General features: G+C 35.1%; 40 protein-coding genes and 2 pseudogenes. 12 read left to right on the plus strand and 30 right to left on the minus strand.

Annotation, left to right across the window (positions count from 1 at the left end; all coding sequences use genetic code 11):
• The coding region (locus AC1DCD_RS06175) for a transposase (RefSeq protein ID WP_480349140.1) at positions 1-234 on the plus strand (234 nt) is incomplete at its 5' end.
• A gap of 2 nt (positions 235-236) precedes the next feature.
• Positions 237-644, plus strand: a pseudogene (locus AC1DCD_RS06180) (response regulator transcription factor); the annotation flags it as partial.
• A 130-nt stretch (positions 645-774) separates the two neighbouring features.
• On the opposite strand, the gene AC1DCD_RS06185 reads toward AC1DCD_RS06180, so the two are convergent.
• Together AC1DCD_RS06185 and AC1DCD_RS06190 are read right to left on the minus strand one after the other, a co-directional pair.
• Positions 775-1839: a hypothetical protein gene (locus tag AC1DCD_RS06185; protein ID WP_353586832.1), complete on the minus strand. Its 1065-nt coding sequence runs from the start codon at positions 1837-1839 to the stop codon at positions 775-777.
• A gap of 59 nt (positions 1840-1898) precedes the next feature.
• Positions 1899-2066, minus strand: coding sequence for a hypothetical protein (locus tag AC1DCD_RS06190; protein WP_154653957.1), 168 nt, complete (start codon positions 2064-2066; stop codon positions 1899-1901).
• Between the two features lie 183 nt (positions 2067-2249).
• Here AC1DCD_RS06190 and AC1DCD_RS06195 point away from each other — a divergent pair, with 183 nt between their 5' ends.
• The gene (locus AC1DCD_RS06195; RefSeq protein ID WP_464640914.1) at positions 2250-2678 is read left to right on the plus strand and encodes a 2'-5' RNA ligase family protein; all 429 of its coding nucleotides are present in this window, start codon (positions 2250-2252) and stop codon (positions 2676-2678) included.
• Between the two features lie 168 nt (positions 2679-2846).
• Here the strand turns inward: AC1DCD_RS06195 and AC1DCD_RS06200 are convergent.
• The 5 genes and pseudogenes from AC1DCD_RS06200 to AC1DCD_RS06220 form a co-directional block, all read right to left on the minus strand.
• Positions 2847-3421, minus strand: a pseudogene (locus AC1DCD_RS06200) (group II intron maturase-specific domain-containing protein); the annotation flags it as partial.
• A gap of 159 nt (positions 3422-3580) precedes the next feature.
• Positions 3581-3997 (minus strand): hypothetical protein, encoded by a 417-nt coding sequence (locus tag AC1DCD_RS06205; RefSeq protein ID WP_464640912.1) that lies wholly within the window; start codon positions 3995-3997, stop codon positions 3581-3583.
• The gene (locus AC1DCD_RS06210) at positions 3994-5307 is read right to left on the minus strand and encodes a tyrosine-type recombinase/integrase (protein WP_464640910.1); all 1314 of its coding nucleotides are present in this window, start codon (positions 5305-5307) and stop codon (positions 3994-3996) included. Before AC1DCD_RS06210 ends, AC1DCD_RS06205 begins: the two co-directional genes overlap by 4 nt.
• Positions 5308-5358: 51 nt before the next feature.
• Entirely contained in the window at positions 5359-6588 is a 1230-nt protein-coding gene (locus tag AC1DCD_RS06215) for a site-specific integrase (RefSeq protein WP_464640908.1), read from the minus strand.
• 369 nt (positions 6589-6957) lie between these two features.
• Complete coding sequence (locus tag AC1DCD_RS06220; protein WP_308533232.1) at positions 6958-8463, minus strand: glutamine synthetase family protein; 1506 nt, start codon at positions 8461-8463, stop codon at positions 6958-6960.
• Positions 8464-8825: 362 nt separating this feature from the next.
• Here AC1DCD_RS06220 and hemN point away from each other — a divergent pair, with 362 nt between their 5' ends.
• Positions 8826-10190: an oxygen-independent coproporphyrinogen III oxidase gene (gene hemN / locus AC1DCD_RS06225; RefSeq protein ID WP_464640906.1), complete on the plus strand. Its 1365-nt coding sequence runs from the start codon at positions 8826-8828 to the stop codon at positions 10188-10190.
• A gap of 124 nt (positions 10191-10314) precedes the next feature.
• On the opposite strand, the gene abc-f is transcribed toward hemN, so the two are convergent.
• The 4 genes from abc-f to radA all read right to left on the minus strand — a co-directional run bounded on the left by abc-f (position 10315) and on the right by radA (position 16921).
• Entirely contained in the window at positions 10315-12111 is a 1797-nt protein-coding gene (abc-f, locus tag AC1DCD_RS06230) for a ribosomal protection-like ABC-F family protein (protein WP_464640904.1), read from the minus strand.
• Positions 12112-12115: 4 nt separating this feature from the next.
• Positions 12116-12721 carry a ribosome biogenesis GTP-binding protein YihA/YsxC gene (yihA, locus tag AC1DCD_RS06235; protein WP_008451056.1) on the minus strand — a complete coding sequence of 202 codons (606 nt, stop codon included), beginning with the start codon at positions 12719-12721 and terminating at the stop codon, positions 12116-12118.
• Between the two features lie 149 nt (positions 12722-12870).
• Positions 12871-15345, minus strand: coding sequence for a ferrous iron transport protein B (feoB, locus tag AC1DCD_RS06240; RefSeq protein WP_464640902.1), 2475 nt, complete (start codon positions 15343-15345; stop codon positions 12871-12873).
• Positions 15346-15523: 178 nt separating this feature from the next.
• Positions 15524-16921, minus strand: a complete 1398-nt coding sequence (gene radA / locus AC1DCD_RS06245; RefSeq protein WP_019036295.1) for a DNA repair protein RadA — start codon at positions 16919-16921, stop codon at positions 15524-15526.
• 62 nt (positions 16922-16983) lie between these two features.
• On the opposite strand from radA, the gene AC1DCD_RS06250 reads away from it, so the two are divergent.
• The 3 genes from AC1DCD_RS06250 (at position 16984) to AC1DCD_RS06260 (ending at position 21435) form a co-directional block, all read left to right on the plus strand.
• Positions 16984-17898 (plus strand): substrate-binding domain-containing protein, encoded by a 915-nt coding sequence (locus AC1DCD_RS06250; RefSeq protein ID WP_464640900.1) that lies wholly within the window; start codon positions 16984-16986, stop codon positions 17896-17898.
• 690 nt (positions 17899-18588) lie between these two features.
• Complete coding sequence (locus AC1DCD_RS06255; protein WP_464640898.1) at positions 18589-19515, plus strand: magnesium transporter CorA family protein; 927 nt, start codon at positions 18589-18591, stop codon at positions 19513-19515.
• A 159-nt stretch (positions 19516-19674) separates the two neighbouring features.
• Positions 19675-21435: a DUF349 domain-containing protein gene (locus tag AC1DCD_RS06260; RefSeq protein ID WP_464640896.1), complete on the plus strand. Its 1761-nt coding sequence runs from the start codon at positions 19675-19677 to the stop codon at positions 21433-21435.
• Positions 21436-21523: 88 nt separating this feature from the next.
• Here AC1DCD_RS06260 and rsgA read toward each other — a convergent pair whose 3' ends face one another.
• The 3 genes from rsgA to rsmA all read right to left on the minus strand — a co-directional run bounded on the left by rsgA (position 21524) and on the right by rsmA (position 24063).
• Positions 21524-22468 carry a ribosome small subunit-dependent GTPase A gene (gene rsgA, locus AC1DCD_RS06265; protein WP_308532759.1) on the minus strand — a complete coding sequence of 315 codons (945 nt, stop codon included), beginning with the start codon at positions 22466-22468 and terminating at the stop codon, positions 21524-21526.
• A 79-nt stretch (positions 22469-22547) separates the two neighbouring features.
• Positions 22548-23108: a ribosome recycling factor gene (frr, locus tag AC1DCD_RS06270; protein ID WP_008451060.1), complete on the minus strand. Its 561-nt coding sequence runs from the start codon at positions 23106-23108 to the stop codon at positions 22548-22550.
• A 151-nt stretch (positions 23109-23259) separates the two neighbouring features.
• Positions 23260-24063 (minus strand): 16S rRNA (adenine(1518)-N(6)/adenine(1519)-N(6))-dimethyltransferase RsmA, encoded by an 804-nt coding sequence (gene rsmA / locus AC1DCD_RS06275; RefSeq protein WP_464640893.1) that lies wholly within the window; start codon positions 24061-24063, stop codon positions 23260-23262.
• A gap of 77 nt (positions 24064-24140) precedes the next feature.
• Here rsmA and AC1DCD_RS06280 point away from each other — a divergent pair, with 77 nt between their 5' ends.
• Positions 24141-25142, plus strand: coding sequence for a lysylphosphatidylglycerol synthase transmembrane domain-containing protein (locus AC1DCD_RS06280; protein ID WP_464640891.1), 1002 nt, complete (start codon positions 24141-24143; stop codon positions 25140-25142).
• Between the two features lie 18 nt (positions 25143-25160).
• The gene (locus tag AC1DCD_RS06285; RefSeq protein WP_464640889.1) at positions 25161-26621 is read left to right on the plus strand and encodes an aminoacyl-histidine dipeptidase; all 1461 of its coding nucleotides are present in this window, start codon (positions 25161-25163) and stop codon (positions 26619-26621) included.
• Between the two features lie 65 nt (positions 26622-26686).
• On the opposite strand, the gene AC1DCD_RS06290 is transcribed toward AC1DCD_RS06285, so the two are convergent.
• The 10 genes from AC1DCD_RS06290 to AC1DCD_RS06335 all read right to left on the minus strand — a co-directional run bounded on the left by AC1DCD_RS06290 (position 26687) and on the right by AC1DCD_RS06335 (position 38153).
• Positions 26687-27352 carry an inorganic diphosphatase gene (locus AC1DCD_RS06290; protein WP_464640887.1) on the minus strand — a complete coding sequence of 222 codons (666 nt, stop codon included), beginning with the start codon at positions 27350-27352 and terminating at the stop codon, positions 26687-26689.
• 60 nt (positions 27353-27412) lie between these two features.
• Entirely contained in the window at positions 27413-28771 is a 1359-nt protein-coding gene (locus AC1DCD_RS06295) for a glucose-6-phosphate isomerase (RefSeq protein WP_464640885.1), read from the minus strand.
• A 3-nt stretch (positions 28772-28774) separates the two neighbouring features.
• On the minus strand, positions 28775-29830 hold the full coding sequence (locus AC1DCD_RS06300; RefSeq protein WP_308532754.1) for an NAD(P)H-dependent glycerol-3-phosphate dehydrogenase: 1056 nt from the start codon (positions 29828-29830) through the stop codon (positions 28775-28777).
• A gap of 10 nt (positions 29831-29840) precedes the next feature.
• Positions 29841-31574 carry a lysine--tRNA ligase gene (gene lysS / locus AC1DCD_RS06305; RefSeq protein WP_008450989.1) on the minus strand — a complete coding sequence of 578 codons (1734 nt, stop codon included), beginning with the start codon at positions 31572-31574 and terminating at the stop codon, positions 29841-29843.
• 295 nt (positions 31575-31869) lie between these two features.
• Positions 31870-32343, minus strand: a complete 474-nt coding sequence (locus AC1DCD_RS06310) for a Dps family protein (RefSeq protein WP_008451107.1) — start codon at positions 32341-32343, stop codon at positions 31870-31872.
• A 274-nt stretch (positions 32344-32617) separates the two neighbouring features.
• Complete coding sequence (locus tag AC1DCD_RS06315) at positions 32618-33319, minus strand: SDR family NAD(P)-dependent oxidoreductase (RefSeq protein ID WP_008451092.1); 702 nt, start codon at positions 33317-33319, stop codon at positions 32618-32620.
• Between the two features lie 128 nt (positions 33320-33447).
• Complete coding sequence (locus AC1DCD_RS06320; protein WP_353586803.1) at positions 33448-34335, minus strand: tRNA threonylcarbamoyladenosine dehydratase; 888 nt, start codon at positions 34333-34335, stop codon at positions 33448-33450.
• 81 nt (positions 34336-34416) lie between these two features.
• Positions 34417-35283 (minus strand): CvfB family protein, encoded by an 867-nt coding sequence (locus tag AC1DCD_RS06325; RefSeq protein ID WP_019036283.1) that lies wholly within the window; start codon positions 35281-35283, stop codon positions 34417-34419.
• A 60-nt stretch (positions 35284-35343) separates the two neighbouring features.
• Entirely contained in the window at positions 35344-36030 is a 687-nt protein-coding gene (locus AC1DCD_RS06330) for an ABC transporter ATP-binding protein (protein ID WP_019036282.1), read from the minus strand.
• 2 nt (positions 36031-36032) lie between these two features.
• On the minus strand, positions 36033-38153 hold the full coding sequence (locus tag AC1DCD_RS06335; protein WP_464640881.1) for a cation:proton antiporter domain-containing protein: 2121 nt from the start codon (positions 38151-38153) through the stop codon (positions 36033-36035).
• Positions 38154-38275: 122 nt separating this feature from the next.
• Between AC1DCD_RS06335 and AC1DCD_RS06340 the strand changes: the two genes are divergently transcribed.
• The gene (locus tag AC1DCD_RS06340; RefSeq protein ID WP_019036280.1) at positions 38276-39292 is read left to right on the plus strand and encodes an aspartate-semialdehyde dehydrogenase; all 1017 of its coding nucleotides are present in this window, start codon (positions 38276-38278) and stop codon (positions 39290-39292) included.
• Positions 39293-39550: 258 nt separating this feature from the next.
• Here the strand turns inward: AC1DCD_RS06340 and AC1DCD_RS06345 are convergent, their stop codons facing one another.
• From AC1DCD_RS06345 to AC1DCD_RS06370, 6 genes are all read right to left on the minus strand, one after another.
• Positions 39551-40390 (minus strand): hypothetical protein, encoded by an 840-nt coding sequence (locus AC1DCD_RS06345; RefSeq protein WP_353586797.1) that lies wholly within the window; start codon positions 40388-40390, stop codon positions 39551-39553.
• 61 nt (positions 40391-40451) lie between these two features.
• A complete protein-coding gene (locus tag AC1DCD_RS06350) occupies positions 40452-41966 on the minus strand; it encodes a leucine-rich repeat domain-containing protein (RefSeq protein WP_464640878.1) in 1515 nt (504 codons plus the stop codon).
• A 74-nt stretch (positions 41967-42040) separates the two neighbouring features.
• On the minus strand, positions 42041-43585 hold the full coding sequence (locus AC1DCD_RS06355) for a PKD-like domain-containing protein (RefSeq protein WP_464640876.1): 1545 nt from the start codon (positions 43583-43585) through the stop codon (positions 42041-42043).
• Between the two features lie 65 nt (positions 43586-43650).
• Positions 43651-44325: a DUF4843 domain-containing protein gene (locus tag AC1DCD_RS06360; protein ID WP_019036276.1), complete on the minus strand. Its 675-nt coding sequence runs from the start codon at positions 44323-44325 to the stop codon at positions 43651-43653.
• Between the two features lie 17 nt (positions 44326-44342).
• Positions 44343-45746, minus strand: coding sequence for a RagB/SusD family nutrient uptake outer membrane protein (locus AC1DCD_RS06365; protein ID WP_464640874.1), 1404 nt, complete (start codon positions 45744-45746; stop codon positions 44343-44345).
• A gap of 3 nt (positions 45747-45749) precedes the next feature.
• Positions 45750-48542 (minus strand): SusC/RagA family TonB-linked outer membrane protein, encoded by a 2793-nt coding sequence (locus AC1DCD_RS06370; protein ID WP_464640872.1) that lies wholly within the window; start codon positions 48540-48542, stop codon positions 45750-45752.
• A gap of 658 nt (positions 48543-49200) precedes the next feature.
• Between AC1DCD_RS06370 and AC1DCD_RS06375 the strand changes: the two genes are divergently transcribed.
• Complete coding sequence (locus AC1DCD_RS06375) at positions 49201-49629, plus strand: HU family DNA-binding protein (protein ID WP_008451105.1); 429 nt, start codon at positions 49201-49203, stop codon at positions 49627-49629.
• Between the two features lie 193 nt (positions 49630-49822).
• Positions 49823-51724 carry a molecular chaperone DnaK gene (gene dnaK / locus AC1DCD_RS06380; protein ID WP_353586785.1) on the plus strand — a complete coding sequence of 634 codons (1902 nt, stop codon included), beginning with the start codon at positions 49823-49825 and terminating at the stop codon, positions 51722-51724.
• The last annotated feature ends 581 nt before the right edge of the window (positions 51725-52305 follow it).

The following is a 52305-nucleotide window of genomic DNA, read 5'->3' on the forward strand; positions in this document are numbered from 1 at the left end:
AAACACAAACTATTTTGTAAACGAGCAGGTATAGAACCAACAATAGGACATCTTAAAGCAGACCACCGATTATCTCGCAACTTTTATAAAGGTGTGAAAGGAGATGCTATCAATGTATTATTAGTTGCGGCAGCATATAACTTCAAAAGAGCTATGAGAGTTCTTTTGTACCTTATAAAAAGAATCAGCATAAAGCTTGTCAATACAAACTTTATGCTGAAATATAGTTTTTAAGGGACGACTATATAAAGAAGCCATTTGTTCCTGATGAACTTGATGCGCATCTTCACGCTATTCTGAAGATGAAAGAAGGCAAGAAAAGCAGAAATGAAGAAGACTTATGCAACTTCGGACATTACACCTTAAATACCAAATACTCTACATTGCTTGACAATGTAACAGATAAACGATTCATGCTTACTGTAAGAGAAGCGCAGATTCTTCAGGTGTTGGCAGAAAACAAAGGTGAAGTAGTGAGAAGAAATGTCATTTTAAGCCGTTTTTGGAATACTGAGGATGATTATTTCGCATCTCGCAGCCTTGATGTATTCATTACCAAACTCAGAAAGCTATTTGCCGCTGATTCTTCAATAGAGATTATTACCAAAAGAGGAACTGGACTTATACTTGAGGTCCAGGAATAATCTTCAAGTTTTGGCACTAAATTGATTATATTGAAGCGGAAAATGTATTACGTTAAAGTAGCTCATGTCATGGTAAAATGTATCCATGGCAAGGGCTACTTTTTATTTGTAGAGTAAGAGAGAAGAACCATTATTCAACCTGTGTCATATGACTTTCCATTATTTGCACTAATTGTGGTGCTAATGGAGTGACTATTGTACTATCATCCCATTCAGAAAAAGGCTCGTTTGATTTTGATTTCCTTACTTTTTTGTACTGTCTCATTTCGTCTTTGGAGATATACTTGTGTTCCAAAACATATAGTTCATCAAAAACTTCAATCATCTGTTCTTTGGGCTCCTTCTTGTGACTAAAAAACAACTTTCTATAGTTCTTTCGGTTTATCAAATCCATATAAGATTGATATTCAGACTTATATATATAATTTTCTGTCTGATAAAAGTTCTCAAGCCGTGTAGTATAACCAAATAGTGTTTTAAGCTTCTTTTCTTTAGTAGTAATAGCATCATATTCAACTCGCAATACCCCTTGAACTGTATCTAACCTTATTACACCTCCAACCATTTCGTTTAAGAATAATCGGCAATCTATACTATCCGCATTATATCTCCATCCTTCTTTTTTTAATGATTCTATTAATGTGAGACCATCCAAATATGGAGTATAAATATATTTATTGACAAGAGTATTTGTTCTTTTCGTATCCTTTTCAATCAATTCGTTGTTTTGGAAAGTACGGATCTTTTGAACAAATCTCTCCGTATCTTTATGTTTTACATTGATAAAAAAATCCAAGAAGCCGTCTCTGAAATATTTCATGCAAGAATCATTCAGTTGATAGCTTCGGAAGTAAGTCTTAAGATAAATGTAATCTGTATTCTTTGCTGTAACTGTCACCTCTTTCAATTGATAGTCAATAGGAGAAAGAAAAACAGATTTGCCTTTCTTAAATTGTGAGGATTTCACATTCTCTGGATTATAGGCAATATGTTGTATAGTAACAATCTCATCACTCAAGTTTTTAGGTAAATTACCGTCAATGTCTGTCGTTCCAACGACAGCCCCTTTGTTATTTAAAATCTGCGCATAGGATATTGGCTGATTTGTTGTTTTATCCAGCAATACAGCATGACCTGAGACATTCAGATTTACAATGAATAATAAGGATAAAATAGTGCAAATTTTTACTTCCATACTAACAAAAGAACTTATTAAAACTATAATAATCTTGGATGACAATGAGAGAGATAATGTTAATCTACATTCTTACCGTGAAATACACGAATGCCGAAGATAAAGATTTCTGTGTTTCCTTTAATTCCGTCCATCGCACCAGTTACTTTAATAATGGATATACCACCACCATTAGTACTTTTCATTTCTTGTAGATTCATCTCCTGCATACAAACTTCTGTTTTCATAACTTTTAAAATTAAATGTGAATAATAATTGTCATTTATTGCAATAAATTTTCAAACTGCAATCAATCAAGTTTGTTGTTCTTTTAACACTGCAAATTTAGCTTGTCTTATTGGTGGCAAATGTTAAGCTAATGTTATTTTTAGGTTATCCATATTGTTTAATGTATCCTTTCAGAACTGACTATGCTTTTTGTTATTATAAAGCAACTGGTATTCCACCCATCAGCAACGCCAAATCCCGGAATGATACTTTCCTTTGAATTGAAAGTTCCAATAGACTATGAAACAGATTGGTTTAAGAGAATGAGGTCTATAATGAGTGAAATACCTGTTGTATGGCAGAAGGACTATTGTCATATAACATTAGCATTCATAGATGATACTCCGATCGATTTGGACTTGCGCCAAATCATCAAGAAAAATCTTGATGCAATAGAAACGCCTACTCTCACATTTGACAAAATAGGGGCATTTGAAATTACAACAGGATTGGGTTTTATTCATCTTGGTGTTTCAGAAATACCATCGCAGTTTTTGTCTATGGTAGAATCTATGCGCAATGATTTGAAAGACGTTGCTGTAAGATGTTTTCTAATTTCAGGTTGCATGTAACGCTCGGTAGGGTTAGACTGTCTGGCCTTATTATTTCAATTATTGATAATATAGCAAATACAGTTGACTTGCAACTATTGCTGTCCGATAAAACTCAAAAGAGCAATCGAGTAGGAGGTAAACACTAATCATAGGTGCTTATCTCTTACTTTCGTGTTCACTGACCTCTCACACCACCGTACATGCGGTTCCGCATACGGCGGTTCCTATTTTAGGTGTCATTCGAGATACGATCCCATTAAAGTGGCATACCCTGCTGAGCGTAGTTTATTGTTATCTATCGTCCTTGTTAAAATAGGACTATCAGCTATTCGCCAATAACTCTTGCGAGTATTACCCCATTCGTATGCTTGGTATTGATTGATACCATATCTGATGAGGTTTGCCACTTTTGTCCTGACTTTCTTCCAAGCTTTCTATATACACATGCGTATTCTACGTCTTAACCATTCATCAGTGTCAAGTAGGAGACATTTCATATTGGCAAGGTGATAGTAACCTACCCAACCTCTTATGTATTCTTTCAGCTTTTGCTTTCTCTTGGCGTGTCCTCATCCATTACTGCGACTTGTCAGTTTTTTTAGCCTTGACTTCATCTTGGCTTTGGACTTTGGGTGTACCGTGAGTTGGTATTTGCCGTTCATTACATAAAAGGAGTAGCCAAGGTATTTCACTCTGCGCACATACGACACTACGGCCTTTTCCTTGTTGATTTTGAGATATAGAGCATTCTCTATAAAGCGATGAAAGAAGAAAGACAAATATAGTTACTGCGTAGTACCATTATTTCTAGTACTTTACTACACGTTAATCCTTTTTCTTTCACCGCTTTATCCCTTAATGTAGTTATGTAGTAAGATACAATCTCAGTGAAAGAAAAAGGAAAGATAAGAAATAATCAATTAGTTATTCGTGTTACCGAACATAAACATCGGTATTATCACGGATACAGGTTTCTGCAACCTCTCACAGATATACTTTCTGAACAAATGCGCTTCCGTACTGTCCAATTGAAAGGACAAGGCGATGATTGTTGTTAGTGAATAGAGCGGAGCATAACCTTTGAGTTGTCCGTTAATGATGATTTCCTCCTCACCTGCAACCTTCTCATTGGGATGTAGATGGGAGGATTTCATTACTGTTTGCAGTCTATGGTTAAGTTTACTCCACGTTACTCCGAAGAACCTTGTGAGTTCGCCCTCTGTTATGACTATCTTTCCGTTTCCCTTTTGGATTATCTGCATATTGCTGCCCCAATCAAAATAACTGCGCTGATTTCCCGCGCTGGTCTTCGTCTTTAATTTATAGCTCGTATTCATGCCGTATCCCCCTTTCTGCCATTTAAACTAACAATCAATGGAATTTTCTTTGTAGCTGCATCCACATCCGCATTTGTGGTATTGTTATCCTTAGCCTTGTACTTGGCAATGAGCCTGTCCATATCCTCCGAAATTTTGTTGTCCGTTACCTGCGCATAAACTTGAGTGCTTGATATGGAAGCGTGCCCCATCATCTTGGCTATGCTCTCAATGGGAATACCTGCGCTTAGGCTCATTGTGCCAAATGTATGTCTTGCCATGTGGAAGGAAAGTCTTTGGCAGATACCGCAAGCCTTTCCCACGATGCTCAGCTTGGTATCCATGACACTACGGCTGCTATGAGGTTGGAAGAAAAGGCTGTCGCCTTTTTCTTTCACTGTCTGTTGTTCTTCGTTTCTTTCCTGCGCGTTCCTGCAATGACTGATGATAGCTTTCGCTATGGGATGTAACGGCACTATAAATTCTACTTTTGTTTTCTGACGCTCCTTTCTTATATACATCTTCCCATCCGCTGCACTCTTAATATGCCCAAACTTCAATTGTTCCATATCCGTAATGGCTAAACCTGTAAAGCAGGAGAAGATAAACGTCTGTCTTGCAAGTTCGGCATCGCTATCACATATCTTCATTGCCATCAGGTTTGCTACATCACTCTTACTAAGAAAGCGGATAGCCTTTTCCACCTTTTCATATTCTGCATGCTCAAATGGATTATAACGAATGATGCGCTGGCTTACCGCACGGAACATTAAACGGCTCAGCCAACAAAGATAATTGTTGATGGTAGAGCCTTTCAATCCTTTCTTTTTAAGAAAGAAGCGGTATTCCTCAAACAGTTCCTCTGTAATGGTTCCGATGGGTATATCCTGCACTCCTTTGTTTTCTACAAATTCACGGAGATTTCTGCCAGAATAGAACAGGTTCAGATAAGTTCCCTCTGCCCTTGATCTGCCAACACTTTCCTTGACTGCTTGGAGTTCCGCTCTGCTCATGGCAAGGAGCGTGGTCGGATTGGTGGCAATACCCTGTAAACAGTTCTTTACAAGCTCCACACTTACCACTCCATCCTTTACAAGAATATCCCGATAGGTCTTTTCCACCAAATCCCTAAACTCATTAATTCTTTGATTGGTCTTCTTATTGGTTGTCAAACCCTGCTTGGCATCCCACTCAGAGGGCTGGCACTCTTCGCCCGTGGTAATGACTGTGTTCTTTCCGTCTATGGTGATACGGCAGAGAATGGCGGTATTGCCGTCTGCCTTTGTTTTCAGTCTGTTGATATAGAACAGTATCTTGAATGTACTTCTCATTGTCTTGGTAGTCTTGATTTATAAGTAATGATAAGATAGAAAAAATAGGAATTAGATTGTTAACTGCATATCTTCAGTGAAAGAAAGGAAACGGTCAAATTCCTCAAAGAGTTTCTGTGGCGTTACCTTTGCATAACGCTCGGTCATGCTCACGTTGGAATGCCCCAGCATCTTACTCACGGTCTCAATCGGTACACCCTGTTCAAGCGTGATGAGCGTGGCAAAGGTGTGTCTTGCCGTATGTGTGGTAAAGAGAAAGGCTATACCCTCTCTAAGGCGCAATGCTTTAAGATACGACTGATAGGTGGCATACTTCATCTGTGGCAGCAGTCTTTCCCTTTCTTCGCTTCGATACTTCTCTACTATCCTAATCGCTTCGGGCAACAACTTAATACGGCAAAGTACACCTGTCTTCTTCCTATTGAACTTCATCCAAAGATTTTCCTCATCATCACGCACAAGATGGGACTTGTTCAGTTCCATCAAATCACAATATGCAGCACCCGTATAACAGGCAAAGAGGAAAATATCCCTTGCCGTTTCCATTTCTTCCTCCAACTCTCCGAAGTGGGTATTCATTAGTTTGTCAAGTGAACGTCTGTCAAGTGCCTTTGGGAGTTTCTTATCACCTCTTGCTATCTTTACATTAGCAAATAATAAGGTGTCAGCCAATCCTTCACGGTATGCCAACCTGCATACGGTCTTTATTTGGGATGCAACTGCATAGAAACTACTTTCCTGAAACCCTAATTTGTTCAAGTAATAGTCCCTGAAATCATAAATGAAATTTTCTGTAAGTTGCGAGAAAGACAAATCTTCCACCTTGTACTTGTCTTCGATAAATGTCCGAAGATTATTACGGGTAGTATAGTAATTGGAAATTGTTTCTCTCTTAATGTCAATTCCAATATGTTCTTTCTTCTCCCTGATGAGGATGTCCAATCGTTCGATAAGCATACATCGTGTCTGTACGCTGCCTTGAAACAGCTCCTTTACATCGGTTGCGTCAAATGGGCAACTTCTTGCAAGCAAAGACTGATAGGCTGACTGAATGGACAGCAGCAAGTTCTCCAACCTGCCATTCACCTCCACCGCCTCACGACTCTTTCCGTCCATTCTGCTCTCACGGGGATTCCACAAATCGGGATTGCAGGAGAGCTTGCAACTGAACTGGGCAATGGAACGCCCGATTGTGATACGTCCCATAATCGGAGCTTTCCCCGATTTGTCCAGACCGCTCTTTTTGAGGTAGAGCAACACCTTCATTTTCTCTTGTTTCATACGCTTTAATTTTTATGGGCAAAGTTACCTGAATTAAAGCGTTCCTCACTTATGCAGAAAACTGCCGACCGTAGCAACAACCACACGAGCGAAAATAACTTAGTTACCGAATATTGCCCCATCGTTACTTATGACGAAATCGGGTAACGCTCTAGTAACTGAACTTCTGCCTAAATCTGCATATTATAACTCTTTTTGAAAAGAGCACTTCTATGCAAATTATTCCGTTTCCTGCTCATTATCAGTCAGTTTACACCAACTTCGATATTTCTTCATTTTCGCTGATTAGTTGTAGTGCAAGTTCCATTAAATACATAGTTGGAATTATGGGACTTGCACTTTTCTATACATTTATGTTAACTATTATAATTATCCACAGTGGAAATATTTTTTCACTAAAATGGCTATTTCTTCTGGTTTATCATGTATATCAGCACGTAAAGTGCGGTCGTGGGTATCACGTAGTTGCTTTAAAATGCCGTCTATCATAGCAGCAGGGAATACATTGTATGCCTGATAAATAGATCGTTGCTTTTCTAAGCAATCTGCAGAAGCTTCACAAGAATCAGGTAGTTGTGTAAGATTAGCATATTTGCTGGCATTTTTTTCGTCATGAATATCACTATCGGCAAATGTACGTTCTGCTATTTCTTTGGCATTAGACATTTCAAAGCCATGACGACAAGCCACACATAACCCCGCAAGAAGCTGATAAATATCAGCAGAACCATCAGGTGATCGCATTTCAACAGTCTGTTTGCCACTATAATCACGTTGTGTTAAAGGTTCTAAGGGATTAGCTTTATGACACATGTCTTCACCAGAAGTCCAGCCTAAAGGTACACGAACCAAAACAGATCTATTGCTCATACCCCAACAAACGTTAGTAGGAGCTTCTTGATGAGGAACAAGACGGAAATAAGATGTAGGATTTTTATTACCAAAAGCTGTAATGCTTGGTGCAAGTTCCATCATTCCTGCTATCATTTTTCGTGCATCATCAGAAAGTTTACCATTATTAAGCATCATATTCTTACCATTTTTCATCATGCGCATATGAATATGCATACCTGAACCAGCTTTTCCTGTGGTAATTTTAGGTGCAAATGTAACGTCTAATCCTTGTTTATAGGCTAAAGTTCTGATAGCCCATTTAGCTAAGAGTATCTGTTCTGCACATTCATTTGCAGGTACTGGTAAAAATTCTATTTCATTTTGTTCATAGTTTAAGTGATTATCTACAAAATTACCTACTTCAGAGTGTCCATATTTTATCTTACCTCCTATTTCTGTAATGATTTTCATACATGCAGTGCGAAAGTCGTTGGTTTTAGAGAATGGAGAACTTTCATGATATCCATGTTGGTCTTCAGCAAGGAAGTCCTCTTCTTGTTCATGTATAACATAATATTCAAGTTCACCCATTGCTTCATAGGTCATTCCTGTTACTTCTTCAAAGGCTGTCATAGCTTTAAAGAGTGTTTGCTCTGGAGAAGAGGCTAAAGGTTTTCCATCTCTATCAAAGAAAGTACATAGAAAGCATAGAGTAGGGGTAACTGCAAAAGGATCTATAAAAGCAGTAGAATAGCGAGGTATTATATATAGGTCACTACTTTCTGCAGCTATAAAGCTAAATAATGATGATCCATCTACACGTTCACCACAGGTAAGTATTGTTTCGAGATATTTTTTTGAGTGGATAGAGAAGTTTAAGGTTTTTAATCTTCCGTCTCCAGCAGGATACATGAAATTTACCATTTCAATTTCATACTTATCTACTATTTTAAGAATGTCTACTTTGGTAAAAGTCTTTGATTTCTTACATAGAAATGTCTCCAACTTGTTAGCAGAAAAAAGATTAATATTATTTTCCATTATTAAAAAAATTATGAGGTTATATTTATTACAAAAATAAGAATTCTTTTCTGAAAATAAATCTTTTTAGTGTTTTATTTTCTCTTCTTTTCCTACTCATTTATGATGATAAAAGTAACATAAATATACTTTTATGTTTAACTTATGATACTATAAGGCTATTTATAAGAAATAATTGTGTATTTTTGCTTGCAATAAATGATAAAGATATGACAAAAGGAACTTAAAGAAAAAATATTTGTAGTGTAACAAGATTTTATTTTGATAAAAGAAAGTCATATTACCTAAGATAGAAATAATAAGATTATATAGGCGTATGGCTTATTAATTTATAAAACAATAAAATAATTTTTTTACTTATAATGAATACTAATATTCTTAATAAATATAATGTATCTGTACCACGATATACGAGTTATCCTCCAGCTAATTATTTTGAATCATTTACTGAGGATAACTATATAGATGTTCTTGAAAGAAGTAATATCTATGGCACAAGTAATCTTTCATTTTATTTTCATATACCGTTTTGTTACCGATTGTGTCATTATTGTGGGTGTAATTCTTATCCTATGCAGAAACAAGAAAATGTAAAGGCTTATGTAGAGGCTATTCATAAGGAAATAGATATTGTAGCAAAGCATTTGAATAAAAAGAGGTGTATTTCTCAGATACATTATGGTGGAGGAAGTCCTACATCTTTGCCTGTAACAGTTTTGAAAGAGTTTAATGAGCATTTGTTTTCTTATTTTCCAACTATAGAACATCCTGAAATAGCAATAGAGTGTCATCCTGGTTATTTAGAAAAAGATGATTGGTATAAATTGTTATCAGCACATTTCAATCGTTTTAGTATAGGTGTGCAAGATTTTAATGAAGATGTACTTAAAGTAGTTAATAGAACTCCTTCCAAGCTACCTTTATTAGATATAATTAACATATTGCGTGAAGGTGGTGCAAGTATTAATATGGATTTTCTTTTTGGGCTTCCTCTTCAGACACCAGATAGTTTCCTTCAAACAATGCGCAAGGCAATAACTCTTAAGCCTGATCGTCTTACTACTTTTAGTTATGGTCATTGTCCATGGATATTTAAGAGACAAATGATATTAGAGAAGGCTGGTCTGCCAAATGGTGAAGATAAGTCATTGATGTTTAAGAATGCCGAGACGGAATTATTAAAAGCAGGATATGAAGAAATAGGTTTAGATCATTTTGTGTTGCCTTCTGATGAACTTGCATTAGCACTTAATACTCACCAGCTTCATCGTAATTTTCAGGGTTATTGTACTCGACGCACTACAGGGCAAGTATATGCTTTTGGTGTTACAGGTATTAGTCAGTTAGATATGGCATACGCTCAGAACACTAAGTCAATAGATGAATATATAGCAATGCTGTCAATAGGACATCTTCCTATTAGTAAGGGATATAATTTATCTTCACAACAAAAGATAGTAAGAGCAGTAATAGAGCAGCTTATGTGCAATTATCATATAGAATGGGAAACTTTAGCTTCAGAGCTTAATATATCTAAAGAATTTCTTATAGATAGTATTAATTATCAGTCTGATGTTTTAGAGGAGATGCAACGTGATGGTTTGATAACATTCTCTGAAGATTATTTAACAGTATTAACATCTGCTCGCCCTTTTGTTCGTAATGTAGCAGCGGCTCTTGATCCTATGATGATCAATACAGAGAAGCATTTTTCAAAGCCTTTGTAAGTACTTTTGCAGTAAAAAGTTTTTTACACACTTAGTTTTAAGTTAATAATTATTTGTGCGGTGTTTAGGAAAATAGGTATTATACTTTTTAATTATAAGATTTTTGTATAATCTCTTTTAGTTATCAAGATTTTAATTCATCTAATTCTAACCACCGCATTTCAAGTTTGTCAAGTTCGCTACTTATTAAAGGCAGACGTTTACTTTTATCAGTAAGTTCTTCTACAGATAGAGTTCCAGAGCAGAGTGCTTCTTCAATGGCTTGCTTTTCTGTGTTTAGTAGTTCTATTTTTTTTGTTATTTGTTCATATTCATATTTCTCTTTAAAGGTCATTTTGTGTGTTAACTCATTGCTACTATTATGGCTCTTGTTTAGTTTAGTGGTACTTTTGGGTTGTTGAATAGGTTTAGAAACATCTTGCTCTTTTGACTTTAGGCGCATATAATCACGATATTGCGTGTAGTTGCCAGGGAAGTCTTTTACATCTCCTTTACCATTAAATACTAAAAGATGGTCTACTACCTTATCCATAAAATATCTGTCGTGTGATACAATAATTACGCATCCAGGGAAGTCTTGTAGATATTCTTCTAAGATCTGAAGGGTCTGAATATCAAGATCGTTGGTAGGCTCATCAAGTACCAAGAAATTAGGGTTTTTCATTAATACAGTGCAAAGATATAGTTTGCGCTTTTCACCTCCAGATAATTTGCTTACATAATTATGCTGTTGTTCAGGTTCAAATAAAAAATGCTGTAAAAATTGTGAAGCACTTAGATGCCGTCCACCACCTAAATCAATATAATCGGCTATATCTGTTATAATATCTATAACTTTTTGATCATTGCGAAATTGTAATCCATCTTGTGAGAAATATCCAAAGCGTACGGTTTCTCCTATGTCAAATTTCCCCTCATCAGGTGTAATGTAACCTAAAAGCATTTTAATAAATGTAGATTTTCCAGTACCATTATTTCCAACAATTCCCATTTTTTCAAAACGAGAAAAGTTATAATAGAAGTTATGGAGAATTACTTTATCATCAAATCGTTTTGAAACATATTGACATTCAAAAATTTTACTTCCAATATATACATTAGACGATTTAAGTCGTATTTGTCTTTCTTCTATGCGTTGTTTAGCCTTAGCTTCCAGGTAGTAAAAAGCTTCTTCACGATAGCGAGCTTTATGTCCGCGTGCTTGTGGCATACGGCGCATCCATTCCAGTTCGGTACGATAAAGATTATTTGCTCGTGCTATTTCAGCCTTTGTGTTATCTATGCGTTCTTGTCGTTTTTCTAAATAATAAGCATAATTACCTTTATAGGTATATATGGTATTATTATCTATTTCAATGATAGTATTACAAACATTATCAAGGAAATATCTATCGTGTGTAACCATAAGAATGGTTTTATTACCACGTTTTAAGTAGCTTTCAAGCCATTCTATCATATCTAAGTCGAGGTGATTTGTGGGCTCATCAAGTATGAGAAGGTCTGGTTCTAAGATTAAGGTGTTAGCTAAGGCTACACGTTTTTGTTGTCCTCCACTTAATTCCCCCATAGGCTGCTCCATATTATATATCTTTAGCATAGTGAGTATCTGTTTTGCCTTTAGGAGCTTTTCTTCATTACCTTGATGATTAAAGCAAGCATCAAGTACAGTCTCATTAGGATCGAATATGGTGGTTTGCTCTAATAATCCAACCTTTATGTTATTACGATATATAATACTTCCGCTATCGTATCCTTCCTTTTCGGTGAGTATAGATAGTAAAGTTGATTTCCCTGTTCCATTTTTAGCTATTAGTCCAACATGCTGTCCTTCGGAAACAGAAAAAGATATGTCATTAAATAGTATTTGAGCCCCAAATCGTTTTGAAATAGATTGAACATCAAGATAAGGTTTTTGATTCATAAAATTAGCCTTTATTGATATTAGAATTTATACTTTCTATATAATTGAGAACTTCCTCTTTACCTGTTTTCTTTTCAGCTGATGTTATGAAATACGGAGGGAGTTCTTCCCATGTGTCTTCTAGTTTTCTCATCCAAAGAAGTGCATTTGATTTGGCTTTTCCTGTTGTTAGCTTATCGGCTTTTGTGAAAATTATAGAGAAAGGAATGTTGCTTTTTCCTAACCAGTCTACAAACTCACGGTCAATAGTTTGCTGTTCGTGTCGAATATCAATAAGTACAAATACATTGATAAGCTGTTTACGCTGTAATATATATTGTGCTATCATCTGTTCTAATTTGTTACGAACAGATTTAGAGCTTTTTGCATATCCATATCCAGGTAGGTCTACTAAGTACCATTCTTTGTTGATAATGAAATGGTTTATAAGCAATGTCTTTCCTGGTTTTGCCGATGTTTTAGCTAAACCTTTGTGGTTACATAGCATATTTATAAGACTTGACTTACCCACATTTGATCTGCCGATGAATGCGTATTCTGGCTTGTTATCATTAGGGCATTTAAAAACAGTAGGAGAGGATATAGTAAACTCTGAATCTTTAATAATCATGATAGCTAAATATTTAGCGGCAAAATTACATAAAAATTATTGCAAATACTTCTTCAAGTAAGTATTTTTAAATATAAAGATTTAAAAGATAAATACTTTTAATACTGTAAATATTCTATATGCAGGTATAATTTTTAGCAAAGCTCTCTTTATATAAAAAGTAATCCTATCCTAAATACCACAGCACTTACTACCCATGCTAATGCCGTTGTGTATATTGCGCAGAATAAAGCCCAGCCCCAGCTACCTGTTTCGCTTTTTACTGCTGCTATAGTAGCTATGCAAGGAAAGTATAATAACACAAAGAGTAAGAAGCAATAAGCAGTAAGTGTGGCTATAGGTTCGGCTTCTTTTATACTAATACCATGTGTTTTAGCCACATCTTTTGTTATTTGTTTGTGAAGAGAGCTATACTTCTTGTCATCATTGCTATAATTGTTATCATTACTAAAGCTATCATTGTCAGTATAAAGTACTCCCATAGTAGAAGCGACAATCTCTTTAGCTCCTACTCCTGATAATATTCCGACGTCTAACCGCCAGTTGAAACCTTGAGCCCGGAAGATAGGCTCTACCGCTTTACCTATTCTTCCTATATAGCTTTGTTCTTGTTTTTCTTGTCTGTTTATTCTTGGGTCATCGTTTACAGGAAAATAACCTAAAGCCCATACAATAAGTGATGCTACAAGTATTATTCCACCCATCTTTTTAAGATATTGTTTACCTTTCTCCCAAGTATGCCTACCTATGGCTTTCCATGTTGGGAACCGATAGGGAGGAAGCTCCATAACAAAGGGAGTATCTTCGCCTTTTATTAGAAAACGAGAGAATATCTTACTTGTAATAATAGCGATTAATATACCTATAACATAAAGCGATAACATAGCAATAGATCGGTATTTCATAGCAAAGAAAGAACCTGTAATCATAATGTAAATAGGTAAACGAGCCGAGCAGCTCATCATAGGTAGTATGAGCATAGTGATAAGACGATTGCGTCGGCTTTCTATAGTACGTGTTGACATAATAGCCGGGACATTACAACCAAAACCCATTACAAGAGGTATGAAAGACTTGCCATGTAACCCTATTTTATGCATTAATCTATCCATTATGAATGCTGCTCTTGCCATGTAACCCGAGTCTTCCATATAAGAAATAAAAAAGTATAGAATAAGTATTTGTGGTAAAAATACTATAACTTGCCCCACACCTCCGATAATGCCACCTATAAGCATATCTTTTAAAGGTCCTGCTGGTAAATGCCCCTCTATTAAAGTTCCAAGATCTGCTATACCTGTTTCTATCCAGCTCTTGGGATACTCTCCTAAATTGAACGTAGTAGTAAACATTATAAAGAGGAGTAAAAAGAATATAGGAAAACCTAAATATTTGTTTGTGAGTATGCTGTCGATAATATGTGTAGTATGGTAATTGCCTTTTTTATTACCAGGACGATAATGTGTTTCTTTTAAAGCACCATTAATAAAACCATATTTAGCGTCCATGATAGCAGTTTCGCTATCGTTACCGGTTTCTTCCTTAACACGCTTTTCGGCTTCGTCACGATGTTTGAGTATTTCTGTAGAGTCGTTTAGGCTATAAATGAAATTTTCTACCTCTTTATCATGTTCTAAAAGTTTGATAGCAAGGTAGCGGGTGGAATAGCGTGAGCGTATGTCGGGGTATTGTTCTAAATGTTTTTGAATGGCTTTAATGCCGTTTTCTATTTCGTGTCCATGATTGATAAGTATATGCCTATAGCCGGAAGGTGTGTTTTCATCATTTTTATATACATCAATTACTTTTTTGAAAAGTTCCTTTACGCCACGTCCAGAAATAAAAGAAGTGGGTATCATTGGTATTCCAAGTAGCAAAGAAAGCTGTTGTACATTAATATTATCGCCACGCTTTTCTGTTTCATCAAACATGTTTAGAGCACATACCATAGGTATATGCATTTCTATAAGTTGTGTTGTAAGATAAAGGTTTCGCTCTAAATTAGAAGTATCTATTACATTGATAACTATATCAGGAGTTTTATCCGTGAGCTGAGTACGTACATAAAGCTCTTCAGGACTATAAGCAGACAAAGAGTAAGTACCAGGCAAATCTACAAGGTTAAATCTGTAGCCGTCTTGTTCAGCATACCCCATTTTAGCATCAACTGTTACCCCAGAGTAGTTGCCAACATGCTCATGAGCGCCAGATGCAAAATTGAACAGAGAGGTTTTACCACAGTTTGGATTACCAACCAATGCTACTGATATAGTTTTCTTATGTTTGTTATTAGAAGTGTTAATGTTAATGGGACTAAGTGTTTTGTCCATAACATCGTTCTTCTTAGCAAAGATTGTTTGCTGATGGTTAGCTGTGTCTTGTCCTATCTCTTTATCATCATACTCTGGTTGCACTTCTATGTTGTCTGCTTCGCTATGTCGCAAACTAACCTCATATCCCATTATTTTGTATTTTACAGGGTCTTGCAGAGGAGCGTTAAGCATAACCTCTACCTTTTTTCCTTTGATAAACCCCATTTCAATAATGCGTTTTCTAAAGCAACCTTGTCCTAAGACTCTTATAATAATGGCAGAATCGCCTGTCTTTAATTCTGATAATTTCATTTGATATAATACTATTGTGTGTTGCAATAAACATTTATTTTATTCATCACGTTTATTTACACATTCAATTAGTAAACAAAGATATAAAAAATATACGGAATATATTTACCTATACATAGTATACAATATTAAAATACCTACTATTAGGTATTGAGAATAAGTACCGATACCAATTATTTTACCCGAATAGCTCTCTAATGGCTTCCTCCACTTTGCTTACAGGGTGAATGTTTATGGAATATTTGTCTGTTAATCCTTTTATGTTATATTTTGGAATTATTATATCTTTGAAGCCTAACTTTTCTCCTTCTGCTATACGTTGCTCTATGCGGCATACAGGGCGTACCTCACCACTAAGCCCCACTTCGCCACACATACACCAGCCTTGCTCTATAGGAAGATCAAGGTTAGAGGATATTATAGCAGCAATGATGCTTAGATCCATAGCCATGTCAGTAACACGTATTCCACCTGTAATATTAAGAAAAACGTCTTTTTGCATGATTTTAAATCCTACTCGCTTTTCTAAAACTGCTAAAAGCATATTTAAGCGGCGTCCATCAAATCCGGTTGTTGAGCGTTGTGGCGTGCCATAAGCAGCAGAAGATACTAAGGCTTGTGTCTCTACTAAGAAAGGGCGTGCGCCTTCTATAGCGTTAGAGATAGCTATACCTGACAGCCCCTCATGATTGCCTGTTAATAAAAGCTCTGAAGGATTGCTTACCTGTCGTAATCCTTCTTGCTGCATTTCGTAAATACCTAACTCGGAAGTGGAACCAAAACGGTTTTTAATGCTTCTTAGGATACGATACATATAATGTTGATCTCCTTCAAACTGAATTACGGTGTCTACTATATGTTCTAAAACTTTTGGTCCCGCTATAGAACCTTCCTTGTTAATATGTCCTATCAAGATAACGGGTACACCACTTGTTTTGGCAAAACGAAGTAGGGCAGCGGCACATTCGCGTACTTGTGTTATACTTCCCGGACTGCTATCAACCTCTTCTGTAGATATGGTTTGTATAGAGTCTATCACAAGAAGTTGAGGCATAACTTCTTTAGCATGCTCAAAGATATGCTCCAATGAAGTCTCTGAGAGTATTACTACATTATTGGGTATATTTTTAGTAATACGTTCTGCACGCATTTTTATCTGATTAGGACTCTCCTCTCCGCTAACATATAATACTTTAAAGTTAAGATGTAATATTGTTTGCAGTGTAAGGGTACTCTTTCCAATGCCGGGCTCTCCACCTAACAAAATAATACTTCCAGGTACCATACCTCCACCAAGCACTCTATTAAGTTCGGCATCATTCATATCTATGCGAGGGTCGTCAGTGGAAGATATATCGCATAATAGTTGAGGCTTATGAGCTAAACCTGCTATAAGCCCCATACCTGCTTTTTGTAACATTGTTGCAGCATGCTTAGTAGCAGATGTATTACGGGTAGCTGCTATCTTTATTTCTTTAAAGGTGTTCCATTGCCCACAGTTAGGACATTTACCTATCCATTTACTACTTTCCTGTCCGCAATAGCTGCAAACGTAAGCTGTCTTATCCTTTGCCATAATACGACAAAAGTAATAAGTTTTTTTTTAGTTACAAAATTAATGCTTACTTTTGCAAAGGTATGAAATATATAAATTATCTGTTTTTTTTATTTTTTTCAGTGCTTGTTAGTTGTAGTAAGTCGAAAGATAGGCAAGCTTCAGAGCTACAACATATAAAGGAAGAGCAGTTGGCAAAGTATAAGGCTGCTTTTAAAGTAGCAGTAATGCCTACAATGGATTGCCTTCCTGCCTATTTGTTGAGAGATAGTTTGCTATATGATAGTTCGAAGGTTGATGTAATTTTAAAGGAATATAATGCACAGATGGATTGCGATACTGCTATGCTTTATCATCGTGTGCAAGCGGCCTTTTCTGATTTGGTAAGGACAGAGCGGCTTAAAAAAAGGAAGAAATTGTTGTTACATTATCTAACAAGTACTAATGCAAGCTGGAAACTTATAGCCGATCGTCAAGCAAAGGTAATTAAGCCCACAGATCTTAGTGATAAGATAGTTGCTATGACACGTTTTTCAGCTACTGATTTTTTCACTGATAAGGTAGTATATAAAGCCAAACCTAAATATAATGTGTTTCGTGTTCAGATAAATGATGTTTTTGTTCGATTAAGAATGCTTGCTAACCATGAAATAGATGCTTATTGGTTTGAAGAGCCACAGGCTACAGTGGCTATGCAGGGCGATAATGTGCTTTTATATGACACTTCTGAAAGTGGTATCAACTTAGGGGTGTTAGCAATTATGGACAATGAGGATAGAAGCGCGCAAGAAGCAGCCTTTGCAGAGGCATATAATAACGCTGTTAAGCTAATCAATAAGCATGGTGTGAAATATTTTGCAGGTTTGATAAAAAAATATATGGGTCTTACAGATGCTCAGATAGAAGCCTTGCCTAATATTAAATATTCTACAGTAGAGCCTCCTCGTAAGGTGGATTTGTTATCTATAAAGAGCTTTGTGGAAAATATTAAGAGATAACATTTAAAAGAGATATAAAAAGATTAAGTAATCTTTCCATGTTATAAGTAATAGCTTGGTGTATATGATGGTTATTAATGGAGGCTTTACGGTAAAAAGAGCAAAATTCCTTGTCGTGACATTGCTTAAAAAATCTATAGTTGTGAAGAAAAATTGTTTTTTATAATGTTTTTTACTTGTAGAAAATGTTTTTTAATGATAAAAAAGCATTATATGAGTAAGAAAAATAATTTATTTTTATATTGTTTTTAATCTATTTTTGTTTTAAAAATAGGTTATTTTTATTTTCTATATATATGTTATAGCCATATAAAACGTTGTTTTTCCTTATTATATATGTTGTCTTTTAAGGTTTAAACATCATATTATGATTTAAAAAGGTGTTATATATTATAGCTTTACTGTTAGAAGTTATTTTAGCGATAAAATGAGATGCTATTTATAAAGGCTGTAAAGTTTTTTTTAGCAGAGTAAAGTTTTATGTAATACTTTTTATATTTATATAGTGCAAAAAACGATATTTTCACTTGTCTTTATCATTTTTTATTATTACATTTGCAAATGTAAACCATTTTGTATAATTATATGGACGATTATTACGCGGAAAGTTTCAATAATTTATTTTAGCGTGAGGGTTGTGTTTCAATAACATTAATCCTCTGTAGTTTTTAATATTTGAGGATTATATTAATGAAAACATATTGGAATATTAATGGCAATTTAAATGCTATTAAAGAATGGCAGCCTAATTGTTGGATACAAGTAACTTGTCCAACTGAAGAAGATCAACAAGACTTAATAGAACGGTTTGATATCCCAGATTATTTTCTTTCGGATATTAGTGATACAGATGAGCGTGCGCGTTATGAATATGATGATGGGTGGATGCTTATCATTTTGCGTATTCCTTATGTAAAGGAAGTGCGTTCGCGTACTCCTTATACTACGGTGCCTCTTGGTATTATTCATAAGAAAGATGTAACAATTACTGTTTGCAACTTTGAAACGAACATGATGATAGATTTTGTATCTTATCAGCAAAAGCGTAGGGAAGGTTTTACCGACTATGTGGATCTTATTTTTCGTGTATTCCTTTCGTCTGCAGTGTGGTATTTGAAGCGATTGAAACAAATAAACACATTGATAGAAAAGGCAAAACGCAATCTTGACAAAGGTGTTAATAATGAGAGCTTAATAGGTTTGAGCAGGTTACAAGATTCGCTTACATACTTTATAACCTCTATACGTGGTAATGAAAATTTGTTAGCTAAGCTGAAATTTAAATTGCAAGTAGATGAGCTTGATGCCGATTTGATAGAAGACGTAAATATAGAAATGAGTCAGGCTCGTGAGACAACAAGTATTTATTCTGATATTTTAGAATCGACAATGGAGACGTATTCCAGTATTATCAATAATAATATGAACACTGTGATGCGTACTTTAACCTCAGTTTCCATTATTATGATGTTACCTACACTTATATCATCTTTGTTTGGTATGAACCTTGTGAATGGGTTAGAAAGAAATCTTTGGGGCTTTCCAATAGCGATATTGCTTTCTTTTGTAGTGTCAGGAGCTTCTTGGTGGCTTTTACGTCATAAACGATTATTGTAAGAAAATTAATAATAAAAATAAGTATAAATTAGGTATATTCGAACTTTTTAATTAAGTTTGCATGTTGTAATAAAAGTGATAAATAGTTAGCCTTTAAATAAGGTTAGTTTATTCATATATTTTTTGGTAACCCGAATCATAAACTAAAATGTTTAATTGATGGACTCTCAAGAGAAGATCCTTGAAAAAGGTATAGAAGAAGATAGTAAGACAACTAAGTTGTACGGATCTAAGAAAGAAGTTTTAGAACGTTTGAAAGAGATTGTAGCAAGTGATGATGCTCCAAGTAAAGCAGAGGTAGATCATCTGAAAGCTGCTTTTTACAAAATTCTTTTTGCAGAACGAGATGAGCAGCAAAAGGCTTTTTTAGAAGGAGGAGGTGATCCTAACAAATATACTTACCTTCCTGATGAAGAAGAGGAGGCTTTTAAGGCTGAGATGATATTAGTAAAAGAGAAACGTCAGCAGGCCTTTTTGGCACAAGAAGAACAGAAGCAAGACAATCTTAAACGTAAGGAAGCTATTATAGAGCGTATAAAGGCCATGATAACTACTCCTGAAGAGGTAAATGAAAATTTTTCAGAGTTTAAGAAACTTCAACAAGAGTGGAAAGAAATAAAAAATATTCCAGCTGATAAAGTAACAGAGATGTGGCGTAATTATCAGCTTTATGTGGAGCAGTTTTATGATCTTTTAAATCTTAATCGTGAAGCTCGAGAGTATGATTTTAAGAAGAATTTAGAGAAGAAAACTCAGCTTTGCGAGTCAGCAGAGAAGCTTACAGAGGAAGAAGATGTAGTAAGTGCTTTTCATCAATTGCAAGAGTTACATCAAGAATATCGAGAAACAGGACCTGTAGAAAAAGATGTTCGTGATGAGATTTGGAATCGTTTTAAAGCTGCGAGCACTATAATAAATAAACGTCATTTGCAGCATTTTGAGGCACTTCGTGCAAAAGAAGAAGACAATTTGGCTAAGAAGACAGCTTTGTGTGAGCAGTTAGAGGATATTATCAAAAAAGAAAATACTAAGTCTTCCGATTGGGAGGAGCATACAAAGCAGATAATGGATCTTCAGGCAGAGTGGAAAGAAATAGGGTTTGCTCCGAAGAAGATGAATGTGAAGATATTTGAACGTTTCCGTTCAGGTTGTGATGAGTTCTTTACACGCAAGGGAGAGTATTTTAAAGAGTTGAAGAAAAAATATGCAGAAAACCTTGAAAAGAAGCAATCTCTTGTAGAACAAGCTAAGTCTTTAGCTAAGTCTACTGATTGGAAGGTTACAACAGATAAGTTGGTAGCTTTACAAAAGGAGTGGAAAACTATAGGGATAGTGCCAAAGAAAATAGGCGATGAGCTATGGAATACTTTCATAGGTGCTTGCAACGAATTTTTTGAAGCTCGCAATTCTGCACATCAAGGTGTATATTCTCAGGAAAAAGAAAACCTAAAGCAGAAGCGTAGCGTTATAGAAGAATTGAAGCAGCTATATGCTAATATTTCTGAAGCAACACAGGAACAAGTGAAGAACCTTACCGATAAGTATAACAATATAGGTCATGTTCCTTATCGTGATAAAGATAAATTATATAAAGAGTATCATGATGTGTTAGATAATCTTTATAGTGCTTTACATATAAGTGAAGCCAACAAGCGTGTAGATAGCTTTAAGAATAATATTAAGAAAGTAGCAGAGCGTGGTGTTAGTGCTTTAGATAATGAGCGGAGTAAATTGATGCATCGTTATGAGAAGTTGAAACAAGAGATTAATACTTATGAAAACAATTTAGGCTTTTTAAATATTAGTTCTAAAAAAGGTAATAGCCTTATAGATGAGATGAATCGTCGTATAGAGCGGCTTAAGGCTGATGTAGAAGAAATTAAGCAAAAGATAAAGGCTATAGATGCAGAAAATAAGTAAACACAAGTAGTTTGATTTTTTATATATGGAGGTATTTAAATGCCTTATAAGTATTATAAAATACCTCCTTTTTTATATTCTTAATACTTTAAAAGGCTGCTCTATATTTGTCTTCATTTTTATCTTCAAGCATAGAAAGATAGCTATTATAGCGGCTTTCAGCAATAAAATGTTCTTCTAAAGCCTTTCTAACAGCGCATCCTGGCTCATGTGTATGCGTGCAATTAGAAAAACGACAATGTTTAGAAAACTTAAAAAACTCTTTGAAATAACTCGTTAGCTCTGTCTTTTCTATATCAAATGTGCCAAATCCTTTTATACCCGGCGTATCTATAATATAGCCTCCTTCAGGTATTTCTAACATTTCGCTGAATGTAGTTGTATGTATGCCTGTGTTATGAGCATTAGAGATGCTTGCTGTTCGTAACTTAATATGTGGTAAAAGAGCATTGATAAGTGTCGATTTTCCCACACCACTGTTACCACTTAATAAAGTTACTTTGTTTTTTAGCAAAGGTTTTAATAGGTTTGAGTTAAACGGAGTTGCTTCTTTTGCATTTGCTTGTATTTCAAAACATTTATAACCAATATTTTCATAGAGGTTTATCATAGCTTTTTGGTAGTGTAATTCATCTTGGCTTAACAAGTCTATTTTGTTAAAAACAAGTATTACAGGTATGCGATAAGCCTCAGCACCCGCTAAAAAGCGATCTATAAAAGTAGTAGATGTTTCAGGATAATTAGTAGTAACTATAAGGAAGGCTTGATCAATGTTAGATGCTAAGATATGGCTTTGTTTTGATAAATTAGATGATTTTCTGATGATATAGTTTCGCCTGTCTTCTATTTCGGATATGAAAGCCGTACCCTCTTGATTGGTAATTATTTTCACATAGTCTCCTACGGCAATAGGATTAGTTGAGCGAATGCCTTTTAATCGGAAATTGCCCTTTATTTTACTTTCTATGATTTTCCCATTCTCTGTCTTTACGCTATACCAGCTACCTGTGTTTTTAATTACTAATCCACGCATTCACTTGATGTTATAATATAATATACCCCTTTAAGTTATTATCTTTTATACATAATTCTTAAAGGGGGTATTTGTTGTTTTATACAGTCATTACCTCTTTTTCCTTAGCAGCAAGTAGGTCTTCTACTTGTTTTATGTATTTATCATGCACTTTCTGTAAGTCAGATTCTGCATCTTTTTCTAAGTCTTCAGATAATCCTTCCTTAATGGCTTTCTTTAAAATCTCTTTAATGTCAGTGCGCACATTACGAATTTGGATCTTAGTTTTTTCACCTATCTTGTTACATTGTTTAACAAGCTCACGGCGACGTTCTTCTGTAGGTTGGGGCAAATTTAAACGTATCATCTCACCATTATTCTCTGGAGTTATACCAACATCAGAATCCATTATAGCCTTTTCAATATCTTTAATAGCTTTTCTGTCCCATGGCTTAATAGCTATAGTACGTGCATCTGGTACCATAACAGTGGCTACTTGGTTTAAAGAAACCATTTGCCCATAAGAGCTAACGCGTACGCTGTCAAGTATAGCGACATTAGCACGACCTGCACGGATACGTTGTAACTCTTCGTCAAGATACATTACTGCCATGTTCATACGCTCTTTTGCTTCTTTTAAAGTCTCTTTTACGTCTATCATATTCTATTGTTGTATTTAATTTATCTTTGTACAAAAATATATATTAATTCAGAATTTCACAAGAAAACATTCTGTTTTTTAAGTGTAACTTTTTATTTTTCTATGTTGCTATCTTTTATAATCATAATAAAGTGTTGAAGATAATAATTCTTTATTCAGCTCTTGAGGCTAATTCTTCACTTACCATATTTGTAAGCTCTATAAATTGTTTTATGCTTAATTGTTCCGGTCGCTTTGTCATTATGTCTTGTTTAAAGAAATCTTCTGAGGTAGAGCCGCTTTTGATAATTTGTTTAAGACTAACTCGAAGCATTTTTCGTCTTTGATTAAACACTGTTTTTACCAATCTTTTAAATAGGTTTTCATCGCAGCCTAAAGAGGTAACTTTATTGCGTGTCATACGAATAACAGCACTTTTTACTTTGGGAGGAGGATTAAAAACAGTCTCGTCTACCGTGAAAAGATATTCCACATCATACCAAGCTTGTATTAATATCGAAAGAATGCCATAAGTTTTATTACATGGCTTTGCTGTCATACGAATAGCAACTTCACGTTGTATCATACCTGTGCAGCATGGAATAAGATCTTTATAATCGAGCATTTTAAAGAAAATTTGTGAAGAAATATCATATGGGTAGTTGCCTGTTAGTACAAATTGTTTACCATAGAATATATTCTTTAAATCCATTTTAAGGAAATCTTTTCCTATGATGTTTTCTCGTAAATTAGGGAATCTGTCATTAAGATATTTTACACTCTCGGCATCTATTTCTACTACTTTTATTTCTCTATGCTTTTCAACAAGATATTGGGTAAGTACTCCCATACCTGGTCCTATCTCTAAAATAGGAATATTGGGATAAGAATCTACAGTGTCGGCAATGCGCTTAGCAATGCTGAGGTCGGTTAAAAAGTGCTGTCCGAGATTCTTTTTTGGTTTAACTAATTTCATAAATTTTCTTTATTATGCTACAAAGATACTTATTTTCTTTTGTTTTTAAATGCATTTTATCTATCTTTGCTCTTATAATGGTGATAAGTAAGATAGTTAATAATATAGTAAAGATAGTATTCCCACTTATTTTGGGAGGTGCTATTCTTTATTGGATGTATCGAGATTTTGACTTTTCTAATATCCGAAAGATATTGCTTTATGAAATGGATTGGGTCTGGATGCTTCTCTCTCTACCTTTTGGAATAGTGGCTCAAGTGTTTCGAGGGTGGCGCTGGAAGCAAGTATTAGAACCTGTAAATGAACGGCCTCGTATATCAGTTAGTATTAATTCTATATTTATTTCTTATGCTGTTAGTTTGTTAATTCCTCGTATTGGAGAGTTTGCTCGTTGTGGAGTTTTGCATAGATATGATAGAATAAATTTTCCTAAGGCATTAGGAACTGTGGTAACTGAGCGTGCTGTAGATACTTTAATAATATTATTAATAACAGCTTTAGCTTTTGTTTTGCAGATTAGAGTATTTGCCAATTTCTTTTTAAAAACGGGTACACGTCTTGATAATATATTAGAAATGTTTACACCAATGGGATGGGGAGTTACAGCTATTTGTGGTATAGCTGCTATTTTATTATTATATATTATTTTTAAAAAGTTCTCAATAAACAATAGGATAAGTAATACTTTTTCAGGTATTTGGCAAGGGGTTTTATCATTGAAAGGTGTTAATAATGTTCCATTATTTCTTTTTTTTAGTTTTGCTATCTGGATAAGTTATTTTTTTCATTATTATCTTACTTTCTTTTGTTTTGCAGAGACTTCTCATCTTGGTCTGACTTGTGCCATAGTAAGTTTTGTTGTAGGCTCAATAGCTGTTATTGTTCCAACACCAAATGGGGCAGGACCTTGGCATTTTGCTGTAAAAACGATGTTGATACTTTATGGTGTAAATGATATTCATGCACTTTATTTTGTGTTAATAGTGCATACTATTCAAACATTCTTGGTAATTTTGTTAGGAATATATGCATGGATAGCACTTAGTTTTACAAAAAAAGCAATATTAACAAATAACTAACCTTTAAAATTTTAGGAAATGAGTGAAATTAGAAAATTAAAGCCTGAAGGGCTATGGAGAAACTTTGATGAGTTAACAAAAGTACCTCGTCCATCAGGACATACAGAGAAGGTGCGTAAGTTTTTAGTAGACTTTGGCAAGCAGATAGGCATAGAGGCTTTTGTAGACACTGCAAATAATGTTATTTTTAGAAAACCAGCTACTCCTGGTTATGAGAATAGAAAGACAGTAGTTTTGCAAGCACATATAGATATGGTGCCGCAGAAAGCTCCAAGCAGTAGTCATAACTTTGAAACAGACCCTATCCAAACTCGTATTATAGATGGATGGGTTTATGGTACAGATACCACACTAGGTGCAGATGATGGGCTTGGTGTAGCTGCTATTATGTCTATAATGGAGTCGAAAGACTTAAAACATGGTCCTCTTGAGGCTGTTCTTACCAATGATGAAGAAACAGGAATGTATGGAGCAAACGATCTTCCTACTGATGTTTTGACAGGTGATATATTGATGAATCTTGATTCAGAAACATGGGGCAAGTTTGTTATTGGGTCAGCTGGTGGTGTTGATATTGACACTTCTTTAGAGTATAAGGAAGTAGAAAATACTTATGATGCTGCAGTTAAGATTACTTTAAAGGGGCTAAGAGGTGGTCATTCTGGTTTGGAAATAAATGAAGGTCGCGCCAATGCAAATAAGGAAATGGCTCGCTTAGTACGTAAAGCAATATCAGAGCTGGGAGCTCGTTTAGTTTCTTGGGATGGTGGAAACATGCGTAATGCTATTCCTTTTAAAGCTGAGGTTGTACTTGCCTTGCCAAAGGCTAATGTAAAGTCTTTAGAGAAGATGGTAGCCAAGCAGCAAGAGTTAGTAGCAGATGAGTTTAAGTTGATAGAGAAAAACGTTGAGTTCTTATGTGAATCAGTTGATATTCCTAAGACTCTTGTTCCTGTAGAAATTCAGGATAACTTAATTAATTCTATAACAGCTTGTCATGATGGTGTTCTTCGTTTTATTCCTGCTTATCCTGATGTAGTTGAAACATCTTCTAATCTTGCTATTATCAATATTACTTCTAACAAGGCAAGTTTCAAGGTTCTTGTTCGTTCAAGTCGTGAAGACATGAAAGAGGTATTAGTCAATCGTATTATATCTTGCTTTGATATGGCAGGTATGAAGAGTGTAGCAAGTGGTAGTTATGGTGGTTGGGATCCTAATCCTAATAGTGAGATTCTTAATCTATTAAAAAAGATTTATAAGGATCAGAATGGCGAAGATGCTATTGTACAAGTAGATCATGCAGGTTTAGAATGCTCTATTATTTTAGGTAAGTATCCTAATATGGATGTTGTGAGTTTGGGTCCTACTATCCGTAGTCCTCATACATCTACAGAAAGGGCAGAAATTTCTTCTTGTGAGCCTTTCTGGAAACTTCTTGTTAAGTCTTTAGAAGAAATTCCTGAAAAAAATAAATAAATTGATATAAAAAAATCCCTTCTGCTCTATTTCCATTTCATGTGAGAGCAAGAAGGGATTTTTATTCACCATTTATTGGCAAATTCTCTAATAGTTTTATAAAGAACATTAGGTTTTTCTTTTAGTAATAGTTTGTCAGGTAAAGGACCGCTATTAATAGCTACTGTATAACATCCTGCAGCAACTCCAGCGCGAATGCCAAGTGGTGCATTTTCTATTACTATACCTTCATAAGGTAAGATGTTACCTGCTTTTTGCAAGCCCATCAAGTAAGGATCAGGATTAGGTTTGCCTCGTTTTACATCATAAGCAGTTGTTATATTGTTATTTGTAATAAATCTTCCAAAATCGTTTTTTAATCGCTCTATCAAAGGTAATTGAGCACTACCTGTAACAATACCTATTTTTAATCCACTATTGCATATTTTTTCCATTAAGTCGATTACACCATCAAAAATGGGAGCTTCCTTCATTTCGTGGAAATAGTGCGTCTTTACATCATATATTTTTTGTGCTTCTATTTCGGATATTGTTTTGCCTTGTTGTGCTTTTACGTATGAACGAATGGTATCTACTCCACGTGCTCCTTCAGTGGCATAGGCATCTGCCACAGTGAAATGAATGCCAAACTCATTCATAGCCTTTTGCCATGCTACGGCATGGTTGGGCATAGAATCGTATAGTACTCCGTCCATATCAAAGAGTACTACTTTATATAGGCTATTCTGCATAGTGTTTAATAAAATATTCCCAGTCAAGATATTATTAACTTGACTGGGAAAAAGAAATAATTATTTATCAGAAGTCAATCTTTCTTGTATAGCTTTGCTTTCTGCCTCATATCCTGGTTTATTTAGTAAAGCAAACATATTCTTTTTATAAGCTTCTACACCTGGTTGATTAAATGGGTTAATATCCATAATTAAGCCACTGATACCACATGCTTTTTCAAAGAAATATATTAGTTGTCCAAGATAGTATTCATTAAGTGTAGGAACACTTACGCGTATATTAGGTACGCCACCGTCTACATGCGCAAGTCTGGTTCCAAGTTCTGCCATTTTATTTACTTCATCTACACGTTTACCTTCCAAGAAATTTAATCCATCGAGGTTTTCATTATCATGCGGAAAGAGTAGGGTGGAGTTTGGCTGTTCTATTGATATTATAGTTTCAAAAATAGACCGTTCACCCTCCTGAATCCATTGACCCATAGAGTGTAGATCAGTTGTAAAATCACAAGCTGTAGGGAAAATGCCTTTATGATCTTTACCTTCACTTTCACCATAAAGTTGTTTCCACCATTCTGCAAAATAGTGTAGTTTAGGTTGGAAATTGGCTACAATTTCTATCTTTTTACCTGCTTGTGCATATAAACCTTGTCTCACAGCAGCATAACGTGCAGCTATATTATTAGCAAAAGGTACATCTTTGCCAGTTTCCTTTTCCATATCTTTAGCACCTTCTACCAAAGCTTTAATATCAAATCCTGCAACGGCAATTGGTAAAAGTCCCACTGGTGTTAGAACAGAAAATCTACCTCCAACATTATCTGGTATTACAAATGATTTGTAACCCTCTTGTGTAGCTGTAATACGAGCTGCACCTTTCTTTTTATCAGTAATAGCTACAATAACGTCTTTTGAAAATTCTTTTCCAAATTGATCTTCACACTGTTTCTTTAATAAGCGAAAAGCCAGAGCTGTCTCTGTAGTGGTACCAGATTTAGAAATATTTATAACGCCAAATTTTTTATCCTTTAGGTAAGTAGTTAGCTCAAATAAATAGTCTTCACCTATGTTGTTACCTGCAAAAAGAATAGTAGGATTTTTCTTGTCTTTTATCAGCCATGCAAAGCTGTTATTTAATCCCTCTATTACAGCACGAGCACCAAGATAAGAACCTCCGATGCCAGCCACTACTATTACTTCGCATTTTTTGCGTAAAGTATCAGCTACATTTTCTATTTCAGTTAGAAAAGCCTTAGTTATACTTGAAGGTAGGTGTAACCAACCTAAAAAGTCGTTACCTGCGCACGTTCCTTTTTCTAAAGCTACTTGTGCAGCAGCTACTTGTGGAGCATATGCTTCTATTGTCCCAGGATTAAGAAACTGGGTAGCTTTCGTAATGTCTAATTTAATACTTTCCATTTTTTATCTAAATGAGTCTGTTAATAAAATTATTTCTTGTTTAACTTCAGCTTTTTTGTATAAAATGTTATACATAGAACTTAGTATAGGCATTTTAGCCTGTATATCTTTGTTTTTCTCATACATGCATTTTGTGCCATAATATCCTTCGGCTATCATTTGCATCTCTATTTGTGCCGATTTAATGCTATAACCTCGTCCAATCATAGTGCCAAAGGTGCGATTACGTGAAAAATTACTATATCCTGTTACTAATTGATCACCCATATAAACACTATCAGAGATAGTTCTGTTTATAGGTGCTATTGTGGTGAGAAATAGTTCCATTTCTGCTATGGCATTAGATAAAAGTACGGCTTGGAAATTGTCACCATATTTTAATCCATCACAGATACCTGCTGCTATAGCGTATACATTTTTTAGTACGGAAGCATATTCTATACCTAAGACATCATTAGAGGTTTTTGCTTTAATATAATTAGAACGTAATATCTTACAGATATTTTCAGCCTTTTGCTCATTAGAACAGCCCACTGTAAGATATGTTAATCGCTCCATGGCAACCTCTTCTGAGTGAGAAGGACCACCTATAATTGCTAATTGTTCATAATTTACCTTGAACTTTTGATGTATATATTCAGAGCAAGTAAGATTCTCACCTGGTACTAATCCTTTAATTGCAATAATTATATTTTTGTCTTTTATGTTGATGGTAATCTTATCGAGCAGATCTTTTAGATAAGGTGAAGGTATTACAAAAATGAGAGTATCAAAATCATTAATAATTTTGTTAATATCTGTATAGAAATCTATTTCATCTATATTAAAATGTGTGCTTGTAAGATATCCAGGATTATGTCCGTATAGTTTAAAGTTTGATATCTTTTCTTGGCTACGCATATACCACCCTATGTAATGAGTGTGCTCTATAACTATTTTAGCAATAGCTGTTGCCCAACTACCACTTCCTATAATAGCAACATTACCTATGCTGCCATTTGTTTTTTTATAGAATGGTAGCTGCCAACGTCGTCTGAATAGCTTTGAAAAGAAAGACATATTTTTTGTATTATTGTTTTGCTTTATCTATCCACTGTTGTATAATGGGTATTGAAGGTTTTTCATACCCAAGCTTATATTTTTTATTTATCTCGCCAATTTTTTGTTGTAAACCTTGTGCGTTTTCATCTTTTATATCAGAAATAAGATTGAAACCTGCTTTGCGAAGTACATATACCCAATTTTCGCTAACGCCAATATTTCCCCATTCCTTTATACTACTTTGTGGAATTTTTGCTTCTGGCTTCATCTGAGGGAAGAGTAATACTTCTTGTATATATTCTTTGCCAGTCATTAACATAACAAGGCGATCTATTCCAATACCAATTCCTGATGTAGGCGGCATTCCATATTGTAGAGCACGCAAGAAATCTTGATCTATAATCATAGCTTCATCATCTCCTTTATCTGCTAATTTCATTTGTTCTATGAAACGTTCTTCTTGATCTATAGGATCATTTAGCTCAGAATAGGCATTTGCAAGCTCTTTCCCATTTACCATTAGTTCAAAACGTTCTGTGAGACCAGGTTTTGAACGATGTGTTTTGGTTAAAGGAGACATTTCTATAGGATAATCAGTAATAAAAGTAGGTTGTGTATAAGTTCCTTCGCAGAACTCACCGAATATTTCGTCTATCAGCTTACCTTTACCAAAGCTCTCATCAATATCTTCCAAACCTAGTTTGCTAACAGCAATATGACGAATTTCATCTTCGTTCTTACCATAAAGATCAAACCCTGTCTTTTCTTTGATAGCATCTAGTATAGGTAAGCGTTTAAATGGTGCTTTAAAGTTTATTGTCTTATTGCCTATTTGTACTTCAGGCTTACCGTTTACTGCTATACAAATTTTTTCTAATAGTTGTTCTGTAAATGTCATCATCCAGTTATAGTCCTTGTATTGAACATATAGTTCCATACAAGTAAACTCTGGATTATGGAAACGATCCATACCTTCATTGCGAAAGTTTTTCCCTATTTCATATACTCCTTCAAATCCACCAACTATTAATCGTTTTAAGTATAGTTCAGTAGCAATACGCATATACATGTCGGTATTAAGAGCATTAAAATGAGTTATGAAAGGTCGTGCACTCGCCCCACCTGCAATAGTTTGCAATGTAGGCGTTTCTACTTCAGTATAACCAGCATTATCAAAAAATTGGCGCATTGTGCGTAGAACAGTTGCACGTTTGAGAAAAGTATCTTTGACATTATCGTTAACAACTAAGTCTACATAGCGTTGACGATAGCGTTGTTCTGGATCATCAAATTTATCATATGCTTCGCCATCTTTATATTTTACGATAGGTAAAGGTTTCAAGCTTTTAGAAAGTAGGCTGAGTTCACGAGCATGCACTGATATTTCGCCCATCTGAGTCTTAAAAACAAAACCTTTAATTCCAATAAAATCACCAATATCAAGTAACTTTTTAAAAACCTTGTTGTATAGTTCTTTATCCTCACCAGGACAAAGATCGTCGCGGGTAATATATACTTGAATCCTACCTTTACTATCTTGAAGCTCTATGAAAGAAGCTTTGCCCATTATTCTACGCCCCATCATACGACCTGCAATAACAACCTCGCGTTGTTCTCCTTCTGTAAATTGCTCTTTTATATCTATAGAATATGCATTAGTGGGATATTCAGCAGCAGGATAAGGATTTATACCCATATCGCGTAATTCTTGCAAGCTTTGGCGGCGACCAATCTCTTGCTCTGATAATTCTAAAACATTCATAGTTTTTCTATCTTATCAATATATTTCATTTAATATTTTATATAATATTGCAAAGTTACTAATAATCGCTGTAATATTTGCATAAGTTTGACAGTTTAATATAAGTATATAATATTTGTAATCTTTGCGTGATATAGCCTATTTAAGTATTAATATTAAGATATTTTTAGAAAGGATATTATAATATAAAAATAGAGGATATGTTTAACTTTTCACACATCCTCTATATTTTGCTTATAAAACTATTAGTATATATGTAATAGCTTTAATATTAGAACTGATAGCTATTTAAAAGTTATGCTAAATAAGCATTAACCATCCATACAGATTTTTCTTGTCCTACAAGGAAATCGCTCATCATAGCTGTAGTAACCTCATCATTTGCTTCTTCTGCAGCTGCTATAATTTCTCGCTCTTTTGCAATTAAAACTTTTAAAGTATCAAGGATTAATTTCATACCTTCTACTTCATTTACTTTGTTATTTTCTTCTTTAAGTGTAGCAACTTTTAAAAGCTCACTAAAACGATTTTCAGGCTTGCTATCAAGTTGTAACAAACGTTCTGCAACTTCATCTATTTTCTCAGCAACATTGTTATATTGATTTTCATATTCTGCATGTAACTGGAAAAAGCTCTTACCTTTTACATTCCAATGCAATCCACGTAAATTCATGTAATACACATGAAGATCTGCTAAAAGCTGATTAAGACCATTAACTACTCCTTCTATTTTTGTTTTGTCTAATGCTAAAACATCTAAATTTTTCATTTTTCTTTTTTTTTATTAAGTTATATAATTTAATTAAAAACCTTGAAACAATATGTAGCAAGGATTGTTACCATATAGAGTTTTTTTCATAGTTAAAATCAAACTCTAATTAAATAACATTACAAAGATACGAAAAATAAATAAAAGAATTTATTATTTTAATAAGATTTTTGAAAAGTACTTTTATTTTAGAATTTAAATATTATTGTATATTTATTTAGTCCCCCCTTATAAATAGGGTGTGTCTCTTTTAGACACACCCTATTATATTTTATTACTCTGCAACAATGGGATAAATCTCAATAAATTCACCTTGGTGCTGCTGCTCATCATAGAGTAAATCTACTATCTTTTTCCCAACTTCGTCAGGCTTATGGAATCCTGGTAGAGACATATTGCCGTTAAGATCGGTAGTAGTTGGACCTGGATGAACGGTATATATTTCTATAGGGATATTGTTTTTTTGAAAATCGAAGGCAAAATGTTCGCTCATACAATTTTGTGCAGCCTTACTTGCTTTATATGCTAACGGATTCCAGTAAGGATTGGTAGAGGTGGGTACTGTGATGTTTATTATTTTGCCATTATTTTTAGATAGTATAGATATTAGTCCTTGACAAAGATAAAAAGTACCAAAGAAATTAACCTGAGTAGTTTCTATTATATCTTTTAGCTGTGTTTCATAGCTAAGTACTGACATATCTCCGGGTATACCAGCGTTGTTTATTAATAGTTTAAGGTCGGAATGTTTATCTTTTATTTCTTCACAAGTAGAAGCTATAACCGTGTAGTTAGAAAGATCCACTTTAAGATATTCTGCTTTTCCTTTGCCTATGGCGTTTAGCTTGTTTACTGCGGCTTCGCCACGTTCTTTGTTACGTGCGCCTACAAGGACATGCCAGCCCCTTTTTATCAACTCTTTAGCTATTCCATATCCTATGCCTTTATTGGCACCTGTTACTAATGCTTTATTCATAATTGTATCAAATTAGTTGTTTTAAAACTTATGTTTTTAATCAAATCTTTATGTTTATATATATTTTTTACCCCTTTTTGTGAGAGTGGTAATAATAATAATGAATAAAATAAATAAGGGTATATTTCCTAAGCCTCTTGTTTTATTCTCTGCGTAGATTTTAGGCGTTTACGTTCTTCCAACATATCTTTAGCACGTTGCTCTGCAAGTATAGCTGCTTTATTTGTAGCTTCTTCTTCTGGCTTAATACGCATAGTTTTTGCAATGTTAATTAAATCTTTTACAGCTTCACCTCCTGCTATAAGCCCTGCTGTAGCTGGTACCCACGCATTAGAACTTGGAATGGTATGCCGTTCGGTGCATTTGCGCATATTTTTATCAGGGCATATACAATGGAAGGCACAGCTTATCTCTGGTTGTTCTATACTTTCTAAAGGCTCTTCAGGGCTATAAACTACCTTTAGATGTTTGATTTTAGTCTTTCGAAGTTTTTTGCGAATAACCTTTGCTAATGGGTCATTAATAGTTTTAAATATATCAGTTACCTCAAACTTAGTAGCATCTATCTTATAAGCAGCGCCCATACATGATAATATAGGTATCTTTAGTTCATAGCAGCGATATATAAGGTCGAGCTTTGCAGTAACAGTGTCTATACAATCGACAATATAATCGTAGTGATCGAAATCGAATTGAGTAGCGTTATCGGGTAAATAGAAAGTTTGGTATTTGCGTACTATACAGCGTGGATTTATGGACAGTATGCGTTCTTCGGCTATATCTACCTTAAATTTTCCTACTGTTTTTGTAGTAGCTAACAACTGTCTGTTTACATTGGTCAAACATACACGATCATCATCTATAATATCTATTGCTCCTACACCGCTACGTGCCAGAACTTCCACAACATATCCTCCTACACCTCCTACTCCAAACACAGCCACTCTGCTACCATGAAGGGTATTAATGGCAGGCTTGCCCAGTAATAATTGTGTTCTTGAAAATTGGTTTTGCATTTTTAAGGGTGTTTACTAATATTTGTTTATATTGTTATGTCTGCTTTATAATATACTAACAAGGTTATGGTGTTATGGATATTACACATTTTTTACTAACTTTATTTTAGTTGGCTCTACTATGATCAAATGTTTTTTATACAAGTCACCAATGGCTTTTTTATATACTTTTTTAGATACCTGAAATTGGTATTTAATGTCTTCGGCATTACTTTTATCACCAAGGTTACATTCTCCATTATGTGCTTTAAGATATTCTAATAATCTTTCAGCAAAGCTGATAGCATATTGTTGTCCAATTGGTTGTAAAGTACAGTCTATTTTGCCATCAGTGCGCACATTTGCAATATATCCTTTTAATTTATCTCCTGTGTGAATACGCTTAAAAACCTGATCTTCGTATATTAATCCTGCGTATTTATTGTCTACGATAACTTTAAAACCTAAGTCGGTCTTTTGCCAAATAAGCAAGTCTACCTCCTCGCCATGTTTATATGTTGGAAACTCTTTAGAGAGAAAATGTTCTACCTTTGCTGATGCCACTAAGCGATAAGTCTCTTTATCAATATACATAAATATAATATACGAATTGCCTATTTCCATGCGTCTTTTTTGCTCACGGAAAGGGCAAAACAGATCTTTTGTAACGCCCCATGATAAGAATGCGCCATATTCATTTACCCACGAGCATGATAAATAAGCAAAGCTGTTAACTGTAGCTAATGGTTTTTCGGTAGTGGCTATAGGGCGCTCGTCCTGATCAAGGTAAACGAGTACTTCTACCTCATCACCTATGTTTGCACCTTGTGGTATATATTTTTGTGGCATTAAAATATCGCCAGCCTTACCACCATCGAGATAAACGCCAAATTCTTCTCCAAAACCCTCACGAAGAGCTTTCTTTACTATGGTGAGTTTGTTGAAGGTTCCTAATTCTATTGTTTTCATGTCTTGTCGTCCTTTTTATATATTGTTTATAAATATGTTACTGCTTATTTTATTGGCAAGTTAGTCTTCTTTAGAAAGCTGTTGCCTACTGTTATCAGATATTATTATACCATCTTTAAGATGTATGGTTCTGTCGGTGATACTTGCCAATCCTTCATCGTGCGTAACAATAACGAACGTTTGTCCAAACTGATCTCTTAGGTCGAAGAAAAGCTGATGTAGCTCTGCTTTATTCTTAGAATCTAAACTTCCAGATGGCTCGTCTGCAAGTATTACAGCAGGGTTGTTTACGAGTGCTCGTGCTACTGCAACACGTTGTTTCTCACCTCCAGATAGCTCTTGAGGCTTATGGTTAGCACGATCAGTAAGACCTAAAAAGGCTAACAACTCTTTACCTCTAACCTTAGCTTCTTTAGAGCTTTTACCTGCTATATAGGCAGGAATCATTACATTTTCGAGTGCCGTAAACTCAGGTAAAAGTTGGTGAAACTGAAAAACAAAGCCCAAATGCTTATTACGGAAATCGCTCAATTTATTAGTAGAGAGGCTGTTTATATCTATTCCATCTACTACCACCTTTCCTTCGTCTGCTTTGTCGAGCGAGCCAATTATTTGTAATAATGTAGTCTTACCAGCTCCTGAGGGGCCTACTATGCTTACTACTTCACCCTTGTTTATGTGCAAATCGATACCTTTTAGTACCTCAAGCGAACCAAAACTCTTAGTAATTCCTTTTATATCTATCATTGTTATAAATTTTTCTTATGTATCCATTCACTTGCTACCTCATAAACGCTACGTTCCTCTGTATGTTGAGGCTCAGCAAAGGTCATTGTGTCTAAATTGTTACCATATTGATCAGGGAAGATAATCATTATAGTTTTACCATTAAAATATTTATTTATCTCATTGGGCAAATCGTCCATTGCTGCTTTATATGAGATAGTTCCTTTACGGGCAGTAATGATAACAAACATATGATCATGTTTTACGTTCATAGCTTTTATAGGCAATTCGTTCCAATGCTCCATCTGTTCGTATTCTGCGCGCACACTTGGATAGTTGTTTATTACATATTCTTTTATCAAATCGAGTGTTTCCTGTCTGGCATCGAATACTATCCTACACTCCATGTTTTCTGCCATGCGGGCTAAACGCTCTAACCAACGATAAAAGCCCGGTTCGTATTCAGCCCTTGAAGGTACTGCTACCTGTATACGGCGTATAGTGTTTAGAGGTTGCTTAATACGTGCTATAATAATCTGACGATTGAGCCTATGATATACACTACGTGCAAATTCTCCCCAAAAACCACCATGCTGCTGATGATGAAAATGAAGCCCCATAACTATTTCTGATGCTTGATTTTCCTTAAAAGCATACATAATGCCATTTGCAATGTTTGCAGCTACACGTATCTGTGTAGATATAGGTACATCGGCAGCACTGGCATATTTATTAAGATTGTTTAGAAGCTCTATACCTTCGGCTTGCTTAGTATGTATGTTTACATCATCGTACACTACATTAAGAGCCACTATATCTCGTTTCAACTTAGGATTGCGCATCATTGTTGCGAGATTTAATAGGTGGATAGAGGTGTTAGCATATTTTACAGGGACAAGTATTTTCTCATCATTATCCACCTTTTTATCCTTAAGATCTTCTTTTTCCAATAGTCGCAACTGTTCAGCTGCTCGTTGTGTTATCATAGTAGATATTATGCAGGTAAACAGTATCATAAGCACTATACCATTGAGAACAGCATTGTCAAAAAGATATTTTCCTCCGCCTATAGGCAACTTACACCCAACCATAGCTAAGGCTATTGCACCTGCGGCATGAGCAGAGGTAAGACCAAACATCATATGTCCCGACTTTAAGGATAGCTTAAAGACCCATGTAGCAATATAAGATGCTAATGCTTTTCCTAATGTTCCAAAAACTACCAGTAATAGCATTATCCATAAAATGTAAGTACTTTCAAAAAGTAATTTTACGTTTATTAGCATGCCTACTCCTATGAGAAAGTAAGGTATAAACAAGGCATTACCTGTAAACTCTAACCTGTTCATAAGAGGAGATACCTTTGGAATAAACCTGTTTAAGATAAGTCCAGAAAGAAAAGCGCCAAATATGCCTTCTACGCCGATAGCATGTGAAAGGGCTGCCGAGCCAAACATAATAGCTAAAACAAAGACAAACTGCATTACACTGTCTGAATAACGATGTAAGAACCAGCGCGCCACACGAGGAACAGTATAAAAGAGAAATGCGCTATATGCTATAAATTTTATGCTAAATATAATCCAAAACGTTATATCTCCACTGCCTGTTACAGAGCTTGTTATAGAGGAAAGAATTATTAACGATATAAGTAAAGCAAGCATAGAGCCACCTACACTTATAGTAGTACTAACATGTTTTGTAAGGCCATAACGCCCAACGATAGGGTAGGCTATAAGCGTGTTGTCTGCCATAATGGTACTAATGAGCAAAGCTGCCATACCGCTGAAGTGAAGAAACAATGTAAAAGCACCATATATTAGCACAAATGGGCAGAGAAAGGTGAGAGCACAAAATATTATTACGCGCACGCTATTCTTTCGCAAGCCTTCCATGTCAAGCTCTAATCCTGCTAAAAACATAATATAATATAAGCCCACTTGCCCAAAAATCTCAAAGGAAGCATCTCTGCCTAATATATCAAAACCATTCTTACCTACAAGGACTCCTGCAAGCACCATTCCTATAATATGAGGAATACGGAGCTTTCCCATGATAATAGGTGAGAACAATATCATGAGGATAACGACAAAAAATATAAGCGTTGGATCTGTTATAGGAAAAAAATGAGATATATTAATCATAGTAACCACATTGTAAAAATATATGCAAAGATAGTAAAAAGATGATAGAGTAACGGTGATAATAGATGGTTTTTTGTACTTTTGCAAAGTAAAAAGACTGATAAATATATTATAATATAAAAATGAAAGTAGCTATTGTTGGTGCCAGTGGTGCCGTAGGGCAGGAATTTCTTCGCATATTGGAACAGAGAAATTTTCCTCTTGACGACTTAGTGTTGTTTGGTTCTTCACGTTCTGCAGGTAGAGAATATGCCTTTAAGGGAAAGAATTACAAGGTAAATTTGCTTCAGCATAATGACGACTTTAAGGGAGTGGATATAGCTTTTGTTAGTGCAGGAGGAGGCACATCTGCAGAGTTTGCCGATACTATAACTAAGTATGGAACAGTGATGATAGATAATTCCAGCCAGTTTCGTCAGTGTGAAGATGTGCCATTGGTAGTCCCTGAGATTAATGCTGCTGATGCTTTAAAACGCCCTCGTGGGATAATAGCCAATCCTAATTGCACCACAATAATGATGGTAGTAGCTTTGGCTCCTATAGAAAAGCTTAGTCATATTAAGAAGATACATATTAGTAGCTATCAGAGTGCATCCGGTGCAGGAGCTGCCGCTATGGCAGAATTAGAGCAACAATATAAGGAGCTGCTAACTATAGGTAAGGTAAAAACGATAAAAAAGTTTCCTCACCAGTTAGCATATAATGTTATTCCTCAAATAGATAAGATGACCGATACCGATTATACTAAGGAGGAAATGAAGATGTTTAACGAAACTCGCAAAATAATGCACTCTGATGTACGCACCAGTGCCACCTGCGTACGTGTGTCATCTCTTCGCAGCCATTCTGAGAGTGTGTGGTTTGAAACAGAGAAGCCATTAGCTGTAGACGATATTCGCAAGGCGTTAGCTGCTGCCGAGGGTGTTACATTGGTAGATGATCCGCAAAACTATGTTTACCCTATGCCTTTAGAAAGTGCAGGGCATGATGATGTTTACGTTGGGCGTGTACGTAAAGATCTTGCTGATGATAATGGCTGTGTGTTATGGCTTACGGGCGATCAAATACGTAAAGGGGCTGCACTAAATGCTGTTCAGATAGCAGAATATCTTATCAGAGAAGGTGATATAAAGAGATAATTCTCACATATTGGTGTACAGATAATCCGTTATATACACGCTTTTTAGCGCATATATAGCGGTTTTTTTTTTAATGTTATTGCTTACTTATTATATAAAAAGCAAGCTGCATTAAGTTACCTTTTATTATAACTTAATACAGCTTATTTTATATCTAATACTTATCTTGTAATTTTTTAATTACAATAAAAGACATAATTACTTTGTTATAGTAATCTCAATACTATTAGAAAAGATTAATAATCGTTTGTAGTATTATCATTCTACAGTAACTTTTATTTCGTTAAACTTAGACGTCGCAACGGCATTAAACGTAATAGTCTTCTCTTTACCTGTCCAAATGTAGGGAAAATCATCATCATTGTTACATATTAGGTTTTTAAAATTGTATGTAAGATTGCAGTAATAAGGTACGTTTATAAACTCTATACGTGTAATAAACTTACCTTCTTCTGCTGTAAATGTAAAAGCATTTTCTTTATATACTGTATAGATATTATCTATTATTCTGTTCCAATACCTATCACTATTTTTCTTTTGTGTTAGTGTTACAGGTCCTGTTACCATCTTAACATCATCGTCTAATTTACCAGCAGTCTTATCTTCTTTGGCGTCTATACTGTTAGTAGTAGGAACTTTCCATGGGTTTTCAGAGAAATTGAAAGTAAAGATAGTTTTAGTAGTTTCTTCAGTTTCACCAGGTGTAGGATTAGGTGTGCCTGCTTGGCTAACAACTATACTTACCTTTACTTGTTCTTTGCTATTATCATCAGTAACAATAAGCTCGGTATTACCCGTAGAAAGCGGATTAACGGTAATGATATTGTTTTCTAAAGTAGCTGTAGCTATATTGTTATCAGTTATTTTACAACTATACTTTCCGTTTCCTTTTACTATTTTTACAGACTCTGTTTTCCCTACTTGCATATTTAGCTGAGTAGTAGAAAGTTGTAGTTTAACATCGTTTTTATTTCCTTGCGAACCTCCTTGCTCTTCTTTTTGGGGGAGATTAAAGTCTTGATTATCTTTGTTGCAACTTGTCATAAAAGCAGCAATCATAAATAAAAGGATAAATGAGTATTTATAAAAACTATTCATAATTATTTTTTGTTTATTAATTGTTATTTTTTTATTGTTATAATTCTTTCTATGTGTCGCATTAAAGCTCTGCTACCTCTGCAAAGTTAGCTTTACCCCATCTTTCATTGTTACTATATTGCTCTTTGCTTCCTTTAGGGACGTAAAGTTTTTTGGTTGTTGGAGTTTTGTTAAAGATGGCAGCATTTGTTGTGGGAGGTGTTGTTGCACGACAGATAACTTCAGCAAGGTTAGAGCAACCGGTAAATGTGTTTAGAAAAACTTTATTAAGTGTAGAAGGCAGATCTACTTTTGTTAGTTTTTTACAGTTAAGAAATGCCGAATGCTTTATCTCTGTAACACCTTCTGGAATTACAATACTGGTTAAGCTTTCACAGTTATGAAAAGTTTTCACATTAATGACTTTCACTTTCTCTGGTATATTTACTTTGCTCAATTTTTTGCAATCAGCAAATAAGCCACCTCCTATAAAGTTAACATTCTTTGGAAGTAGAACCTCAGTTAGCTCTTCGCAGCTACTAAAAGCAGATAGTTCTAATCTTTCTAACGTTTCTGGGAGTGTTATGCTCTTTAGCGATTTACAACCATAAAAAGCCTGACTACCTATTAAAGATAGATTTTTAGGAAGCTGAACAGATGATAATGATTTGCAATCCTTAAAAGTAGTAGCTTTTATCTCTGTAATATTATTTGGAATAATGATAGACTCCAGACTGCTGCAGGCACTAAAAGCGTTATCTTCAATATCCTTTAAAGAAGTAGGCAACTTTATTTCCGTTAATTGATCACAGCCATAAAACATACTTTCTCCTATGGTTTCAAGCCCTTCATCTAAAGAAACTTTCTGTAAATTATTACAAAAAGCAAATGCGTTTGGTTTTATTTCTTTTACCGATTTAGGTATATTTACCTCTTGCAAAGCGTGGCATTGATAGAAAGCATCTTCATCTATTTTTTCTAAATTAGAAGATAAAACTACTCTATGCAACTTGTTGCAGTAAGAAAATGCTCCTTTACCAACATATTTTAATGTAGAAGGAAATATTATTTCTTGTATTGGTGTTTCTTTAAAAGCCTCAACATCTATACCCGTAATGCCTTCTTTAAGAACTATTTTGCCATCTTCTGGTATTAACTCTGCAGGCCATTTTTTTATAACATTATCTTTTATCTCAACGCCATCAGGTATCTGTGTGTCAGTTTCCTCTACAAGAATACTTACCTTTGCTTGCTCTTTACTATCTTCATCGGTTACAATAAGTTCTGTTTCGCCTATAGAAAGCGATTTGATGGTTATAACATTGTTATTTAAAGTTGCTATAGCTATGCTGCTATCTATAACTTTGCAACTATATTTTCCGTTTCCTTGTAGAATCTTTATAGATGCTTCCTGACTTGCTTTCATCAAGAGCGTAGCTGTAGAAAGTTGCAGCTTTTCATAAGTCTTAGTGCCTTGCGAACCTTTCTGTTCTTCTTTTTTTGTTGGATTAATATCATCATTGTCTTTGCTACAACTTACCATAAAAGCTGCGAACAATATTAAAGCGACAAATGAATATTTACAAAAAACTTTCATAATTACTTTTTTTTTGTTATTTTTATTAATTTATATTATGTGATATTATTACTTACTGTTATGAATATCTTTTTTTATTTTATTCTATCTAAATGTTCTTTTCCATTTCCTTTAAACACCATTCTACGTATTTTACCTCCCACGTTATGGTCAGCTTCTATAATTTTTCCGCTTTCTTTGTTTGTTGCATTGATTATGAAAACAGAGGCACATGAATATTTTGAAGCTTTCTTATCTTCGGCAGCAACATACATTTCATTGGAATTATAAGGATTGAAGATGATTTGTTTTACCTTAAAGTTTTCACCCAAATCTATATAAGGCTTATTGCTAAAGTTTTGCGCTTCATAGTTAAAAGCGAATATTTTACCATTTTCGTTACCATAATACATTATTGGTTTTGTAGGGTTTACACCAATAGCATCGGTACTTTTTATATTGCCATTAGACGAGATGTTAGTTAAAACAATTTCTTTTATTTTCGGATTTTTTTGTGATGTACGGGAAATAGATAATCGATAAATATTAACCTCTTTATTGCTTGTATATCCTACAAATAAGAAGTGGCGTGGCTCATAACGATTGTCAGCCAGTCCGTCTGCATACACTCCGTCACAAGGTAGTAATGCCATAGGTGTAACATCACAAACAGTTTCACCTAATGCTGTCCTTCCTATTGCTGCAATATACAGTAAATGTTTCGATTTCAAATCAAAATATACACGTACCATATCGGTAGGTAAAGGTATAAAAGAACAAGCTAAATCGGCTATTTTAACGTCCTTAGGCATTTGATGATTAATTTTATCCTCAAGGAAATGATGGTTTAATGTCATTAAGTAATCCTTACCATTTCCTACGAAAAAAATCACATTAAAATCTCTATTCCACATAAAGTTTTGCCCTCCAAACGGCGCAAAAGCAAAGTTTGGATAAAATTCGCCTTTGCCATCGTATTGCACTTCTGTTTTTACTTCGAGTGTGTTAGGGTCGAGCAAGTAAACTTTTCTTGGATTATCGGTACTAATAACCACATTTAACCCATCTGTGTCTTCTATGTTGTTAGGGTTTGTAATACCTTCTCCTGTCCAGCAAAGAGCTAAAGGCTCTGTTCCTAATGTAAGGTTAGGGTTACTTTGTTTGAAAACGTTTGTAGCCATAGGTATATTACTTTTGTCTAAAGCCTTATAAGCAAGTTCGGCACCTTTCTCTCCTTCAGTAAGTAATAGTAGTCCGCGATTGTAATCGGAGTAAACAAAGAGCTTAAACTCTATGATTTTAGCTGTTTCATCAGCCGCCGTTACCTTTAAGAAACATGAAAAGGTGCCTAATGTAGAGCAAGTGTAATTTAATGTTTCTTCATTACTTACTTCTTTGTGATTGATATTCCACTGGTAAGTAACTTTTTGTTTCTGATCGTTAGAGAACTTTATGTTTGGCTTTATTTGCAATATAGCACCTTGTTTTATGCTATATGCTTTCTCTATACCTTCAATACTACTTAGTTTTCCTTCAGTAGTTTTATGGCTCAGGTCGCTATTGTCAAAATTGTTTTCTGAGCAAGCTGTTAATAATAACATTGCTATAAACAAGAGGTAGATGTTTTTTAGTTTTTTCATTTTGTCTGTTTCTATTAATTAAATGTCTGTTTTTTTTTAATAAATATTTATCTAAAATATGGTACCTATACCTCCCAAGTAACATTAGGGAATATTACACCTTCTTCGGGGTGAAGGTCGAAATATTCTTTTACACGTTTAAAAATGCGCAGGTATTCATATTTACGATCTTCAAACTGTTCTTTTCTTACAGGGTTACCATAATATTCTATAAATTTTTGATATTTCTTAATATTGTATTCTCCTAACCAATAAGCCACCGATGACCACCATGAAGGAATGTCTAACCGGTTGTTAAATAATATTTTAGCTATTTTATGCTCCATAATCTCTGGCTGTAATGGCGATGAGGGATCAATGCCAAGGGTTAGCGTATAGGTAGAATGGTCGTCTAAAGAGCGACGATTTATTTTTATCTTTAATGTATCGTGGGTAGCATTTGGCTTTATTGTTCTGTTTAATATTAAAGGGTCGTAATGCAAATTGGCAATAGCAGTTGTTGCAGTGTCTATAATTTGCAATTTGTAATAACGTTCTTCCATGTGCAATTCTCCTATTGTTTCTATAATAACGCTCACCACCGAATCGGTAGTTGCGTATGGCAAACTGCCTAAAGATATGTTATAGGTAGATTTCTCAAAGCATATCCCACTTTTAGATGGCTCTATAAAACAAGACGAGCAACCTGATATGAGTAATAGTGCTGTGGAAAAAAGAATGGTAGAAAGTGTTTTTTTCATAACTTTTGTTTTTGTTTTTATTTCTCTAATCCATTTTCGCTTTCGGGTAGTGGCAGTACATAGGTTTCGTTACTGGCCTCTATATGTTTACCGTTCAGTCCGTCCATGCTACGCCACAAACGTTTGTAGGTGAAGAATATTTGCCCTTCTCCCCAATATTCTCTTGTTATCTCGTCAGCTATCCATCTTTGAAAGAGCTTCTTAGTACTAATTTCGTCCATTGATATAGGTTGTAAACCTCTTGCCGTTACAACTGTATTTATAGCCTTTAGCGACTTTTGTTTATCCTTATCATATATAGCTTCTGCTAAAATATAATACATCTCAGGAAGACGAATCATATTAACTCCGGGTGTTCTGTTAGACTTCCATTGCTGGCTTTCATCATAATCTTTATCATAAAGCTTTATAAAAGCAGTAACAGGCTTTCCCCAATTAGTAGCAGTAAAATAAGTTTGATATCTATAATCATTATTTATGGTAGAGAAAGTCTCGGTTTTAAACAAGCGTTTATAGTTTTCTCTTACCATATTGCAGGTAGGCGTGCTATGTTCAGGATAAAACAATTGTCGTACATTGATGTACATTTTAGGCGCATTTAACACCCAAATACATTCTGTTTCAGCATCATAACCTCTGAAAAGCTGTAAAACATCGTTTTCTTTTACCAGTTTGTAGTGGCTGTTTATAACCTCTTCTGCTAAGGCAGCTGCCTTTTTGTTGTTGTTTCCCCATAAAGCCACACGAGCTTGGATAGCTTTTACGGCATTGAGGGTGATATATACATTTTTAACAGTTGGATATTCTTTCTTTGAAAACTCTTTTTTTGCTTCTTCTAAGTCGTGCATAATGTCCTGATAACATTCTTGTACGGTTTTCTTTTCACATATCTGGTTACTTGCCTTTGTTACATAGGGTATGGCTAAAGCGTTAGGATTATTAATATTTGGTGCAAAAAGGCGAAGCAAATCAAAATGTAACATTGCTCTAATGGCAAGGGCTTGTGCTCTGTAGTTGCACATCTTGGGGGTGTCTTTATCTTTTATGTGTTCTAATAGGCTATTTATGGCATAAATATCATAATAGGCTGTTGCCCAAATCTGGTCGATTATTCGTCTTACTTCTTTATCTTTATATTGTAAATCGTATGTTTTTGCAAGTAGGGTAGTTGTAGACGACTCGTGGTCGTTATAATATAGTTGTGCTATCTCATCTATAAAACCAAAAGAGAGGTTACTACCGTAAAGGTCGGCTTTTGTAAGTGTGGCATAAATACCTGTAAGAGCGTCTTTTGCACCTTGCTCATCGGCAAACATTTGCTTGTCGTTGATAAGTCCGGGCGTGTCTATATCGATGAAATTACATGCAGAAAAAGTAGATGTAAGCAGACTCATTATAAAGAATATTTTTATTGCTCTCATTTCTTATATTTTAATGTTAAGTCCTAACTCATAGATGTTAGCAAAGGGATAAGCTAAACCTCTTTCACGCTTTATAGTAGATAAGTGTAGGAATTGCCCCATAGAAAAAGTAAAGCGTACATATTGCAGGTGAGCTAATTTGCACAAACTATTTGGCACGTCATACCCTAACATAAGCGAAGTGCCCTCTAAAGCGTATTCTTTTTTTACAAATCTAGATGTGGGAGATGTATCTTCTTGAGCAGCAATATGCTTATAGATAACTTTATCGCCTGGCTTTTGCCAGCGGTTGTAGAACACTCTCTTGTCAGCATTATACATAGGGTTGACGCCCTCTACTTTGTTTGCCAAAGTTCCGTTATAGATGGTTGCACCTAAACGATAGTTAAACGATACGGTAAGGCTAAAATTGCTAATATTAGCAGCTAAGCCAAATGCTCCTTGCAGCGTTGGAGTAAGGTCGCCAACTACTTTTCGGGCATTATAATTGTATGTATAAGTTTGCTCACCATCTTCTCCAATAAATATTTCCTTGCCGTTTGAAGGATTTATACCTGCCGAGAGCATTACCTTTAAGGCTGTAAGCGACTCTCCTTCAGCATATATTGCAGCGGGTAACCTGCCTGATAACTTTGCGTTATGTGCATTTTGATTTCTTAAGTAATCGCTTATTTTTACAATGACATTGTGATTGTGGCTTGCTGTAAGATATGCGTTTAGCCCCCAAAGCCTACTATTTATAATCCTACCACGCAACGACAGCTCGTAACCACTGTTGCGTATCTGACCTAAGTTTTCTTTTGCATTGGCAAAACCTGTATGCAAAGGTTTTGATATGGTCATAACCACATTATTAGTTGTATTTTTATATATATCGAAAGAGCCGCTTAGGCGGTCGGAAAATAAGCTAAAGTCAAGCCCCAAATTGGCTTTTATGGTTCGTTCCCATTTTAAGTTCGGGTTTACTAATGCTACAGGCATAGCTCCTATTTCGTTGTTATAAATGTAATTGGCATGGTATCGGTAAGCTAATTGAGCCTGATAAGGGTTAAAACTAACATTACCTACGGTGCCTATGCTTGTCCTGAGCTTTAACAAGTTGATAGGGCTGTCACTAAAAAATCGCTCTTTATGTATATTCCACCCTAATCCTATCATGCAAAAAGGAGCGTAGCGTTCTGATGTTCCAAACTTTGACGACCCTTCACGACGAAAAGATGCATCTACGAAATATTTATTTTCAAAAACATATTGCACGTTTAAATAGCCTCCAAACATTCTTGCTTTGTCTTTTCCTCCCTTTGGTGTACTCCCTTCAGCAAATGCTGCCGCCTGTGAAGCATGGTCTATCTTGTCTGATAGTATCCCAATGGCTGTAAACCCATTACTTTCGTTATCTGTGGCTTGAAGGTTAAGTCCTAAGGTAGCAATGAGTTGATGCTTTTTTATAGCTTTAGCCCAAACTAAAAAAGCATTTGCCGAAAAATCGGTAGATTCGCTGTGCATAATATCAAAACTACCGCGCTTAGCCTTATCAGTATAATGAAATTTTACAGAATGTGGCGAATAAAACGTTTCGTTATCGTTTTGCGTTTGTGTTAAAGAGGCTGTAGCTTCTAAGCGTAGATGTTTTAAGATGTTCCAACGCACTTTGGCACTGTTTGTAACAACCTTGTTTTTTTGCAGAATATAGCTGGAAAGAGTCTTTTCAAAGATAGGATTAGCCATACCAAAGGCAAGATGGTTGTTTAACTCTCCGTAGCTATTATATGGCTCATCGTATGGGTTTAGTCTTGTATAGTCCGAAAAACTGCCATAAGGCACATCATGACTTTGCCCACCCATTATAAGTGCAGTGTATTGTAAGAAGAATTTTGAAAAATCGCCGTATGTCAAATTTACTCTCACCGAGCCATCTCTTCTGTCGCTTTTATCCATAACTCCCCGCACATCATTAATCCCTGCCATAAGCGTATAACGAAACAATGGTGTTCCGCCCATAATGTTAATGTTATGTGTTTGTGATAACCCTGTACGTAACGGCATTTTTAGCCAGTTGGTATTAACACCTGCTTTTACCCTGTCCAGTCTTGCATAATAGTCTTTTTGGCGTTTTACATCTATATCGCTGTTGCCTATGAAACGGCCATATAAACCTGCTTTGCGCTCAAATTCTAATTTCTCGGCAGCATTAAGCAGATTATAATCAGACAAATCGGCTACACTCACCTGAAAACGATTACTATAATCGATGTTCAGTTTTCCTATATGAGAAGGTAATGACGTTATTACAATAACACCGTTGGCAGCTTTCGAGCCATAGTAAGTAGTGGCAGCAGCATCTTTCAACACAGATATTTGAGAGATGGTGGAAGGCTTTAAGCTGAAAACTACTCGTATATCTACCTCTACGCCATCGAGAATGAAAAGCGGAAGGTTAGTATGGTCGCCCTCTATAAAACTGCTTCGCCCACGTATAATCATATCTGGCAACTTGTTAGGGTCAGACCCTTTATTATTGTCAGGAGTTAGTTCAAATCCGGGAACATTATTTTTTATAAGTTCTAACAAGTTTGTGTTTACTTGATTATTTATAGTTTTTCTGTCAATGGTAAATGCCGAACCTGTATATATTTCCTTAGGCTTATTAATATAGCCTGTAACCACCACTTCATCGAGCATTTCTTGGTGTATAGACGTAGTGTCTTTATGTGTTTGTGCTAAACAAAGAAGGCTTACAAAAAGCAAAGATATAGTTGTAAAAACATATTTGTTATCCCGATGTATTAGTGCCATTATTGCCTCAATAGTTCTATCTGTTTATTAAATAGGAAATGCAAAATTAATATATTACTAAAAGTTAGACAATACTTAATTTTAGTGATTTTATTATAGATAATGTGTTATAAAATATTTTCTTAAAATGTTTTAAACCTATATTATTGCGCTTGTTTATCTTATATTAGCGTGCGATTTGCTACAAAAACTAACGTTTTGTTAGTTTTGGTAAATATTTCTCTTTTTGTAAATATAATTAATCTTCGTTACCTTTCTACATTTTTAGGTATTTTGCTTGTTCTTTTCTGTAGATATTTTGCTAAAAGTAAAGATTTATTTATATTGCTGTTTTAAATAATAAATATAAGTTTTAGTAAAAAAGCTTATTTCTAAAAATCATATACATCTTATATATTACATAATAATATGTCTTACTATGTGCTTTGAAAACTATAGTTTTATCTGTAAAAAGAAGGCGAGTAAAAAATGAAAATAAATTATTTTTCTATCAAAAATAATCTAAAAATACTTGGAAAATAAATTATTTTTGTTTATATTTGCATATCTTTTCTATAAAGATAGGCAATCTTTTGTTATATATAAAGTCAGTAGTTTTATTAATATTATGTATTGCCTTTTGATAGATAACCTAACAAATTAATAAAAAAAGAATATTATGGCAGTAAAGATCAGATTACAGCAAAGCAAGTTTAAGGAAAATAATCGTGGCGGAAAGTGGCACGCTCGTACGGTAAGTAATGGTATTTCTACTATTAACGATTTATCTAATGCTATTCAGGAAAGTACTTCGTTTACGCGAGGTGATGTGCGTGGTATTGTAGTGGCGTTGATAGACGAGATAGGTTTTCAGCTTGCAAATGGAAAGACGGTAGTCTTAGAAGGGCTTGGGCGCTTTCATCTCACTGTGGAGAGTACTCCTTCAGATAGTCCGGAGGATTTTTCTTTGCGTAAAAATATAAAGAGTGTAAAGTGTAAGTTTGTGCCTTCAGGCCGTCGCGATCCTGATACTAATCGCAAAGTGGAGGATTTTGGGTTTGGTGTGCAGGTAGCATGGGCAGATAAAAATAATAGAGAGCTGAAATAAGACGCTTCATGGTAGAAACACGCGTAGAGAGTTTTTCTAAGAGAAGATAATATTTAAGAATAAAGAAGTCTGCCATCTTGTCACACTTTCTTTCGTTGGCACAACCTTTGTAAATAATTAAGCGAACGCCAATGTATAACGCATTGGGGTAATGATACAAGAATAATAAAAATAAAAAAATATATATATAATTATGGGAAAGATTATTGGAATTGACTTAGGAACAACTAACTCGTGTGTTGCAGTATTTGAAGGTAACGAGCCAGTAGTAATAGCTAATAGCGAAGGTAAACGTACTACTCCTTCTGTAGTAGGCTTTGTAGAAGGTGGCGAGCGTAAGGTGGGCGATCCTGCTAAGCGTCAGGCTATCACAAATCCAGAAAAGACAGTTTATTCTATTAAGCGTTTTATGGGTGAAACCTACGATCAAAGCTCTAAAGAGGTAAATCGTGTACCTTTTAAGGTGGTTAATGAAGGTGGTTATCCACGTGTACAGATAGACGACCGCAAATATACTCCTCAGGAAATATCAGCTATGGTGCTTCAGAAGATGAAGAAGACAGCAGAAGATTATTTAGGACAAGAGGTAACCGATGCTGTTATCACCGTTCCGGCTTATTTCTCTGACTCTCAGCGTCAGGCTACAAAAGAAGCAGGGCAGATTGCTGGCTTAAATGTTCAGCGTATAGTTAATGAGCCTACTGCAGCAGCATTAGCTTATGGTGTAGATAAGGCTAATAAAGATATGAAAATAGCAGTATTCGACCTTGGTGGTGGTACTTTTGATATATCTATATTAGAGTTTGGTGGTGGTGTCTTTGAGGTGCTATCTACTAATGGTGATACACATCTTGGAGGAGACGATTTTGATCAGGTCATTATAGACTGGTTAGTAAATGGCTTTAAAGCTGACGAAGGTATAGACCTTACAAAAGATCCTATGGCTATGCAACGCTTAAAGGAAGCAGCTGAAAAGGCTAAGATAGAGCTAAGCTCTTCTTCATCTACAGAGATCAACTTACCTTATATAACTGCTGAAGGTGGTGTGCCAAAGCATTTGGTAAAGACTCTTACTCGCTCACAGTTTGAGCAGTTAGCTCATGGCTTGATACAGGCTTGTTTAGTGCCTTGCCAGAATGCTATCAGGGACGCTAAGCTTTCTACTAGCGATATAGACGAGGTAATACTTGTAGGTGGTTCGAGCCGTATACCTGCAGTACAAACATTAGTAAAAAACTACTTTGGCAAAGAGCCTTCAAAGGGTGTTAACCCTGATGAGGTAGTTGCAGTAGGTGCTGCTATACAAGGAGCTATTCTTAACAAGGAAAGTGGTGTAGGAGATATTGTCTTGCTAGATGTAACACCATTAACGCTTGGTATCGAGACTATGGGTGGTGTAATGACTAAGCTAATAGATGCTAACTCTACTATACCTGTTAAGAAGAGCGAGGTATTTTCTACCGCAGCCGACAATCAGACAGAGGTAACAATACATGTTCTTCAAGGTGAGCGTCCTATGGCATCACAAAATAAGAGTATTGGGCAGTTTAACTTAACTGGTATTGCTCCTGCTCGTCGTGGTGTTCCACAGATAGAAGTAACTTTTGATATTGATGCTAATGGTATCTTAAGCGTATCTGCTAAAGATAAGGCTACAGGCAAAGAGCAATCTATTCGTATCGAAGCATCAAGTGGTTTGAGCGAAGATGAGATTAATCGTATGAAAGCAGAAGCAGAGCAAAACGCAGCATCTGATAAAGCTGAACGTGAGAAGATAGATAAGCTTAACCAAGCAGACTCTATGATATTCACTACAGAAAACTTCTTAAAGGACAATGGCGATAAGGTGCCTGCCGATCAGAAATCGGCTATAGAAACAGCTCTTCAGCAGCTTAAAGATGCTCATAAGGCTCAGGATATAGCAGCTATAGACACTGCTACGGCTAATCTTAACAGTGTTATGCAGGCTGCTTCACAGCAAATGTATAGTCAGGCAGGTGCTCAGGCAGGTGCAGCTAATAATCAGCAGGCACAGCAAGAGCAGCCAAAACAAGATGATAATATACAAGATGCTGACTTTGAGGAAGTGAAATAAAACAAAATTAGAATATATAAGTCCATACCTTCCTGTTATAGGAAAGTATGGACTTTTTTTTGTTTAAAAAAATCAAACTAAGAACATTATAAAGAAAGTAAAAAAAACAGTAAAGATAAAAAGCCATTGCCTACAGCTAAGCGTAAGCTGTTATATATATTGGTTTTTATAAGAGGACTTCAGATAATTGTTAGCATATAGATAAATTTATTAAGTAAAACAGTTTGTATCTTTTTGCTACTAACATATGAAATAGAGTGGGGGGAAAAGATAGAAACTTAAGTATAAAGTAATGATTTAAATAAGAATATCTAAATACTATGTAAAGCATGTTCGTGTATTGGCAGCTACAAACATAAAAGACGTATAATTATAGCTTGAAACTGAAGTCAAAAGTAGATAGTCTGATGCAGCATAATTAACAACATAAGAGAGGTAGATATTAGGACTTTTAAAATGGGAGAAAATATCTCCTCCTTTTCTATTCTTTATACAAGAATATTTGGCGTATAGCTCATTTTGCAGGATGATTTTGAGAAGTATGTATCCTATAGCTCAAATTGCAGGATGATTTTTTCCGA

This window comes from Prevotella sp. C0209C1, assembly GCF_056583855.1.

Coding starts and splice junctions, on each gene's coding strand:
- AC1DCD_RS06300 (WP_308532754.1), bottom strand. CDS start 29,830: ATGTCTTTCTTTTCAAAGCTATTCAGACGACGTTGGCAGCTACCATTC.
- AC1DCD_RS06250 (WP_464640900.1), top strand. CDS start 16,984: ATGAAATATATAAATTATCTGTTTTTTTTATTTTTTTCAGTGCTTGTT.
- AC1DCD_RS06280 (WP_464640891.1), top strand. CDS start 24,141: ATGGTGATAAGTAAGATAGTTAATAATATAGTAAAGATAGTATTCCCA.
- AC1DCD_RS06330 (WP_019036282.1), bottom strand. CDS start 36,030: ATGATAGATATAAAAGGAATTACTAAGAGTTTTGGTTCGCTTGAGGTA.
- AC1DCD_RS06220 (WP_308533232.1), bottom strand. CDS start 8,463: ATGGAAAATAATATTAATCTTTTTTCTGCTAACAAGTTGGAGACATTT.
- AC1DCD_RS06345 (WP_353586797.1), bottom strand. CDS start 40,390: ATGAATAGTTTTTATAAATACTCATTTATCCTTTTATTTATGATTGCT.
- AC1DCD_RS06185 (WP_353586832.1), bottom strand. CDS start 1,839: ATGGAAGTAAAAATTTGCACTATTTTATCCTTATTATTCATTGTAAAT.
- feoB (WP_464640902.1), bottom strand. CDS start 15,345: ATGAAATTATCAGAATTAAAGACAGGCGATTCTGCCATTATTATAAGA.
- rsmA (WP_464640893.1), bottom strand. CDS start 24,063: ATGAAATTAGTTAAACCAAAAAAGAATCTCGGACAGCACTTTTTAACC.
- AC1DCD_RS06215 (WP_464640908.1), bottom strand. CDS start 6,588: ATGAAACAAGAGAAAATGAAGGTGTTGCTCTACCTCAAAAAGAGCGGT.
- dnaK (WP_353586785.1), top strand. CDS start 49,823: ATGGGAAAGATTATTGGAATTGACTTAGGAACAACTAACTCGTGTGTT.
- AC1DCD_RS06195 (WP_464640914.1), top strand. CDS start 2,250: ATGCTTTTTGTTATTATAAAGCAACTGGTATTCCACCCATCAGCAACG.
- AC1DCD_RS06285 (WP_464640889.1), top strand. CDS start 25,161: ATGAGTGAAATTAGAAAATTAAAGCCTGAAGGGCTATGGAGAAACTTT.
- AC1DCD_RS06360 (WP_019036276.1), bottom strand. CDS start 44,325: ATGAAAAAAACACTTTCTACCATTCTTTTTTCCACAGCACTATTACTC.
- AC1DCD_RS06190 (WP_154653957.1), bottom strand. CDS start 2,066: ATGAAAACAGAAGTTTGTATGCAGGAGATGAATCTACAAGAAATGAAA.
- AC1DCD_RS06325 (WP_019036283.1), bottom strand. CDS start 35,283: ATGAAAACAATAGAATTAGGAACCTTCAACAAACTCACCATAGTAAAG.
- radA (WP_019036295.1), bottom strand. CDS start 16,921: ATGGCAAAGGATAAGACAGCTTACGTTTGCAGCTATTGCGGACAGGAA.
- hemN (WP_464640906.1), top strand. CDS start 8,826: ATGAATACTAATATTCTTAATAAATATAATGTATCTGTACCACGATAT.
- AC1DCD_RS06260 (WP_464640896.1), top strand. CDS start 19,675: ATGGACTCTCAAGAGAAGATCCTTGAAAAAGGTATAGAAGAAGATAGT.
- AC1DCD_RS06375 (WP_008451105.1), top strand. CDS start 49,201: ATGGCAGTAAAGATCAGATTACAGCAAAGCAAGTTTAAGGAAAATAAT.
- AC1DCD_RS06370 (WP_464640872.1), bottom strand. CDS start 48,542: ATGGCACTAATACATCGGGATAACAAATATGTTTTTACAACTATATCT.
- AC1DCD_RS06320 (WP_353586803.1), bottom strand. CDS start 34,335: ATGCAAAACCAATTTTCAAGAACACAATTATTACTGGGCAAGCCTGCC.
- AC1DCD_RS06295 (WP_464640885.1), bottom strand. CDS start 28,771: ATGGAAAGTATTAAATTAGACATTACGAAAGCTACCCAGTTTCTTAAT.
- AC1DCD_RS06315 (WP_008451092.1), bottom strand. CDS start 33,319: ATGAATAAAGCATTAGTAACAGGTGCCAATAAAGGCATAGGATATGGA.
- AC1DCD_RS06210 (WP_464640910.1), bottom strand. CDS start 5,307: ATGAGAAGTACATTCAAGATACTGTTCTATATCAACAGACTGAAAACA.
- lysS (WP_008450989.1), bottom strand. CDS start 31,574: ATGAATGTTTTAGAATTATCAGAGCAAGAGATTGGTCGCCGCCAAAGC.
- AC1DCD_RS06335 (WP_464640881.1), bottom strand. CDS start 38,153: ATGATTAATATATCTCATTTTTTTCCTATAACAGATCCAACGCTTATA.
- abc-f (WP_464640904.1), bottom strand. CDS start 12,111: ATGAATCAAAAACCTTATCTTGATGTTCAATCTATTTCAAAACGATTT.
- AC1DCD_RS06290 (WP_464640887.1), bottom strand. CDS start 27,352: ATGCAGAATAGCCTATATAAAGTAGTACTCTTTGATATGGACGGAGTA.
- AC1DCD_RS06255 (WP_464640898.1), top strand. CDS start 18,589: ATGAAAACATATTGGAATATTAATGGCAATTTAAATGCTATTAAAGAA.
- AC1DCD_RS06355 (WP_464640876.1), bottom strand. CDS start 43,585: ATGAAAAAACTAAAAAACATCTACCTCTTGTTTATAGCAATGTTATTA.
- AC1DCD_RS06310 (WP_008451107.1), bottom strand. CDS start 32,343: ATGAAAAATTTAGATGTTTTAGCATTAGACAAAACAAAAATAGAAGGA.
- yihA (WP_008451056.1), bottom strand. CDS start 12,721: ATGATTATTAAAGATTCAGAGTTTACTATATCCTCTCCTACTGTTTTT.
- rsgA (WP_308532759.1), bottom strand. CDS start 22,468: ATGCGTGGATTAGTAATTAAAAACACAGGTAGCTGGTATAGCGTAAAG.
- AC1DCD_RS06205 (WP_464640912.1), bottom strand. CDS start 3,997: ATGAATACGAGCTATAAATTAAAGACGAAGACCAGCGCGGGAAATCAG.
- AC1DCD_RS06340 (WP_019036280.1), top strand. CDS start 38,276: ATGAAAGTAGCTATTGTTGGTGCCAGTGGTGCCGTAGGGCAGGAATTT.
- AC1DCD_RS06350 (WP_464640878.1), bottom strand. CDS start 41,966: ATGAAAGTTTTTTGTAAATATTCATTTGTCGCTTTAATATTGTTCGCA.
- AC1DCD_RS06365 (WP_464640874.1), bottom strand. CDS start 45,746: ATGAGAGCAATAAAAATATTCTTTATAATGAGTCTGCTTACATCTACT.
- frr (WP_008451060.1), bottom strand. CDS start 23,108: ATGATAGACGTAAAAGAGACTTTAAAAGAAGCAAAAGAGCGTATGAAC.